This window comes from Kribbella sp. NPDC023972 (assembly GCF_040639075.1).
GTDB lineage: Bacteria > Actinomycetota > Actinomycetes > Propionibacteriales > Kribbellaceae > Kribbella.
Map to the genome: position 1 here is coordinate 1,444,791 of NZ_JBEZZH010000001.1, position 56,826 is coordinate 1,501,616.

Consider the following 56,826-nt stretch of genomic DNA (forward strand, 5'->3'; position numbering starts at 1 on the left):
GCCGTTGCCGCTCTCGAGGCGGTGGGTCACCTGAAGCAGCACGATCTCGGCCGGGCCGGGATGCTGCTCGGGGCCGCCGAGCCCGGCCGACCGTCACTTCGCCTGACCGGCGGCGACCTCAGCGGTCGTGTAGTAGCCGGAATCGACGAGTTCCTTCTGGATGTCTTGCTTGAAGACGGTCTGGATCGGCAGCAGGTACGCCGGCACGACCTTGACGCCGTTGTCGTACGACTTGGTGTCGTTGGCTTCCGGCTGCTTCTTCTGCAGGAACGCCTCCGCCGCGTTGACGGCCTGCTCGGCCAGCAGCCGGGTGTCCTTGAAGATCGTGGAGCTCTGGACACCGGTGTTGATGAGCTTGACCGACGCGATCTCCGCATCCTGACCGGTGACCACCGGCATAGGGTTCGCCGCCGTGCCGTAACCCGCGTTCTGCAACGCGGTGATGATGCCGCGCGAGATGCCGTCGTACGGCGAGAGGACGCCGGCGACCTTGCTGCCGTCGTTGTAGCTCGACGTCAGCACGTCCTCCATCCGCTTCTGCGCCGCCTCCTGCTGCCAGCGCAGGATCGCGACCTGCTCGATGGCGGTCTGCTTCGACTTGACGACCAGCGAGCCGTTGTCGATGTACGGCTTCAGCGTCTCCATGGCGCCGTCGAAGAAGAAGTGGGTGTTGTTGTCGTCCAGCGAGCCGGCGAAGAGTTCGATGTTGAACGGCCCGGTCTTGCTGCCCTTCGAGCCGTCCGCGTTCTCCAGGCCCAGCCCGCGAAGCAGTGCCTTGGCCTGGGCGACGCCGACCTTGAAGTTGTCGAAGCTGACGTAGAAGTCCACGTTCTTGCTGCCGCGGATCAACCGGTCGTACGCGATCACCGGAATCTTCTTGTCGGCCGCCGCCTGCAGTTGGCTGCTGAGCGCGGTCCCGTCGATCGCGGCGATGATCAGCACGTCGGCGCCTTGGGTGATCATCTGGTCCACTTGCTGTGACTGGGTCGGGATGTCGTCGTTCGCATACTGCAGATCGACCTTGTATCCCTTCGCCTCGAGCTTCTCCTTCACCGCCTTGCCGTCAGCGATCCAGCGCTCCGACGTCTGCGTCGGCATCGACACTCCGATGGACAGATCCTTGGGCTGCTGAGCAGCGGTGTCGGTGGTCTGACCCGCTCCTTGTCCGCCGCACGCCGCGAGGCCGAGCACCAGCAGGGCGCCACTCAGAGTCGCCACAAACCTTTTCTTCACAACTTTTCCCTTCGGGATAGGTGTCACTCCCGCATCACGGGCCCCGATCGATTGTTAGCGCTCACAGTGTTAGCGTTCACACGCCGACTGGTCAAGACATCAACGAAACATCTGAGCGTCACGGTCTCGTAACAAAAGCTGTCCGACCCTCGTCGGCGCACCGAGGGAAAGCCCTTATCTATAAGGGGTCTATGGCCTGCGGAGTGATCCACAGAGTCTCACAGTCGATCCACGCCACTGCCACGAGCGAGTTGTGTCAAATCCTCACATTACCTGGACACGTTAACAACTGAAACATACTCACTGAGCCCAACATGGCCGTGCTGTGCCATTGGCGTCACCGAACGTATGGCGTGTCCATGCTCGGCACGGCGGCCTAGGTGCCGACGCGCGGGACGTCCGGTCCGGTACTGCGGCGGGCTGCGGCATGGCGGGGCTGTCGGCGATGCGCTGGTGGCGCCGCGGGGTTTGGTGATGTGCTCGTGGTCACCGGACCGGTTCGGCGATGACGACGGCGTGCTTCGCGAGCGATCGTTTGGGTAGTCCGTCACCGAATGTGAACCGACCACTATTCGCCTCGGGGCTCATCGGCAGCGGGCCGGCCGAGCACCACCCACCCGCACAGCAAAGCGCCGACGTACTCCCCAAGAGAAGCAGACCTGTCGCAAGCGTTGCGGTCAACAGAATCCCGACGAACGTATGACGTTTCATTGCCAGACCGGAAGACGCGTGGGCAGGTCTGGGACGCGACGCCGAGGGGAAGCGAAGTTGTCGATTCGGCCGTGGGCCGGACCGCGGATGGCGGGCTAGTGCCACGCGTCGGCTTGGGCGCAACCTCTGAGAGCCGGGCTCCATCGATCAGGTATGAAGCCAAAAGGAACGACAGAGACTCCACTTGTGATCAAGCGTACGGCGACGGCGATGGGCGGGCTGGCACTGCTGGTGACAGCTCTTGCCACCGGCCCACCCGCCCAGGCATCGACGACCGGCCGGGCCGCCCCCGCACCAGCGACGGCGCAGGCGGTTGTCTGTGGCATCAACGTGGGAGCGGTAACGGCCGCCGGCGATCACGTGACAGAGACCTACACCGCGACCAAGCCGCCGACCCAGACGGCTTATCAACAGGGCCCGCGCGCCTTCTACCCGCCGGGCCAGGCGCGCCTCAGCAGCACCTTCCTGACTTTCAGAGATGCCATGGAAACGCAGGTGTCCGGCTACCTGACGCTCGGGGATGCCATGTACTCGAGCAGCTACTTCAAGACGACGGCCGGGGACGTCGACACCAGCCAGCCCGTGACTTTGAAGAGAATCGGTGGCGGCTGGAACACCTATACCGCCTTCGAGGTCTCCCACTACGCGAACTGGTCCTCGCATCGCGTGACCGCCTACGGCCTGCGCAACGACGGCGTGCTGTCCCGGTGGTCCGTGGACGACAGCGGCGTCTGGCGCAACCGGGTGACGTACTCCGGCCTCAAAGGTGTGAAGTCGATCGCCCTGATCAGCAAGACGGCGACCTACGACACGTTCCTGGCGAACACTGCCGCCGGCGTGCTCCAGACCATCCGTATCCCGACCACCGCGCCGCTCAAGCCGGTGATCAAGACCGTGCGCGGAGGGACCTGGCAAGGCTTCGAGACCCTCGTCGCCACCAAGTGCGGAACCAGCGGCACGCTGCTGCTCGGCATCGACAAGGACCTCCAGACCGGATACTTGTACGCCGTCGGGCACGCCACCGGCACGTCCACGGTGATTCAGAGCATTGGGCTCGTGCAGTCGTCCAGGTTCCACTCCCCGGTCTATTTCCGGTGGGGCGTGCCGCCGCTCGACGACCCCCTGAACGGCGAGTGATCGCGCCTACGACACACGGTTTTCTCGTGCTCGCCAGGGACGGCCTGCCGGTCGGCTACGCGACAACCTTCGGCAAGGGCGCCCGCGCGGTGATCGAAATCCAGGTCACCTATCGCCACCCCGGACAGGCCGGCCGGCTCTTTTCAGTGCAGTGGTGGCTGGGTACCGGCGACGTAGGCCCGCCGGGCAGCACGATGGTGGGGGCGGCCTGTGAACAGCTCAGGAGGTAGAGATGCCTGGAAAGTCGGCGAACGTCAAGAACGAGAAGCAGTACGAGGCGCTCAAGGACAAGGGGATGTCCAAGAAGCGCGCTGCCAAGATCGCCAACGCGCCGGAGTCGAGCGAAAAGGGCGGAAAGTCGAGCGGTAAGGGCGGCAACAGCAAGCAGGGTGGCACCACGGCTCAGAAGAAGAAGGCCGGCAGCAAGGGTGGAAAGGCAGCCGCAAAGAAGAGCTGAGGCTCCGCCCCGTTCGTGAGCCCGATTGCAATCGCCCGCGAGACAGCGTCCCACCCGGCGTACGTCGGGTGGGACACTCCTGCGCTGTCGCATTGAGCGATAGCGATCAGGACGCGGACGGAGTAGTGGTACTGACGGCCGTCGTCGCTCGCGGGAGGTTGCGTACCGACCGCGATGCCAGCGTCACCAGCGAGATGGCGACGTAGGCCACGCCGGCCACCACCATGACCTGCTGGATGCCGAAGGCCAACCCGAGCGGACCGAACAGCAGTTGGCCGATGGGGACCGCGATGAACGAGCCGAGCATGTCGTACGAGTAGACGCGCGAGAGCATCTCGTCCGGCACGTGTTCCTGCATGGCGAGGTCCCAGCCCAGGCCGAAGACCTGGCTGCCGATGCCGGCCAGGAAGGCCGCGATCATCGCCGCCACCAAGATGGGCTCGAGGCCGAGGACCAGCATCGGGAGGCCGTTGAGGACCATTGCGAGCATCCCCCAGCGGAGCGGCTTTCTGAAGGAGATGCGGATCAGGGCCAGCGAGCAGACCAGGAAGCCGACGGCCTGGGCCGAGCGGATCAGTCCCCATCCGGCCTCACCGATGTCGGTCTGAGTGGCGAGCACTGGACCGAGCGTGTTGAACCCGCCACTCGCGATGGCATTGAGCAAGGAGAACGAGGCAACGACCACCCAGAGCCAGGTGGTGCTGCGGAAGTACGTCCACCCCTCGCGGAGGTCGGCGATGGCGCCCCTGCTCTGTTGCCCCTCGGCCGGGCGAGGGATGCGCACCCGGGTGAGCGCCAGCGTCGCGAGCAGGTACGTCGCACCGTCCACGGCCAGGGCCCAGCCCGGTCCGATGACGACCACGAGTACGCCGCTCACGGCCGGGCCGAGGATCATCAAGGCGTTCTCGGGTACGGCGAGCACGAGGTTCGCCGCCTTGAGTTTGTCGCGTGGTACCAACTGAGGGAGTACACCTGCCATCGCCGGCATGCCCGCGGCGCTAGCGGTGCCGTTGAGGGCGGCGAGCGCCGCCAGGTGCCAGACCTCGGCGGTGCCGCTGATCACCAGCGCGGCCGCCGCCAGTTGGCTGAGCCCGGATGCGATGTTGGTCGCCTGGATCACCAGCGTTCGGCCGAATCGGTCGGCCAGCACACCACCGGCGAGCAGGAAGATGACCATCGGAACGCTGTAGGCCGCCAGGACCGTGCCGAGCGCGGTCGCTGAGTCGCTGACCTCGAGCACCGCGAAGGTGAGCGCCACACCGGCCATCGTGGTGCCGGCCCGGTCGATCAGGCGGGACAGCCAGTAGTAGCGGAAGTTCCGCTCGCGGAGCGGCGCGATCGCCGACGCGTCGCTCATGATCGTGCCTTCCTGGTCATCTCGAACGTCCAGGACGTGGCGCTGACGTGCACCGTTCCGGGCGTCCGCGGTGGCTGGTTGTGGTCGTGCATCAGCGCGGACGCCTCCATCAGCAACTCGCGCACACGCTCCCAGACGTCGGGCGACACCCAGCCGTCGAGGTCGCTCAAGTGGCTGGGGGTGCGCGGCTTGCGCTGGCGCACTCGCCGCTCGAGCTCGCGGGCGAGCGCACGGACCTCGGCGATCCCTCCCTGTGGGGACGCCGGCGCCCGATCCTGCTCCCCGCGGTGTTCATGGGGGTAGCGGTAACGCTTGGCGACGCCACCGCGGATCCGCTCCTCGCCCGCCTCCACGATCGTGCCCGACTCGAGCAGGATCCGTAAGTGGTACGACGCGTTCGCATGGGTCAGGCCGAGCTCGCGGGCCACCTCGGCGGCGCTCATCGCCGAACCGGTCAGCAGCGAAAGGATGCGGAGGCGGATCGGATGAGCCACCGCCCGCAGCTCCTTGATGTCGTCCTCGGTCACCGCACCCCCACTCCCCGACAAGTCTTGGGGAGTAGCTTGCCCGAAGAGCGGGTCAACCGTCAAACACTTCTTGGGCAGTTTGGAGCCACCTGAGTCGTCACCTCCAGCAGAGTGGTGGCGCCACGACGTCGGTTAGCGTGCGGCGAGGAGGGCGGTTCCGTCGATCACCTTGACCAACGCGTCCGGCTGATCCGTGGCGAGGGTCAGCACATGGTTGGGTGCTGGAGGCGGGAGTTGGTGGACTGTCAGGTCTAAGCCACCGCCTGCTTTGAAGCAGGCTTCGGTGATTGTCCAGGCGAGGACCTCGGCCCCCGGTCGGCCGGCTAGCCGTTCGACATCGACGCCGACCCGGCCGCCACCGGCGAGCGTGGCTACTGCGACTACGCTGCCACTGTGCGTCACTGACACATCGAGATCGGTACCGGGTATGGTCGGCCGCCCGTGCCAGCCGCCGCAACTGGTACAACTGCGGTCCACTCTCAGTTCACCGGCGGGAACGCCCAACATCGCGCCTGCGGCGGTTCGCAGGAGGGCGGCGCCGAGCAGGGTCCGGCCACGATCGGCCTCGCTTGCACAGCGGGCAACGCGCAAGCGCTCCCGGTCGTCAAGAAGCTCAAGTAACCCGATGTCCGCAGCGGTCAGACCGACGGTAAAAACTGTCACGATCGCCGGTTGTTGAGCAGTCACGAATTCTTAGGTTAGCCTCACCTCGTGTTCCCGCCGCAAGCCCGGCTGACCGCTGGCGCCGTCCTTGTGTCCGGCACAGCCGAGGCTGACCGTCCCGCCGTCGTCGATGCGGCTGGATCCCTGACCTATGAAGCGCTGACCGACCGAGTCGAGGCGCTCGCTGCCAGCCTGCCTGCCGTTCACACTGGGCGCCGGCTGGTGCACATTCCGCTCGCGGCGCAGCGCGACCTGGTGCTTGGCTACCTCGCAGTCCTCAAGGCCGGACATGTCGCGCTGGTCACACCGCCCGAACACACGTCGATCACGACTACCTACCCTCCGGATATCTGGCTCCGCGGCGACGGCACCTTCGCCGGTGCGACCGGCAGCTCGCTGGGTAACGACACCGATCCGCAGTACGAACTTCACCCGGACCTCGCTCTTCTGCTGAGCACCTCCGGGAGTACCGGCTCGCCCAAGCTGGTGCGACTCAGCCACACGAACCTCGTCAGCAACGCGGATGCGATCGCTGCAGCCCTGTCGATCAGCCCTGACGACCGGGCAGTCACCTCGCTGCCTCTGCATTACTGCTTCGGGTTGTCGGTTCTGCACGCCCAACTAAGGGCCGGCGCGACCGCGGTGCTGTGGCACGGCTCGGTGACCGACTCCGCCTTCGCTGACGAGTTGCGCAGGAACCGAGTCAGTTTGCTGCCTGCCACACCACATGTGGTCGACCTGCTCGACGTACAGGGAGTCCTGGACGACTTGCCGTCGCTGCGGCTGCTCGCCCAGGCCGGTGGCGCGCTGCCCGCCGGACGGGTACGCGAACTGGACGCGCGCGGCCGGGTCGACGGCTGGGGGCTGGCGGTCATGTACGGGCAGACCGAGGCAACCGCCCGGATGGCGGTGCTGCCACCGGAACTGGCCGGTCAGTACCCGGACGCCGTGGGATGGCCGATCGCGGGTTCGGCGTTCCGGTTGGACCCCACTGGCATCGAGCAGCCCGCCAACGATCCAGCCGGCGATGCCGCTGACGGCCCGGTCGGCGAACTCGTGTTCACCGGTCCCGGCGTGATGCTCGGGTACGCCGAGCACCCCGACGACCTCGCGCTCGGCCGGATGCACAGCGAACTGCGTACCGGGGATCTGGCCAGGATCGACGCCGACGGTCTGGTCCGGATCGTCGGCCGGTGCTCGGACCACGTGAAAATCATGGGCATCCGGATCGATCTCGGCCAAGTCGAGCGGGCACTGCGGGCCAATGGTGTCCCGTGCTGTGTCACCGGTACCGACGAACAGCTTCAGGTCACCTACCGGGCGTGCGGCCAGGAGCTGGCAGCGATCCGCCACCAGGCATCGTCGGCGTCAGGCCTCGGAACCTCCGTGATCTCGGTCCACGAGGTCGCCGACATCCCGGTCCTACCCAACGGCAAACCGGATCGCCGCACGTGCGCCGCGTGGCACACCGCCCGGGAGGACACTTCGATCACTGCGAGTGACTCGCTCGCCGCGGTCACGAATCTCCTCGCACCGCTGGTCGGCCGCCGCGAGATCGATGCTGACCGATCGTTCGCGGAGCTTGGCGGCGATTCGTTCAACCACGTCGCGGCATCTCTCGGGCTGAGCCGGCTGATCGGCGAACTCCCGGCCGACTGGCACCACCGACCGGTACGCGAGCTGGTCGAGCTCGCCGCCAACAGTCGTGAGCATCGGCCGGGCCGGCGTGCCCTGACCCAGCGGGTCGAGACGACCGTGCTCCTGCGCGGCGCGGCCGTGATCACCATCTGCGGCAGTCACGTCGGCCTGTTCCGCCTCGCGGGCGGCGCCCACATCCTGCTCGCGGTCGCCGGATTCCTGTTCGCGCGCTACGTGCTCACCGCCCAGGAAACGGCCGATCGGGTACGTCGGACCGTCCGGGGTGTGATCGCAATCGCCGTACCGGCAGTCGTGGTGGCGGCGGTGATGGTCTTCGGCTTCAGGTCCATCCATTGGTCGAATCTCGCGCTCGTGCACTGGCTGGTCCGGCCACAGGACATCAACATCTTCTGGTTCGTGGAAGCCCTGCTGCTGGCGTCGGCGGTCACGACCGCGCTGCTGGCGGTGCCTCGAGTGCGGGCGGCGTACGCCGCCGACCCGTGGCGTACGGCGATGATCGCTCTGGCCGTACTGCTGGTGCCGCGTTACCTCGTGCTCGCGCTCGTCGACGGGCCGGTGCGGGGTCTGCCGGGCACGGTGGCCTGGCTGTTCGTCGCCGGGCTCGCGATCGCCGTCGCGGACACTCGGCGACGCCGTCTGATCACGGCTGTCATCGCGGCATCGGCGACGATCGGCTTCTTCCCGTCGTGGGAACGCAACCTGACCATCCAGCTCGGACTGCTGCTGCTGACGTTCGTGCCGACCTTGCCGGTTCCGCGCCTGCTCGTCGGACCGCTCGGCGTACTGGCCGCTGCCTCGTTGCACATCTATCTGGTGCAGTTCCAGATGTTCGCGTTCTTCGACACCCCGATCCATCAGTTCGCCGCGGCACTCGTCGGCGGCCTCGTGTTCTGCGCGGTCAGCACCTCTGCGCTGCGCCGACTGCCGTTGCCGGGTCCCACCGGCGGCGCCCTGATCCGTCGTCGCACGACGGCGAAGCACTCTGTGAGAGAGGTTTGACCATGCGTCGACGCACCTTCCTGACCGGCCTCGGGGCCCTCGGCACGATGGGCCTGGTGGGCTGCGGGTCGAAGTCCGAGGCGGGATATGTCGCCGACCCCGGCTCGCTGCAGGTGTACTCCGCGCAGCACGAGAACCTCACCAAAGCCTGGGCCGAGGCGTTCACGGCGTCGACCGGTATCAAGGTTCAGATCCGGAAGGGCTCCGACTCCTCGATGGGTCACCAGATCGTGGCCGAGGGATCCGCGTCGCCGGCCGACGTCTTCCTCACCGAGAACAGCCCCGCGATGACTCTGGTCGAGCGGAACAAGCTGCTGGCGCCGCTCGAGGAGTCGACGCGGAGCCAGGTGCCGGCCAACCTGATCCCGTCGTCGAAGGCCTGGATCTCGATCGCGGCCCGGTCCACGGTGCTGATCTACAACCCGTCCAAGCTCCCGAAGGCAGAGTTGCCGAAGTCCTTGATGGACCTCGCCGGCCCGGAATGGAAGGACCGCTGGGGATGTGCGCCCGGCGGCGCGGACTTCCAGGCCATCGTCGCCGGAATGCTCGCCGGTCAAGGCGAACAGAAGACGACCGAGTGGCTGAAGGGCCTGAAGAACAACGCCCGGGCGTTGCAGAACAACATCGCCACGATGAAATCGGTGAACGCCGGCGAGATCCCCTGCGGGGTGATCTACCACTACTACTGGTACCGCGACCAGGCCGGCACCAAAGAGGGCAGCGGCAATACCCAGCTGCACTACTTCCGCCACCAGGACCCGGGCGCGTTCGTGTCGCTGTCAGGCGGCGCCGTGCTGGCCGGGTCAAAGAAGCCTGCCGAGGCACGCAAGTTCCTGGCGTACATCACCAGCAAGGCCGGTCAGAAGGTGCTCGTCGACTCCAAGTCGATGGAGTACGCGGTCGGCACCGGAGTCGCCTCCGCGCCCGCGCTGCCTCCGTTGAACACGCTGCAGGCGCCGCCGGTCGACCCGTTCACCCTGAACTCCGACGAGGTCACGAGACTGATGACCGATGCCGACATCCTCTGACCTCCGCACCGATCCAGTGATCCGGTACGACGACCCAGCGGTCGGCGTGCCAGCGATCGACTTGCCAGTGGTCACGCCGACCAGGTCCGCTCGGATGCCGTGGCCTGTGCTCGTGACCGCCGTACTGGTTGCCGTACTGCTCGTAGCGCCGGTGCTCGTGGTCTTCGGCCAGGCCACGGCGGCCGGCACCGCTGAGGCGTCGAGGCTCCTGTTCCGGCCGAGGACCGCCGAGTTGCTCCGCAACACACTGCTGCTCCTGGCACTCACGGTTCCGGTGACAGTGCTCCTCGGATGTGGCGCGGCCTGGCTGGTGGAGCGGACGACGCTGCCCGGAGCCAGCGTCTGGCGCACGTTGTTGCTGATGCCGCTCGCCATCCCGGCGTTCGTGAGCAGCTACGCCTGGACCTCGGTCCTGCCTTCGGTCCAAGGGCTCGGCGGAGCGGTGTTCGTCACTGCCCTCTCCTACTATCCGTTCGTCTTCCTCCCGGCAGCCGCGCTGCTCCGCGCGCTCGACCAGGGCCATCTCGACGCCGCGCGGTCACTCGGAGTTTCCGGGCTGGGAACGGTGCTCCGGGTGGTGATTCCGCAAATACGGCCGGCGGTCGCGGGCGGTTCGTTGCTGGTGGCGCTGCATCTGCTTGCCGAGTTCGGGGTTCTGCAGATGATGCGGTACCCGACGTTCACCACGGCGATCCTGCAGCAGTTCGCGGTCGGATTCAGCAACGCCGCCGGGAGCCTGCTGGCGACAGTGCTCGCCGTGCTGTGCCTTGGTCTCCTCGCCATCGAGGTACCCCTGCGCGGCCGGAGGCGGATCGCCCGGCTCGGGCCGGGCGCACGGCAACGGCCGATCGCCCACCGGCTCGGTGGATGGACCGTTCCGGCCCTCGGCGCGCTCGCCGTCCTGGTCGGGCTGGCCGTGATCGTGCCCGCCGTGATCGTGCTGCGCTGGCTGGAACGGGCGATCGCCGGCAGTGCGGTGGATGCGGGATCGTTGCTCGCGGCAACCGGCTCGAGCGTCGGCCTGGCCGTGCTGGCCGGACTGGCCACAACCGTGGCCACGTTGCCGGGGGCATGGCTGCTGCACCGCTACCCCTCTCGACTGTCGGTGATGCTGGAGCGCGTGACCTACGTCGCGAGCGCCCTTCCCGGTGTGGTGATCGGGCTGGCCCTCGTGACCCTTGCGGTGCAGTGGGCCCGGCCCGTGTACCAGACCACTGCGCTCGCGGTGGCGGCGTACACGATCCTCTTCCTGCCCAGGGCGATGGTGGCGTGGCGGTCCGGTCTGGCCGCGGCGCCGACCGAGCTGATCGAGGCCTCGCGGTCGCTCGGTGTGTCCGGGCCGGGTACCTTTGCCCGCGTGGTGGTCCCGCTCGTGCTCCCGTCCGCGCTGACTGGATTCGTCCTCGTCTTCCTCGCGACGGTGACCGAACTGACCGCCACCCTGCTGCTCGCCCCGACCGGGACCGAGACGCTGGCGACTGCGTTCTGGTCGGCGAGCGACGAGCTGGACTACGTGGCGAGTGCGCCGTACGCCGCGGCCATGATCGCGCTGTCCGCCCCGCTCACCCTGCTGCTGCGTCGGCAGATCCTGGAACAGCGATGACGAGCGCCGGCATCACGATCAGCGATCTGACCGTCGGGTACGGCGGTCCACCAGTGCTCGACCGGGTCAGTCTGCAGGTGCGCCCGGGCGGCACGACCGCCGTACTCGGGCCGTCCGGTAGCGGCAAGACCACGCTGCTGCGGGCCCTGGCCGGATTCGTCCGGCCGGCGCAGGGCCGGATAGAGATCGGCGGGAAGGTGCTCACCGACGACCAGGTGATGGTCGCGCCGGAACGCCGCGGGATCGGCTACGTCCGTCAGGACGGCGCGCTGTTCCCGCACCTCGATGTCACCGGCAACATCCTGTTCGGGCTCCCCCGAGCCGAGCGCCGCCGCGCGACCCAGGTCGGCTCACTGCTCGAACTCGTCGGACTGTCTCCAAGCCTTGCCCGGCGCCGGCCGGACGAGCTGTCCGGCGGCCAGCAACAGCGTGTCGCACTTGCCCGGGCGTTGGCCCGCGAGCCTGCCGTCGTACTCCTCGACGAGCCGTTCTCGTCCCTGGACACCGCTCTGCGCGCCGTCACCCGCGAGGCCACCTTGACCGCCCTCACCGAACGCGGTGCGACCACAGTCCTGGTCACCCACGACCAGGCCGAAGCGCTCTCGTTCGCCGACCAGGTGGCGGTGACGCTCGACGGCCGGTTCGCACAGGTCGGCAGCCCCGCCGAGGTGTACGGCGCCCCGGCCACACCGGAGGTCGGGGCGTTCCTCGGCGACACGATGCTGTTGCCCGGACTCGCCGATGGCCGTGTCGTCGACTGTGTCCTGGGCAAACTCGAGCTCGCCGAACCGGCCACCGGCGACGTGCTGGTCATGCTGCGGCCAGAGCAGATCGTGCTTGGCGCTCCGTCGGGTCTGGCTGCGCGGGTGACCTCGGTCGCCTATCACGGTCCGGACGCCATGGTCCGGCTCAACCTCACCGACACCACGACCCGTCTCGTGGCGCGGGTCCCCGGTCACGGCACACCGCATCCCGGCGAGCTGGTCGGCGTCGTCGTACCAGGCCAGGTCCGCTCGTTCCCGAAACCTTCCGGATCGGACTGAGTTCTCGAGCGCAGGTGCAGCTTGGCGTGTCGTGACCCGGCGGACTGGGCACCCGTGTAGGTGCGGGGAGCTGGAGGCCGTTGGGCCTTTCGCTTCGTCCTGGCAGGTGTTTCGGAAGGCGCCGTTCACGATGAGCGACTCGATGATTGCAGGCCGCCTCCTGGCCGGGCGGTACCGATTGATATGGGCACTGGGTCGCGGGGGCATGGGCGTGGTCTGGCAGGCCCGGGACGAGCTCCTCGGCCGGCCGGTGGCGGTCAAGGAGATCTTGCTGCCGCCGGAACTGCCCGATGAGGAACGCGAGATCCTGCGGCAACGCACCCTGCGGGAGGCGCGCTCCGCCGGCCAGCTCAGTCACCCCAATGTCGTCACGGTGTACGACGTCGTCGAAGAGGACGGCCGTCCGTGGATCGTCATGGAGCTGATCCGGTCGACCACGCTGGCCGAGGCGATCCGCGAGTACGGACCGTTGCCGCCGGGAGAGGTGGCTCGGATCGGCCTGCAGGTGCTGGCCGCGCTCCACGCCGCCCATCGCGCCGGCGTACTGCATCGTGACGTCAAGCCGAGCAACGTGCTGCTCACCGGGGACGGCCGGGTCGTGCTGACGGACTTCGGCATCGCCACCCTGGAGGGCGATCCGTCGTTGACAACGTCGGGCACGCTGCTGGGGTCGCCGGCGTTCATCGCTCCGGAACGGGTTCAGGGACGGGGCGCTGATACGGGATCGGACCTGTGGTCGCTGGGTGCCACGCTCTACACCGCGGTGGAAGGGCGGCCGCCGTACGACCGGGGAAGCACGCTTCCTACGCTCGCGGCCGCGGTCACCGAGGAGCCGGACCCGCCGCGGTTGGCGGGTCCGCTCTGGCCGGCGCTTGAAGGTCTGTTGCGCAAGGACCCGGCGGATCGCATCGATGTCTGGGAGGCGAGACGGCTGCTTCGCGAGGCCGAGACGCCACCGGAGGCTGCTTTCGATTCGCCGGGAGCTGAGGCTGTTGACACGTCGCAGATGGACAGTGGTCAGCGGACGCGGGTGCTGCCGAATCCGCCGGTGGTGACACCGGCCGTTGTCACCTCATCCGCCAGCGACCCGGTCACCGAACCCTATTCGGCCTCGTCGGATGAGCGGGAGTCGTCCAACGGAAACCTCCCGAAGATTGTCGGTGCGATGCTCGCCTGTGTCCTGGTCGCGGTCGCCCTGATTGGCTGGGCGCTGTTCCGAGCGGTCGACAACAACCAGGAAAGTCAGTCGCCCGTCTCGCCGCCCGCATCTGAGGTCAGCACGGCCCCACGCAGCACCGCGGCACCGTCGAGTACGCCGCCACCGACCACCCGCCAGCCATCGTCGCCACCCACCACACGCCGGCCGTCGCCGCCAGCCACCACCAGACCTCCCTCTCCTACCAGCCGCCCCACGTCGCGTGAGTCTCCCGCAACGAAGCGTGGTTCGGCGCCCGCCGACTTCGAGCGGTACACGGATTCGACCGGATTCTCACTGGCAGTGCCGGCCGGCTGGATCGTGGAGCGGCGCGGGGGCCAGGTGTACTTCCGGGAGCCGGGCGGCGCACGCTTCCTGCTCATCGATCAGACCGACCGACCCAAGCGAGACCCTGTCGCCGACTGGCGGCAGCAAGAAGCAGCCCGCGAAGACAGCTACGACGACTACGAGCGCATCCGGATCGAGCCGGTCGACTACTTCGAGAAGGCCGCCGACTGGGAGTTCACCTACGCCACCTCCTCCGGTCGCCGCCACGTCCTCATCCGCGGCGTGATCACCAGCGACAACCAGGCCTACGGCATCTACTGGTCCACCCCGGACACCCAATGGACCGAAAGCCGCCCCCTGTACCGAACCTTCACCAATACCTTCCAACCAGCCTCCTGAAGAGACCTGCGGCAGACGAAGCCTTCGGCGTCACCCCAGGTGGTTCATGCTGCTCACACCTCCACCAGGTCTACGCTCGCGGTCAGGGACTCGTTGGCATCGATTTCGGCTCGCATCCGGTTCAGGCGGGCCCGGGCGCCGGCGAGCGCGTCGGAGCCGAGCAGCAGCCGCAGCGGCGGTACGTCGGTGTCCACGGTCGCGGCGATGGCCGCGGCAGCCCGGACCGGGTCACCGGGCTGGCGACCAGACACGGCCAGCGTGGCATCACGGCGCTTGCCGGCGGTCTGCTCGTAGTCATCCAGGCGTAGCGGAGACTGCTGCATGGAGGCGCCGGCCCACTCGGTGCGCAGACCGCCGGGTTCCGCGATCGTCACCGTGATGCCGAGCGGTGCGAGCTCCGCGGCCAGCGACTCCGACAGGCCTTCGAGCGCGAACTTCGTGGCGTGGTAGTAGCCGGTCGCGGCGAAGGCAGCCAGACCGCCGAACGACGAGATGTTGACGATGCGCCCTGAACGGCGCGCCCGCATGCCGGGCAGCACGGCCTTGAGAACCGTCACCACGCCGTGCACGTTGGTGTCATACAGACCACGTACGGCGGCATCCTCGCCCTCTTCGATAGCCGCCAGGTAGCCGTATCCGGCGTTGTTGACCAGGACGTCGATGCGCCCGAATTCTTGCTCACACGCTTGGACGGCTGCGGTCACCGAGGCGGAGTCGGTGACATCCAGCTCCAGCGCCAGCGCTCGGTCGCCGTACTCGTCGGCAAGATCGGTCACAGCTGCTCGGTTCCGGGCAGTGACAGCGACGCGGTCGCCCCGCTCCAGGGCGTGCACGGCCAGGGCGCGGCCCAGGCCGCTGGAGCATCCGGTGATGAGCCATACAGGGGTTTCCTTCAGTTCGTTCACCATGTCTCCATGGCAACAGCACGCCGGCGAACGAGCCAGACCCCCTTGAGGGGAGCTCTCCCAGGGTCACCCTCAGGCGTGCCGAGTTAGCGGCGGTAGTGTCGACCTGGATGACACCTGACGACAACCAGCTCGGTTCCTTCCTCCGCAGTCGCAGGGAGAAGGTCGACGCTGCCTCTGCCGGTGTCGTCGACAACACGCGACGACGGGTCAAGGGACTGCGCCGCGAGGAGCTGGCGCTGCTCGCCGGGCTCAGTCCTTCGTACTACGCCCGGATCGAGCAGGGCCGGGGCCGGAATCCGTCCCGCGAGATCCTCGAGGCCGTGGCCCGCGTGCTGCGCCTGGACGACACCGAGCGGGCCTACTTGTGGTCCCTGGCGATGCCGTCGCTGACACCAGTTGACGACGGCTCGGTGACCGCCCAAACGGTGCGGCCTGGGGTGCTGCAGCTGCTGCAGCGCTGGGCCGACCTGCCGGCGTTCGTCGTTGGGCCCAGCCGCGACGTACTGGCCGGCACCGCGCTCGCTGCCCGAGTCAATCCTGCCTGGAGCCCTGGGCACAACTTGATCGAGTTCACCTTCCTCGATCCACGCGCACAGTCGGTCTATCCCGACTGGCATGAGATCACGCTGCAGGCTGTCGCCGGACTGCGCGCCACCGCCGCCAACCGGCGTACAGAACTCGACGGCTTCGTGGCGAGCATGCGCGAACGCAGTGAAACGTTCCGTACTCTGTGGGACTCCCATGACGTATACGAGCGCGTGATGGGCGACAAACAGTTGCGCGTCGACGGCATCGGCGTCCTCCACCTCAGCTTCGAGACCTTCGCACTCGCAGGCCCCGAGGGTCACGTCCTGTACGTGTACTTCCCCCAGCCCGGCAGCACAGCCGACGAAGCCCTACGCAGCCTCACCTGAGAGCACCGCCTCTGTGTCACGCGCTGCTCGACGAGGCCCGCGCAGGCCACCGGCCCGGAACCCCGCTATCACCACACGAGAAGGCCCTCGGTCCTTGTCGAGCGGGACTTCCTGCCCTGGGCTGCTGGGCCTGACCGGAGATTTGATGGGTACGGCGGTCAGGAGGCACTCGAGATGAAGACCGTCACCCGGCAGTCCCCGGCGAGGCTAGTGGGTGTGTCTTCGGGGGGCGCCGAGGGACGCTGCCCGGTCAGGACCTTCGGCCCTGGCGCGACGGGGTACCGAGAGAAAGGGTGGACGGCGATGCATACTCACTGCCTCTCAGTACCGTTTGCGCCTCTCCCGCTCGACGGCATAGACGGCCGCCTCGGTCCGGCGTTCCAGGCCGAGTTTGCGGAGCAGGCCGGAGACGTAGTTCTTCACGGTCTTCTCGGCCAGGAACATGGTCTGGGCGATCTGCCGGTTGGTCTTGCCCGCCGCGATCTCCGCGAGGATCCTGCGCTCCTGCTCGGTGAGCGACTGGTAGCGGGGGTCTTCCTCCTCCTCCGTCGGGTGCCGCAGCCGCTCCAACACGGCCGCCGTCATCGCCGGGTCGAGCAAGGACTCCCCGGCCGCCAGCCGGCGGACCGCGCCAACCAGGTCGGTGCCGCTCACCTGCTTGAGCAGATAGCCGGCCGCCCCGGCCATGATCGCCGTGAACAGCGCGTCGTCGTCGGAGAACGACGTCAGCATCAGGCACGCGGGCGGCTCGTCCATCGCGGACCGGACCTCCCGGCAGACCGTGATGCCGTCGCCGTCCGGAAGCCGGACGTCCAAGATCGCCACATCCGGCCGCAGCGCCGGGATCCTCGTCAGCGCTTGGGCTGCCGTCGCCGCATCGCCGACCACCTCAATGTCCGGTTCGCTCTCGAGCAGCTGGCTCAACCCGAGCCGGACCACCTCGTGGTCGTCGAGCAGGAACACCTTGATCGCCATGACGCCTCGCTCGTGGATCGGGTCGTTCAGCCCAGCGTAGTACCGCCGCTTCCCAGGACATCGCGATGACGACTCTCGACCGTTTCGACACGTCCGGCCTGGAGGTCCTCTCTCCGGCCGACTGCTTGCGTCTGCTCGAGTCAGTGACACTCGGTCGGCTCGTCTACACGGTCGGCGCGCTGCCCGTCGTGCGGCTGGTCAATTTCGTCGTCGACGCTGACAGCGTTGTCTTCGCGAGCGCCGACGGGGAGAAGCTACGCGCGGCCGAACGCGGAGACATCGTCGCCTTCGAGGCGGACACCGTCGATCTCGAGCGGCAGCTCGGCTGGACCGTGACGTCGGTCGGGCATCTGTCCGTCGTACCCGCCGACGAGGCGGAGCAGCTCGCCCGGGAGATCCGGCTCCGATCCTGGGCCCCGTTGCCCTCGCCGCGGCTGATCCGGCTCGGGATCGAGTCCGTCACCGGACGCCGCCTCCTGCCCTGGGCTCAACGGCCCCACGACTGAGGTGTAGCGGCGCTCGGAGCGCCGAACCATCGCACCCACCGAAGCCTATTGGTACCGTCAGCGGATGGGGGCATCTGAGAAGCGCAGCACGTGGGACGAAGGCGCGCTGGAGCTCACTGGCCTGTCCCGAGTGCGCCTCGATGCGCTGCTGCAGGAGCTGCTCGGCCGGGTCGACGAGATCATGGACACCCAGGACCGGCTGCGCGCCCTGCTCGACGCCGTGGTCGGCATCGGCGCGGACCTGGACCTCAACAGCACTCTCGACCGGATCGTCACCGCCGCCTGCAACCTGGTGGGCGCACAGTACGGCGCCCTCGGCGTGGTCGGTCCGGACGGCAAGCGCCTGGTCCGGTTCATCACGCACGGTGTCAGCCAGGAGCAGATCACGGCGATCGGACCGTATCCGGAGGGACACGGGATCCTCGGCCTGCTGATCGACCATCCCGAGCCGCTGCGGCTCAGCGATCTGGCCGACCACCCCCGGTCCTACGGTTTCCCGGCGAACCACCCGCCGATGAAGTCGTTCCTCGGCGTACCGATCCGGACCCGCGAACACGTCTACGGCAACCTCTACCTGACCGAGAAGACCGGTGGCGCCGACTTCACCGAGGACGACGAGCGCACCATGATGGCGCTGGCCGCGTCGGCCGGTGTGGTGATCGAGAACGCCCGCCTGTACGCCGACACCGAGCGGCGCCGCCGCTGGCACGAGGTGACCGCGGAGATCACCCAGGTGATGCTGGGTGAGTTCGACCCCGACGAGGCGCTGCAGCTGATCGCCCGGCGAGCTCGCGAGGTCTCCGGCTCGCTGGTCGGCGCGGTGTTGCTCGCCGAGGGCAACGAACTGGTCGTCGAGACCATCGAGGGACCAGAGCAGTTCCAGCGCCTCGTGGGTGCGCGGATCCCGGCCGACCTGCCGGTGATCGGTGCCGCGGTCGCTGACCAGCAGGTGGTCATCGAGGATCTTGCCCAGCTGGCCAAGGAGCTCGGCCGGCTGTCCGACGTACCTGAGCTCGAGGCGCTCGGCCGCACCATGATCGCCCCGCTGCCGGAAGGCACGCGCAGCAGCGGCGGATTGCTGGTGGTCGCCGCCGAACGCGGAGCCGTGGCCGGGATGACCGAGAGTTCCGATCTGATGCGAATGTTCGCGAATCAGGCGGTGCTGGCCCTCGAACGCGCCGAGGCGCAACGGGACCGGGCGATGATCGCCGTCCTCGAGGATCGGGACCGGATCGCCCGGGATCTGCACGACCTGGTGATCCAGCGGCTGTTCGCCACCGGGCTGCAACTGCAGGGGATGTACCGAATGGCACGCCCGGAGCTGCAGGACCGGCTCACCCGGGCCGTCGAGGACATCGACACCACCATCCGTGATCTGCGAACGGCGATCTTCGAGCTGCAGCAGGAGCCGGGTCAGAGCTCGCTGCGGGCAGACGTCCAGGCCCTCATCGCCGAGTACACCGAACCACTCGGCTTCCGGCCGAAGCTCGTCTGCACCGGCCCGCTGGACACCGCCGTCCCGGCGACCGCCCGCCCGCAGATCCTCGCCGCCGTCCGCGAGTCCTTGTCCAACGTCGTACGCCACGCCCAAGCCACCGCGGTCACCGTCGAGGTCACCGTAAACCCGGAGCTGGTGATCGCCCGGATCGCGGACAACGGCATCGGGATCCCACCCGACCGGCACCGCAGCGGCCTGCGGAACCTGACCGAACGCGCGAACTCACTCGGCGGCACAGTAGAGGTCAGGAACAACAACCCCCACGGCACCGTCGTCGAACTCCGCGCCCCACTGAATCACGGCTGACGCAGGCTGTGCGGTCATCCAGATCACCGCGGTCAGGGGTGGACTCAGCCCGAGGCCGATCCCAGCCAGGCCGAACATGAACAACGGGGCGACCTACCAGTCACCGACCGGCGACTGGTAGAAGTCGGCGAACGGGCCGCTCGTACCCTTGCCCAGGCACCCGCCCCTCGGGTCGCCGCCGCCGATCCAGCCCGTGCCGGACGGGGTCTCGTAGCCGAGACCGAACACCTTGTCCACGAAGGACGACGGTGCCGGGTGGCGGTCATTGTCTTGTCCCTTCCCAATGTTGCGTCACCTCGATCATCCGGCCGGGAGTGTGCCGGGGGCAGGGCCCGTAGTCACCGCTCGACCTGCCGAAAGACCTGACCTCTCGGGACCGATGCCGCTGTCCTGGCCCGGCGGCCGACGCGATGCTGGAAGCGCGGCACAACAAGCCGCGTACACCAGAAGGAAGCGACATGAAGGCGACCAGCACCGTCACCGAGGATGAGGTGGGCATCCTGCTCGCCGCTGCCGGACAGGCGCCCTCGATGCACAACACCCAACCCTGGCGGTTCGACATCAACGGACGCGTCATCGACGTCCTCATCGACGTCGGCCGCACACTGCCCGTAGAGGACCCGGCCGGCCGGCTGACCCGCATCGGCGTGGGCGCCGCGGCTTTCAACCTGCGCGTCGCCGCGGCCATGCTCGGCCACGACACGACGCTGGCGATCGACCCCGATCCCGCCGTACCGGACGTGGTGGTGCGAATCTTCCTGGCCGCTCGCAAGGTGCCTGTCGCCGGTCTCAGCTCCCTGTACGGCGAACTGGGCCGGCGCTACACCTATCGCGGTCCGATGGTCGACCGGCCGATCTCGGCCAGGATGCTGCAGCGGCTCACCGAGGCCGCGAAAGCGGACGGAGCGGACCTGCGATGGCTCGACGGCGAGCAGCACGCCCGCCTGGGTTCGATCACCCGGACCGCCGACGACCGCGACATTCACGAGGAGGACCGGCTGCACGAGAGGCTGCGCTGGATAGGTGGCGACCGCGAGGCCGACGGTGTGCCGGACGACGTACTCGGGCCGTTGCCGGTCCGCGGCGCGGCTGTTCGCGACCTGTCCGCGGGCCTCGAGCGTCTGGGCCGTGATCAGGTAGCGTTCGAGTCGACGCCGATCATCGCTGTTCTCGGGACTGCGGACGACGACGAGCCGGCCTGGGTGCGAGCAGGCCTGGCCCTGCAACGAGTGTTGCTCACGGCAACGTCGTACGACCTGGCGGCGTCGTTCCTCAACCAGGCGGTCGAGTACCCCGACCTCCGTGACCAGGTCCGGACGTTGATCGGCCACGACATCTGGCCCCAGATGATCGTCCGGCTCGGCTATCCGGCCGAGGGATCCGGCCTGACACCGCGCCGTCAGTGGAACGAGACGCTCCACTCTCGGCGACCCTGAGGACCTCCGTCCAGCCCTCAATCGATGGGCGTATTCATGTTTGGGCCGCTGGGTCTGGTCCTTCGACGGTCTGGAGGCGGTCCAGGAGCCGGACGATCAACGTGCAGGCCAGGTCCGTGGACTTCTCGTCCGACGAGATCTGGATGTACTCCTCGAGGAGATTCACAGTCACCAGGACCTCCGCTCGGGTGAGCACCGATATGACCGCGTTGCCGTTGCCGCCAGCACCATCCGTTCGCTGGACGACGGCACTCCGCGCCGCAGAAGACTCCTCATGATGCTGCTTCCTGTGAAACATGTGAGCCCCCCGATTCAGACACCCAGAACACGAACTCCGTGATGGCCGAGACTCAGAACGCCCACAAGCCGTTGTTCGAGCCACCCGCCGAAGGTGATCGGGCCGCGCAACACTTTCACGGTGCTGGTGTGCATCGCAGGAACCTCGCTCGGTCAACGGCAACTCCGCCGCCGACCAGGCTTCCCGGCACACCCTGAGTCAGTCCCTGACCATCAGTACGACGGACTCACCCGTACTATCCGAATACCGGGTCCGCGTGTTACAAACCTCGGCCTGACCGTCTGGCGGATCAGACAAGGTCGGCGACTCCTTCGACGGCGGCGCGCCGATGACCCGTTGCCCATGGCAAGCGGCGAAGCGCCCGGTGGGTGCGATCGTTTGCGCCGAGGGCGGTCGATGGGGGAGGCTTGGGGCCGGTGCGCCGGGAAGTCTGGTCGGCAGTGCTCGTCCCCAAGCCGGGGTGCGGGCTGGTTGACGATCCTGGAGGCGGCGTGACGCTGGCAGCACCCCACGTTCACGGTGACAGCAGGCCGACGCCGGGTGATCAGTCCCGCGCAGGCGTATCGTGCAAGTGTGCACGCAGAGCAGATGGCCGAAGACTTTCCGGTGGTGAGCCTGGACACAGATGCTCGCGACGCTGTGGAGTTGCTTGCCTCGCGGCGGCTGCCGGGCCTGATCGTGGTGGACGCGGAGGGGCACCCGCATTCGGTGTTGCCCGCGTCCCAGGTGGTGCGGTTCCTGGTGCCGAGCTATGTGCAGGACGATCCGTCGCTGGCGCGGGTGATCGACGAGTCCCTGGCCGACCAGGTGGCGGACAAGCTGGCCGGCGTGACGGTTCGGAGGCTGCTGCCGAAGCAGCCGGTCGAGTTGCCGGTGGTCAATCACGACGACACCGTCATCGAGGTGGCCGCGATCATGGCGCGACTGCGCTGCCCGCTGGTGGCGGTCGTGAAGGACAAGGAGATCCTGGGCGCGATCACCGCGTCGCGGCTGCTGGAGCTGGTGGTCGCACCGCACTGACCGCCGCGCTGGTGATCGCATGACTGTGATCGCCGTCGTCGTCTTTGTCATCGCCTATGTTCTGATCGCGACCGAGTGGACGCACAAGCTGCTCGCCGCGCTCGGTGGTGCGGCCGTTCTGCTCGCGCTCGGCGTGACGGACTCGGAGCACGCTTTCTACTCCCATGACACCGGGGTCGACTGGGACGTCATCTTCCTGCTGCTCGGGATGATGATCATCGTCGGCGTCCTGCGCCGTACCGGTGTCTTCGAGTACGTCGCGATCTGGGCGGCGAAACGTGCCAAGGGATCACCGCTGCGGATCATGATCCTGCTGACCCTGATCACTGCCGTGGCCTCGGCGTTCCTGGACAACGTCACCACCGTGCTGCTGATCGCGCCGGTCACGTTGTTGGTGTGTGACCGGCTCGGCATCAACCCGGTGCCGTTCCTGATCGCCGAAGTGTTCGCCTCGAACATCGGGGGCGCCGCCACGCTCATCGGCGACCCGCCGAACATCATCATCGCCAGCCGCTCCGGCCTCACCTTCAACGACTTCCTCGTGCACATGACGCCACTGGTCGTGGTCGAGCTGATCGTCTTCACGCTCGTGGTACCCCGATTGTTCAAGGGCTCGTTCGCCGTCGACCCGGACAAGGTCGAGAACGTCCTGCGGCTGAACGAGCGCGAAGCGATCGAGGACACGCGACTGCTGGTCAAGTGCGGCATCGTCCTGCTGGCCGTCTTCGCCGGATTCGTCGGTCACTCGGTCTTCCACGTCGAACCGTCCGTCGTAGCCCTTCTCGGCGCCGGTCTGCTCGTGCTGATCTCGAAAGTGCCCACCAAGGACTACATGAGCAGCGTCGAATGGCAGACACTGCTCTTCTTCGCCGGGCTATTCATCATGGTCGGCGCCTTGGTCAAAACCGGCGTGATCGGCAACCTCGCCGAACAAATCGGCAAGGCGACCGACGGCAAACCACTGCTCGCGACCATGCTGATCCTCGTCGTGTCAGCGGTCCTGTCCGGCATCGTCGACAACATCCCGTACGTCGCGACGATGAGCCCAGTGGTTCTGGAACTCACCCGCAACCTCACCGACCCCAGCCACGTCCACGCGCTCTGGTGGGCGCTGGCCGCCGGCGCCGACTTCGGCGGCAACGCGACCGCCGTCGGCGCCAGTGCGAACGTCGTGGTGATCGGCATCGCGATGCGGGCCGGCAATCCGATCAGTTTCTGGGACTTCACCCGCAAGGGCGTCGTGATCACCGCGATCACGATCATCGTCGCGGCGCCGTACCTGTGGCTGCGGTACTTCGTCCTGTCCTGACCGGCACCGGGAACGTCGCGTTCGACACCGTCGGGGCCGTAGGCTCCTTGTCACGGGCGTACGAGGACCTTGAGGGCTTCCCGGTTGTCCATGGCCCGGTAACCGTCGGCTACGTCTTCCAGCGCGGCTGATCGAGCTCATCGGGGAGCTGTCCACCCGCAGCGAAGACTTCCGCACCCGCTGGGCCGCCCACAACGTCCGCTTCCACCGCACCGGCCAGAAGAAGCTTCACCACCCCGATTCGATCAGCCTCATGCTCGCGGACCGTACCGACCGCGCCCGCGCACTGTCTTGTATCGAACCGCAACTCACAAGCCGAGGACCACCTGACCCCGCGCGACCTCTGCCGGAGTGTGGCCGATCAACCGCCGCAGCGACCGGGTCAGTTGCGGCTGGTCGTAGTAGCCCGCCTCCCAGACGACCTCCGCGATCGTCTTACCCGAGCGCAGCAGGTCGGCTGCGTGCCGCGCGCGCTCGACCAGTTGCATCGTGCGCCGCGGCAGGCCGACGGCCCGCACGAACCGGTTCTGCGCGGTTCGCTCCGGCATTCCGCGTACGTCGACGCCGTACCGCAGTTCGTCGATCAGCGGATCGACGACGAGCAGACCGGCACGGACGAGACGGTCGACCAAGACGTCGACGTTCTGTGGGGTCGGCATCTCCCAGGCCCGCCCGTCCAGCAGGATCCGGCCGTCCGGAAGCGTCGGCAGTACGGCGTCCTGCAGGTTGACGAGCCGGCTGGGCGGAAAGCCCGGAAAGTACGCACCGAGGCGGAAGTCGACGCCGAAGTACTCCGAGTCACTCGGGCACGACATCGGCGTCGCCCTCGTGGCCGGGCCGCGGACATGCACCGCCCAGCGTCCGCCGATCCGCGCGAACCCGAGCCCCGAGTTGACCCAGGGGAGCGAGCTGAAACTGGTCGGACTGTCGCATTCCGCGGACCAGATCCGGTTCACTGGCCCGGCCGGTCCACTGACGATGCGACTACTCAGCCCCATGCAGTGAGTGAAGCAGAGCCCCGCCCGGACCGCACCCTCACGATCGCAAGACTTGATGCGTCGTACGCATGAAGTTTGCCGACAATCGGCATTGGACGAATGATCGGCGCCAGACCTAGCCTCACAGTAAGAACAGCCGTGAGGAGGCCGTGGATGCGTAGTATCGGGTTGGGACGGACTGGCGAGCAGGTCAGTCAGCTGGCGCTGGGGGCAATGCTGATGGGTACGTCGACCGATGAGGCGACGTCGATCGGGATGCTCGAGCGGTACCTGGAGGCCGGCGGGACGTTCATCGACACCGCCGACTGCTACGCGTGGTGGCCTGGGCCGGGTTTCACCGGCGGCGAGAGCGAGGAGTTGCTCGGGCGCTGGCTGACCCAGAGCGGGAAGCGCGACGAGATCTTCCTGGCCACCAAGGGCAGCGCGTGGGTGGGTGACCCCGAAGCCATCCGGACCGGGGACGGCAGCTACGAGACGATGGCCGCGCAGTGGGTCGGCGCCGGCGGCGACACGTTGCGGCAGGCGATCGACGACAGCCTGCGCCGGCTTCGCACGGACCACGTCGATCTGTACTACGTCCACGTCGACGACCGCTCCACGCCGCTGGAAGAGACCCTGGAGGCGCTGGCCGAGATCGTTGCCGCAGGCAAGGCTCGGTACATCGGCTGGTCGAACGTGCGGACCTGGCGGCTGGAGCGCGTCCGTGCCCTGGCGGAGCAGAACGGCTGGCCCGTACCGGTCGCAGTCCAGGAGCAGCACTCGTACCTGCGGCCGAAGGGCGGCGTGAACACCTTGTCGATTGTCGACGATGAGAAGATCGACTATCTGCGCGCCCATGACGACCTGACCCTGGTGGCGTACACGCCGATCCTCAAGGGCGTCTACGACGACCCGGCCAAGCGCGAGGGGCATCCGATCATGGCGTCGTACGCCGGCCCGGACGCCGACGCGCGGCTCGCCGTCCTCACCGAGATCGCCGCCGAGCTGGACGTCACCCCGAACCAGCTGGTGATCAGCTGGCTGCTGCACGCGACCGACCCCGAGCTGATCACGCTGATCGGCCCGCGCACCCCCGAGCAACTCGAGGTCGCCCTGGCCGCCGCCGACATCAAGCTCACTGGGGCCCAACTCGAACGCTTGGACAACGCAGGCGCCTGAAGACGGCCGATTCATTCAAGACGACCCGGCGTCCTGCCCGACGGCGCCGGCTGCGAAGTCGTCTTCACCATCTGCCAGCGTCCGGGCGTGACAGACGAGGACTTCACCCGCGACGGAGACGCCGTACAAGCCGATCTACTCACCCTGAAGAACGAGCTCGAAACGTCGGTAAGGACCCAACCGCCTTCGGCCTCACCATCGAGCCAACCAAGGGCTCCCTCATGCCCACCCTGCCCTCCCTGCCCGCCACCGCAATGATCCCGATGACGTGAGCGCGTCGGGGTTGGTCGACATGCTGTGCTGATCAGCGGTAGCTGTTGCTGGCCATGACGTTGTTGACGGCAGTGACCGCGTGGGGCCTTTTGGCAGCACGTCCCAGGTTCCGGGACCGTCAGGCGGGGCCGAAGACCGCGTCGAGATCTTTTCTGTCGCCGCGGAGATCGCCGGCGGCGATCGCCTGCTCGATCGTCAGCATTCCTGACGCGAGGCTAAGACGACCATGGGGTCTGCGCCAAGCACGGTTTCGGGTCGGCCATCGGAGTTGAGAGCGACATGGGTTCCCGTGTTGTCGACGCGCACCGTCAGGGTCGTGCCTTCGACTTCCACTCCGACCGTTACCGGAGACTCGGCTCGCTTTGCGGCCAAGAGCGACTCAAGTGCGACGACCAACCAGTGGGGTTGGAAGTTGTCGCCGCGCGGGCCGGAAACCATGAGGGGCGTGCTCCAGTTCACGAGCGCAGCGAGTGTGCTGCGAAGTTCGCTTCCCCACGGCGTGAGTGCGTAGGCGACGCCGTTGCTGCGCGTGTCGAGCTGGCGCTGCCTCGTCGCGCTGCGGCCAGGACACGTGGTGCACATCGAGGTGAAGAAGGTCGGCAGAATCCCAGTGGCGGAGGCTGACGCGTCCACGGCCGAGACAGCGCACAAGCCCGGACCGCGGCACGAACAAGACCAGAGAAGCCCGACTCAGCTACGTCTACCTGCACTCAGCGATCGACGGGTATTCACGCCTCGCCTACACAGAAGCACTAGACGACGAGAAGGCCGTTACCGCTGTCGAGTTCCTCGACCGCGCCCGGACAGGGTTCGCCGCGCACGCATCACCCACAGAGTGCGGATCGTCACCGACAACGGCGCCTGCTATCGAGCGGAGGCGTTCGCGGCTGCACTCGGAGGATGTCGGCATCAGCGAATCAAGCCCTACACGCCTCGTCAGAACGGCAAAATCGAGCGCTACAACCGGATCATCGCCGAGGAGTTCCTGTTCGCCCGCACCTAAACCTCAGAAGACCACGTCGCGCAGCGCTCGACGTCTGGAACATCCATTACAACTACCACCGGCCGCACAGTGCGGCTCAGGGTCAGCCGCCCGCGACGCTGTGCCAGTGGGCGTCAACAACGTCCTGGCCTCGTACAACCAGCGGGCGGGTGCCGGTGCGGCCGACCTGACCCGAGCCAACAACCGGCGGTCCCCCAAACCCACCCTGCCCGCCGCCGCAGTGCTCCCGATGATGTGAGCGCGTCGAGGATGGTTCGACCTGTTGTGCTGATCAACGCTAGCGGGCGGGCGCCGGTGCGGCCGGCCTGGAACCCGAGCCAACTCGTGGCTCCCCAAACCCAGCCTGCCCGCCACCGCAGTGCTCCGGATGACGTGATGGCTTCGGGGGTTAGTTGCGGCCTGCTGCGCTGATCGGGGGTAGCGGGTGGGTGCCGGTGTGGTCGACCTGGAAACGGAACCCGTGTGGGCTGGTCCATTCGATGGCACCTGTGGGCAGACGTCGGTTCTTCCAGCCGCCGAAGGTTTTTGCGCGGTGGTGGAGCCGGCCTTGCGGTATGAGGTTGTCGGTGCTGGTTTGCCCGGGTGGACCGGCACGGTCGTAGGGCACGATGTGGTCTTGGTCCATCCGGGTGGTGGCTTCGGCGCCGCTGAAGGGGAACATGTCCACAGGATGGCGCGACCGGACCCTCTCCCGGATCCGGTCCGGGATCTCATAGCCGTGAACGCTCACTTGGTCGTGCAGATCGATGACGGGTTTGACCACGATCTGGTCGTGGCCGAGCAGCTCGCTCAACTGGCTGAGGAGCAGCGGCCCGAGTTCCTCGACGCGCAGAACACCGTTGCCGGAGGCAAGTGCCTTGTCGGTGAGATGCACGTACAGCGTGTGCCGGTTAGCCCGACGCCCGTTACCCGCGCCGAGCCCGCTGCTGTAGGCATGTTGCTTGATCGCGGCGAGTCGCGCCGGGAGCGAACCGGCCAGCATCCGCCGCGTGAATCTGTCCTCAGCAACCTCAACGAGCGCCACGCCTGATTCAGGAGGAGCCGACGAGTCGGACGCGGCATCCCAGTCGTGTACGGCGTCCCAATCGGGCGCAGCATCCCGATCAGGAACGGCATCGCGGTTGGGCTCGGCCTCCCGGTCGTCCCGGCCGCCCCGGTCGTCCCGGCTGGCCCGGTTGTCCTGGCTGTCCCGGTCGTCCCGGTCGTACCGGTCGTACCGGTCGTACCGGCCATCAGGGTCTTCGGTACGAGCAGTATCCGCGAGGCCCGGCTCCGCGGTATCCGCGAGACCCGACCGCGAAGGGGCGTTCGCAAGACCCGAGTGTGTCGCGGTGTCCGAGTGTGTAGGGGTGGGCCCGCCGGTCGTGGCTCTGTTCGTCGCGTCGTTCGACCGTTGAGGTGGTCGGGCGAGGCCGTCACCAGATCGATGGCTGCGGGCGTGGGTGCTGGCGGGGGCGGGAGCGGCTGGGCGGTCACCAGCCGTGGCGTCCTGCGGGGTGACGTCTGGCAGGGTGCGGGCGAGGTAGCGGGCGACTTCGAGGAGCTGGTGGGCAGCGGCGGGGTCGGCGATCCAGCCGATGGCCTTCGCCCGTCGCGCGTCAAGGGAGTCGGGGTCGCCGAGGGTTTTCAAGGCCCGGGCAAGGTCGTCGATGGTGGCGTCGAAGCGGATCACGTCCCCGGCAGCCGCGCGCACCCAGAACCGTTTCGTGCCGTGCTGGTCCGACGGGCTGACGTATACGCCGCGTGCCTTGGCGGCTGCTTCGGCCTCGGCCTTGGCGAGGTCGGGGTCGGCCTCCCAGACCGCGGCCTTCACGATGGTCGCGAGCTTTGACGGGGTGACGGTGTTGACGATGCCGACGATGCGGCGGTCGACGATCGCGGCGGCCTCTAGGGACAGCGACAAGCACGCCCGGGCGACCGCACGGGCCCGCCAGGGTACGGCGTTCCCAGCCAGGACCGCGGCCCAGATCCTGGGAAGTCGGTGCCGCAGCGCCAACGCCTCGCCGATGAAGGATGCGGCGGCGCCGCTCGACATTCGCATCACCGCGCCGAACTCGATCGGGGCGAACTCAGCCACGCCTGGACACCCGTCGCCGCCGTACACCTTGATCCTCTCCGTTCCGGGCAACGGCTGACCGTCCTCACCGCCGTACACCACCGCGTTGCGGTCGGCATACGCGAGCGCGGCTTCGAGCTTCCGGACCGCGGCGCGTTCCTCGATCAGGTCGAACTCCGACGCCGCGACCAACAGTGCCGCGGTGTCGAGTTCAGCCAGATCGCCTTCGAACATGCAACCGAGCATATGTTCGATTGGATGCCGACGCAAACCGCGTTAGTCACCCAAACCCCTTATCCACAAAGGGAAAACTCACATCCCACAGATCCGCGAACACGATATGCACCAGGATCGGGATGTCTCGGGGAGACAGCGCTCGGCGTGGGAGCTCGGCGGCGCCCGTTGCCGACACCGTGGTCGCGGGCCTGGAGAGTGTGCGACGGACAGCTGAATCGGCCGTAGACGTACAGCGATGTGGGTTCTCGCGATCGGGAGCGCGGACCCAGACCGGCTCCTCCGCGATCCCGGCGGCGAGCTCGGCCGTCTGGGTCGCCAAGGTGCTGGGTTCCCACTCCGCCTCGCTCTTTGACTACGCGAGTACGGCCTCGCCTGCAGGCTGGGTATTCGTTGCCGGCAGATGTCCGACGATCAGGACGCGGACCTCGGCCACGACGGCGAAGTCGCCGGACAGGGTGAAGCAGCGGACGCCAACCTCAGACCGCGTCCGTGCGCCGCTGATCGGTCGCGCGGACGTGCGCACGCGGCTGCCGGGGCGCTGTCCGACCAGGTGGCCTCGGCGTGAGGACAGCCCTCCGGGACCGTACGTCGAGGAGGGGTTGACGATGTTGACCGGCGGGAGGCAGTGGCCGTTAACGGTGGCCTCGGCGGAGGACGCTGCGCACGCGGGCGCCGATGTAGTCAGTTCAGGTGGATGGGATCAGGCGGACTGGGCCGAGGAGGCCGTAGTTCTGGCGGTTGCCCGTGTAGACGTAGGGCTGTTCCGCGCGAAGGCGGTTGAAGAGAGTCGTGGCGACCTCTACTTGGATGGTGTTGCGGCCGCGGCGTAGGTGGGCGGAGAGGTCGAGGATCGGGTTGAGGAGGTTGACCGGCGGTAGGCGGTGGCCGTTGACGGTGACTTGGGCGGTGTCGAAGACCTCACCGAGGTCGAGGAAGGCGTTGGTTGTGTCGAGGTCGACTGTGGTGGTGTAGCGGCCTATCCCGGACACGTCCTCCAGCCCTGGAATCGCCGACCAGGGCGCCAGCGCGTCGAGCGAGACGCGGTGGCGATGGATGACGGTCTCGGTCGGCGCGGGCCCGGGCAGGTAGGACTCGACCTCGAGGTGCCAGGCGTCGAGAACAATCGGGGACCCTGCCGCGCCGGATGTAGCGGTAGACGCGGGCGGGATGGAGCGGGCCGGGTGGAAGGCGATGATCGTGGCCTCGCCTGGGTTCAGGGCGATGCGAAGCGTCACCCGGTCGCCGTCCTCGGCGTACTGCTCCAGCGGCGAGATCGTGCCGGTCCAGGGATCGAGGCGGAACGGTACGGCGTTGGGATGGGAGCGGGTGAAGGTGACGGCGTGGTCGATCCTCGTCACCGGAGGTCTCACCGTCTCGGCGTGCTTGCCGTTGACCAGGTAGTAGTAGTCGACGTCGTGCTCGACCCGGTGATGATTGAGCAGCGTCGATGTCGGGTGCGACACGTCAGGGGTGACGCCAAGCTCGGCCAGCGCGGCCGGCACCTGCGTCAACTCGGCGACCACACGTACGGCAGGCAGCGCAAACAACTCACCCAGCACTTCCCGCAGTACGGCGTTATCCCCGACGCCGGGCACAGTCGCCGCAGACCATCCGCTGCCGAGAAACACGATCGGCAACCCGCCGCGGGCGAATGACAGCAACCTCCGCGCGGTCTCCGCCGGCAGCGTCGCCTCGTTTCCCGCGAACCGGTCGCCTTCAACGAACAACACCTTGTACGCCGGCCCGTCCGGTGCGAGCCGCCCGTCGCGAACCACTGCGCGATCCAGTTCCAGCACCGGCGCCGACACCATTTGATGCGTCCACCCGGCTGGCACACCACTCGCGGTGAACCACCCGACCCCGATCCCGGTCTTCGTGTAGCCCTTCTGCCGGAACGCCGCGACGTCGATCCGCGACGTACCGGTCTGCAACACCTGGTGGATCCGGCCCAGATACCCGGTCACCGCCGGCACATGCCGCCACGTCGGTTGCCGCGGACCCCACGATTCCGAGTACCCCTGCCGCCCGTCGTACGGCGTGAACGCGGCGAACCCGGGCCAGTCGACGCCAGGCGCCGTGGCATACGAGAATCCGTGCAGCACGGTCTGGTTCAGCCCGGCCGCATACGCCCCACCCATCGTGAGCAGCAACTTCTTCCACGTCGTCCCATAGGCGCCGCCTTGATACGCACCGGCCTCACACGACAGCACCTTCCGGCCGCCGAGATCACGCCCGCCGGCCAGTGCCCTGTAGTCGTCGAGGTTCCGGAACCCGAGCGACTCACCCTCCGGAACATCGACGATCGCGGCCGCCGCGATGGAGTCGGTCTCCAACCCGTACGGCTGACAGCGAAACTCCAGCCCGAGCGAGTGCGCCCACTTCGTCAGCGCGGAGAAGTGATGCTCGGCAAAGAGATCCGAGACCGTCAACCAGTAGTCGTGCCGCACATGCCGGGTGATCCCAGCCTCGCTCTGGAACACCTGGTTCTCGTCGTTGCGGACGAGCGCCGGCAGGAACGCCCACACCTCGTATCCACGCCGCTTCAAGAACTCGGCAGGCAGCGCGGGCGTCCAGTTCAGACCACTTGTCTCCAATTCGATGGAGTCCTCGAACAGCGAACCGCCCGACTTCCGCAGCAGCCGCCGCGTCGTCGGCGTGAGCAGGTGCCGCTCCCAGTAGTCGATCACCGCCTGCGTACCGGCGGCCGAGAAATGATCGACGACGTACGACTCGGGTGAGGTGTGCGGCCCGGACTCCGGTTGTTGCCCACTTCCCCTTTCCCAGAAGGCGAACAGCAACCAGGTTCCATCAGCAGGCGCGGTCCAGCTGACAACCCCATCGGCGGCAGCGACCTCGACGTACGAGTCGATGTCGAAGCCGAGGATGCGCCCGTTCGACGAGGTGTACGCCGGGTTGAGCCGCCACGCCGCCACTTTGAGCAGCTGCGGTACGGCGTCACTCGGATACACCGGCTCCGGCGGCGGACCGATGTACGTGCCTCCAGCAACGATCTGGACGACGCCGTACTGCAACTCCTTGACCGCGGCCTCGTCGTTCGGCGTGATCGTCGGTACGGCGGCCGGCCAGGACGGACCGATGGTCAGGTCGATCGCGAGGCCACGCCGGCCGGCCTGGTCGAGCGCGGCCTCGACCCCGGCGACCGAAGCCGCCGAGCCCCAGCCGTGGCCAACCGGATCAAGCACCGACTTGTCGTCGATCGAGTGGTGCACGGCGGCGATTTCCGCGCCACCGAAGCCGGCATCCGCCAACTGATCGACCTCGCGGCGGATCTCCGCGGGATCGACGAGCCCGTCCGGCCACCACCACCGCACCTTAGGCCGCACCGCCGCGCCCGGCCGCGCAAACCATCGCACCCACTCCCCCGGCACCCGGTCCCCAGCGACCCCGCCGGCACCAGCAGAGGCACCAGCCGCCGGCAATCCCAGCCCAGGCCCAGCCACCACAGCGGCCCCCGCAGCGGTCGCCGTGACAAGGAAGCTCCGCCTGCCGATCCGGTCATTCATGAATAAAAATTCTTGACCAGAGACCGCCGCACCGCCACCCAGGAGCCCGGTTCCGGCCAATGCCAAGGTCTTGACATGTTTGCGCAACTTGCCGCAAAGTTGCCGAAACCTTGGAAACCACCCGGGAGCCGATCGTGAACCCCACCCTGACCGACGTGGCGCAGCGCGCCGGAGTGTCGTTGTCGACCGCGTCACGCGCCTTCAGCGACCCGGACCGGATCGGCCGCGACACCCTGCGCCGGATCATCACCGCCGCGGAGGAGATCGGGTACGTCGCCTCGGCCGGCCGCCGATCCCGGTCCGCGAGCCTGCCGACCAGGTCGGCCACGGTGGCGGTGATCGTGCCGGACATCGGCAACCCGGTGTTCGCCAGCTTCGTCAAGGCGGCCCAGGCGCACGGTTGGAACCGGCGCCAGACCATCGTGCTGACCGACACCGACGGCAGCCCGGACCGCGAGCGCGAGATCCTCGGCGAGCTGCACGAGCGGGTGGACGGATTCATCGTCTGCTCGCCCCGGCTGCCCGCCCACGACATCGTCGAGCTGTGCGGGGACGCACCGCTGGTGCTGGTCAACCGCACCTCGGACGAGGCGAACAGCGTCGTACCCGATGCGGCCGACGGCCTACGGCAGACGTTGGAGTACTTGCGCGTCCTCGGTCATGAGCACGTCGCCTACGCCCAGGGTTCGCCGCTGTCCTGGTCGAACCAGAGCCGGGTCGAGGCCCTCCAGCGCCTCGCGGACGAAGCGGACATCGAGGTCGAGCTGATGGGCTGGCAGGCCGAGACGGTCGCCGGCGGTCAGGCCGCGGCCGCCAGCGTGATCGCCTCCGGGGCCACCGCCGTGATCGCACACAACGACTTGATGGCGCTGGGCATCATCTCCGGCGCCGCGAACCTCGGAGTGGAAGTGCCGAGCGACCTCAGCGTCGTCGGCATCGACGACACTCCGCTGGCGGAGGTCGGCCGGCCGACGCTGACAAGCATCCAGGTGCCGATGTCGCGGGCCGGAGTGATGAGCGTCGACATGCTGCACCAGAAGCTGACCGCCGATCCCACCGAGCCGTCATCGGCCCCGCGAGCGGTCACCCTGCCCACGCAACTTGTGGTCCGCCAGAGCACCGGCCCGGTCTCCGGCTGGACGCCGGCCCGTCGCGGACGGCAGGACGTATGAGAGTCGTCATCACCGACCCGAACCTGCTGCCCCTGCGCTCCGAGCTGGAGTCGCTCCTGCCCGCGGGCACCGACACTGCCTGGGCAACAGCGGACACGCTCCTCGAAGCTCTCCACAACGCCGATGTGCTCGTCGGCCCGGCGTTCACCCAAGAGATGGCGGACGCCGCGCCCAAGCTCCGGCTGGTCCACGTCGCGGGCGCCGGCACCGATCGGATAGACCCGAAAGCACTCGGCGGCACCATCCTCGCGAACACCTACCACCACGAGGACGCGATCGCCGAGTACATCGTCTGGGCCTTGATCGCACTCCGCCGCGAGCTCCCGCAAGCCGATGCCGCATTGCGCCGAGAGCACTGGCGCTCGCCCGTGTACGACGCCGCACTCCCCCAGCCGCACACGCTGGCCAGCGCGTCCATCGGCTTCGTCGGCCTCGGTCACATCGGCCAGGCGGCTTGGCGCGTCCTGCGAGCCTTCGGCGCCCAAGGTCAAGCAGTGACGGGGTCAGGCCATGCCGAGGCCGAGGGCCTCAACTGGGCTGGAGACACCTCGCAACTCCCACGCCTGCTGGACGAATCCGACGCACTCGTCGTCTCCGCACCGCTGACCGACTCCACTCGCGGCCTCATCGGCGCCGCGGAGCTCCAACGTCTCGGCCCGAACGGCGTGCTCGTCAACGTTGCCCGCGGACCACTCGTGCAGGAGCAGGCCCTGTACGACGCCCTCCGCGCCAGGACCATCCGCGGTGCGGCCCTGGACGTCTGGTACTCGTACCCGGGCCCCGACGGCCGCGGCAGACCCGCCGAGGCACCCTTCGGCGAGCTCGGCAACGTCTTGCTGACTCCGCACGTGTCCGGGATCACCCGGCAGACCTTCCTCGGCCGCGTCCAGGACATCGCGGCCAATCTCAAGGCTCTTGCCGAGGGCAACGAGCTGCGCAACGTCGTACAACTCTGAAGGCAGTCATATGACCGATCGCATCGTCGCCGCCGAGGTCATCGTCACCAGCCCCGGCCGCAACTACGTCACGCTCAAGCTCCAGACCGCCGACGGTCTCGTCGGGTACGGCGACGCCACCGTCAACGGCCGTGAGCTCGCCGTCGCGTCGTACCTGCGCGATCACCTCAGCCCGTTGCTGATCGACATCGACCCGGCGCGGATCGAGGACACCTGGCAGTACCTGTACCGCGGGGCGTACTGGCGGCGTGGACCGATCACGATGGCCGCCATCAGCGCCGTCGACCTTGCCCTTTGGGACATCAAGGGCAAGACAGCCGGCCTGCCGGTGTACCAACTGCTCGGCGGTGCGGTGCGCGATCGCGTCCTCGCCTACACGCACGCATCGGCCTGGGAGCTCCCCGAACTGCTCGACACCGTCGACGCCCGGCGCCAGGACGGATTCCGTGCCGTACGAGCGCAGTCCGGCGTACCGGGCCTGGAGACGGTGTACGGCGTTCATCGCGACGCGCATGGTTATGAGCCGGCGGCCCGTGGTGCCGCTCCGGTCGTCGAGTCGTGGGACACGGACGCCTACCTGCGGCACGCCCCGTCCGTGCTGACGGCGGTCCGCGAGCACGTCGGTTCAGAGCTCGCGTTGTTGCACGACGCCCACCACCGGCTGACACCGCAGCAGGCAGCCCGGCTCGGAAAGGAGCTCGAGCCTGCGAACCTGTTCTGGCTCGAGGACGTCACTCCGGCGGAGAACCAGGAAGCCTTGCGCCTGGTCCGTCAGCACACCACCACCCCGCTGGCCATCGGCGAGGTCTTCAACACCATCTACGACTGCAAGGACCTGATCACCGAGCAGTTGATCGACTTCATCCGCGTCGCGGCCGCGCACGCGGGCGGCATCAGCCACCTGCGCAAGATCTTCGCGCTGGCCGACGTCTACCAGGTCCGGGCCGCGCCGCATGGACCGTCAGATGTCTCACCGGTCTCGTTCGGCGCGAGCGTCCACCTCGGCCTGTCGACGCACAACTTCGCGATCCAGGAGTACATGGGCTACGACCCGCTGACGCATGAGGTGTTCCCGCACTCGTGGTCCTTCACCGATGGCTACCTCCACCCGGGTGACGCACCGGGGCTGGGCGTCGAGGTCGACGAAGAGCTCGCCGCGAGATTCCCCTACGAACCTGCCTACCTCCCCGTTGCGCGCAGTCTCGACGGCGCCGTGACCGACTGGTGAACGACGTGTCCGCGATCCTGAACCGCCGGTCGGTTCCCCAACACTTGCTCACCCTCGACCACAGGCCGTCCAGCACCGGCATCGTCCACCTCGGTCTCGGGAACTTTCACCGCGCGCACCAAGCGGTCTACACGGCACAGGCCGGTGACTGGGGCATCCTCGGCGTCGCCAGCCGCTCGGCGACCGTCGCCGACGCGCTCAACGCACAAGACGGTCTCTACTCCGTGCTGGAGCTGTCACCCGAGGGTTCGTCCGTCACCGTTCCCGGCGTGCACACCGGCGCCATCGTCGCCGCGCATGATCCGGCCGCCGTGGTCGCCGCGATCGCAGCCGAGGACACCCGCATCGTGTCCCTCACGGTGACTGAACACGGATACTGCATGGACCCGAGCAGCCACCGGCTCGCTCTCGACCACCCCGGCATCGTCGCCGACTTGAACAGCCCGGCACCGGTCACCGTCATCGGTCAGGTCTCCCGCGCACTGGAGCTACGCGCCACCACGCACGGCCGCCCGCTCACCGTGCTGAACTGCGACAACATGCAGTCCAACGGGACGCAGACGCGTGCCCTGATCCTCGAGTTCCTCCGGGCCGCAAACAGCCCGGCCGCCGACTGGGTGGCCGATCAGATCACGTTCCCGAACTCGATGGTCGACCGCATCGTGCCCGCGACCACCGACGCCTACCGCGCGGCGGCGTACGAACTGCTCGGGGTCGACGACCGCATCACGGTGCCGGCCGAGCCGTTCACGATGTGGGTGATGGAGGATCGCTTCGCCGCCGGGCGGCCGGCGTGGGAGCGGGCCGGCGCGGTCTTCACCGACGACGTCGAGGCGTACGAGCTGATCAAGCTGCGGTTGCTCAACGGCACCCACTCGCTGATCGCGTACCTCGGCGCACTGGACGGCCGCGCCACCATCCCCGAGGCGCGTGCCCAGGACTTCATCGAGTACGCCGCAGGCGCCGTGCTGCAGGACGAATACCTGCCGAGCATCACCCTTCCCAATGGCTTCGATGTCGAGGCGTACGTCGAGTCGCTGTTCCAGCGCTGGTCGAACGACGCACTCGGCCATCGCACGCAGCAGGTCGGCACCGACGGCTCCGTCAAGCTTCCGCAACGTGTCCCGCTGCCGGCCCTGCGGCTGCTGGACCAAGGCGTCATGCCGGAACACCTCGCCCTGACGGTCGCCGCCTGGCTGTGTTGCGTCGTACCGATGCCAGGCTTCGATCCCGGCCCGCACGCCCACGCCATGGTCGACCCGGCCCGCGACCGTCTCGGCGCGCTGGCGGACGGGAAACCCCAGGAACTGGTCCGGAAGGCCTGCGCGCAGGTCTTTCCCACTCAGCTTGCCCAGAGCAACGAGTTTGTCCAGCGCGTCGCCGAGTACGTCGCCGTCATCCGCACCGACGGCGTCCGAGCAGCTGCCCGCCAGGCCGCACGCTCCCGCACCCCTCACCAGCCGCCGGCGCCGCCCGCGGCCTGACGTCCCCAGAGGATCCGCCATGGAATCAGCCCCAGCACCGGAAACGAAAGAGCCACCCCGCCAGGAAGTCCGCCGCGCAGCCCTCGCCGGACTGATCGGCACCGCCCTCGAGCAGTACGACTTCGTCATCTACGGCACCGCCTCGGCGCTGGTCTTCAGCCGACTGTTCTTCCCGAACATCTCGCCGACGGCCGGTCTGCTGGCCAGCTTCAGCGCCTACGCGGTCGGCTTCTGTGCCCGGCCGCTCGGCGGTTTCTTCTTCTCGCGGTACGGCGATCGCCTCGGGCGCAAGTGGATCCTGGTGGCCACCTTGACCCTGATGGGCATCTCGACCATGGCGATCGGCGTGTTGCCGACGTACGAGACCGTCGGTGTCTGGGCGCCGATCCTGCTGGTGCTCAGCCGGTTCCTGCAGGGGTTCGGCGCCGGTGCCGAGCAGTCCGGAGGGGCCACGCTGCTGACCGAGACCGCGGCCGTGGGTCGCCGCGGCCGGTTGGCGGCGCTGATCATGACCGGTGCCGCGGCCGGCACCGCACTGGGCGCCGGCGCGTGGGCGCTGGTCCAGCTCCTGCCCGACGAGCAACTGCTGTCCTGGGGCTGGCGACTGGTGTTCCTGAGCAGTGCGTTCGTCACGGTGGCGGCGTACATCCTGCGGCGGAAGCTGAAGGAGACGCCGGTGTTCACCGAGATCAAGGCCGAGCGGACGGCGGCCGCGGCGCCGGTGCGGGAGGTGTTCCGCAACGGCAAGAAGGCGGTCGCCCTGGTGACGCTGATGACGGTCGGGCTGAGTGTGCAGTCGTACACCTACCAGGTGTTCATGGCCTCCTACCTCAAGGGCACGGTGAAGCTCGACGCCCAGACGGTGCCGGAGATCCTGCTGGTCGGTGCGATCTTCGGCGGCCTCGGCGCGATCGTGCTCGGGTACCTGTCCGACCTGTTCGGCCGGCGCACCGTGTTCCTCGGTATCGCCGGACTGCTCCTGGTCCTGCCGTTCCCGACTTTCGTTGCCCTGAGCACCGGAAACCTCGCGCTCATCTACCTGGCGATGATCATCGGCTTCGTGTTCGCCTGCCAGGGCGGGGTGGCGGTGACGATGAGCTACTTCCCCGAGCTGTTCGGCAGCCGCTACCGGTACGCCGGTGTCACCCTCGGCCGGGAGTTCGCCGCCGTCCTGGGCGGTGGGTTCGCACCGCTCATCGCGGTCGCGCTGATGGGAGCCTTCGACTCGTGGGTGCCGGTCGCCGCCTACATGACGCTCGCGATGGCGGTGACGTTCGCCGCCGGACTGCTGGCGCCGGAGACCAAGGACCGGGACCTGCTGCTGCCCGAGAACGCTACCGACCGCACACTGGCACCAACCGCCGCCTGACCGTTTCACCGCGAGGAGAGCCATGAAGGCCATCGTCATCCAGGGCAAGCTCGAGCTGGTCGAGACCGAGCTCCCCACCCCGGCCCCGCGGCCGGACCAGGTGCGCCTCCGGATGGCGTACGGCGGCATCTGTGGCTCCGACCTGCACTACTACAACGAGGGCGCGAACGGGGAGTTCGTCGTCCGCGAACCGCTCGTCCCCGGGCACGAGCTCTCCGGCACGGTCGATCTCGACCCCTCCGGTGAGCTCGCGCCCGGGACACCGGTGACCATCCACCCCGCCACGTTCGGTACGTCCGAGCCGGGGATCGAGGACCGCCCGCACCTGTGGCCCAACGGCGCCTACCTCGGCAGCGCATCGACCTGGCCGCACACCCAGGGCGGCATGAGCGAGTTCCTTGTCGTCGGCAAGAGCATGCTTCGGATCCTGCCCACGACCTTGCCGCTCCGCCGCGCTGCCCTGGCCGAGCCCCTCGCCGTCGCCTTGCACGGCATCGCCATCGCCGGTGGTGTCGAAGGCAAGCGGGTGCTGGTCTCCGGCTCCGGTGCCATCGGGCTGCTGACCGCCGCGGCCGCGCTGTCTCTCGGGGCGACCGAAGTGGTGACGACCGATGTCCTTCCCGGTCCGCTCCGGCGGGCCCGGGAGCTCGGCGTCCACGACACGATCCAGGTCGGCGCGCAGAACATCCCGTCCGCCCACTTCGACGTCGTACTGGAATGCACCGGCCTCCCGGTCGCCATCACCGGTGCGCTCGACGCGACCCGGCGCGCGGGCATCGTCGTACTCGTCGGCATCCCGCTCAACGAGGCCAGGCCGGTCAACCTCTCACCGCTGGTGTCCCGCGAGCTCCAGCTCCGCGGCACGATGCGCTTCAACGACGAGATCGACCAAGCCGTCGAACTGCTGGACACCAACCCTCAACTCGACCGCGTCATCACCCACGAGTTCCCCGCCCCGCAGGCCGTCGAGGCCTTCACGGTGGCCAAGGACTCCGACGCCTCCGGCAAGGTACTCGTCTCGCTCTGGTGACCTTCCCGCCACCATCCCGATCCTCTCCTCCGAACCGAACCAGCGGGGTCACGGCCGCGGCGAACAGCACGCAAGAGACGACAGCCACGACGGTACCGCCGCCGGCGGGTGCCACGAGACCGGACCAGATCCCCGCCAACGCGGCGCCGCCGATCTTGATGCTGCTGCTGAGGACAAGCACCTGCGCATGGCCGTTCGCGGGCGCATGCAGGCGGCAGACAGCCAGCACCGTCGGAAGGTACACGCCATTCGCGAGTCCTAGTACGGCGAACCCGATGAGCGCGACGCCGTACGAAGCCGCGGTCGCCGCGATGCCGACCGCGGCCGCCATGACAGCCAAGCTGCCCGCGGCCCACCGCAGGGGCTGACGAGCGGCCGGCCGAGTCGCGCTGATGAGCGAACCGACCAGACTCGTGACGCCGTAGATGGCGATGAGCAGTCCGCCGCTACCTGGCTGTTCGCCGAGTTCGGCACTGAGGAGTGGAGCCGCAACCGGCAGTGCGCCGAGACCCAGACCGGTCAGCCCCACGGCGACGAGTGTGTTGCGGAGCGGTCGGGTATCGACGGCGTGAGTCAGGCTGTCCCAGATCCCGGCAGGGCGCTCGGGAGCCTCGGGCTCCGGCGGCAGCGTCAGCACGAGACCTGCCGCAGCCATCGCACCCACTGCCATCAGGAGTACGGCGGCAACCGGGCCGACCATCAAGTTGGTGACTGCGGCAAGGCCCGGACCCATAGCCGTCGCGATGCCCCAGGTCGCGCTGTCGAAGGCTCTCGGCCTTGCTGTCTCACCGCCAGGAAGCCTGCTGGTCAGTCCACCCGCAAGCATCGGTCCAGCGCAACCGGCCAGCAGGACGAGCGACACGGTGACCACCGCCGGCGCACGGTCCATGACCACAGCCGCGGCGGCGACCGATGCGCCGTACAGGACGAACGACCCGGCGAGGACGTATCTGGAGTCCGTCCACGACAGCAGGCGACTGAGCCACGGCCCGAGGAGGTGCGGAGCGACCAGCGCGGCCACCAGTGCTCCCGCCACGCCCGGCCGAACAGACAGGGCGAGCAGCGCGAGACCGACCGAGGCGCCGTCGTTCACCGCCCGGATCACCACCGCCGCGCTGAGGTAGCGAGCCAGCTCTGATGCAACCGTCTGCTTGTTTGCTTGCATCATATCTGGCCGGTGCCCGCTATGATGCGAACAAAACATCTTTCGATGGATTCAGAGGATGGAACAGACCGCGGACTTCATCGCCGGCGCCTGGTGCCTCGACTTCGCCAACACGGTCGAGCCCCGGTACGAGCCGGCGCCGGCGAGTGATTACGTGCCCGGCTACCGAGCGCTGGTCGACTGGTCGGTCAGGGCCGGCCTCGTGTCGCCGGCCGGTGCGCGCCCGCTCAGGCGGCAGGCGGACACTCGCGCGACGGCGGCTGCGCACGACCGGGCGATCGTGTTGCGCGAGGCGACGTACCGCGTGTTTCATGCGATCGCGACCGGGGCGAAGCCGGCCGGCGCTGACCTGACCACGCTTCGCAACGCCTATGTCCAGGCGATCGCCGACGCCGTTCCGGTCTGGGAGGACCAGCTGCGCTGGACGTGGAAGGCCGACAACCTCGACCGGCTCCACCACCAGCTCGCGGAGGACGCCGTACGCCTGCTGGATTCGCCGCGTGTCGACCGGGTGAAGGTCTGCCGCCCGACCTGCGGCTGGCTCTTCCTCGACCTGACCCGCAACGCGTCCCGCCGGTGGTGCGCCACCAGCACCTGTGGCATCCGCGAGAAGATCCGCCGCCAATCCATCCGCCGAGCCAGTCAACGCACTCACTGACGGTTAAGGTGAGCGGGTGCGGTACGACGAGTTTCTGCGGCGGTACAAGGCGGCGTACGGCGAGTGGCAGCTCGGCGCGGGCGACGAGCGGGAGGCACTGCCGGCGCTGAGCCGGATGGTGCCGGAAATCGACGAGGAAGACGGGCAGCGGACAGCGCGGTTCCTGATCGGGCGTTGGGAGGCCGAGGTCTCGCCCGCTGCGCAGGAGCGGGTGGCGCGGGCCCTGCGGCGCGCGGCGGAGGCCGAGGTGGAAGAAGGCACCGCTGAGGAGCGGATCGCTCGCCTCGAGACCGCGATGCGCGACGTCACCGCGATCGCCCGCGAGACTGACGACGAGTTCGAGCAGCACGCCATCCTCGCGCTCAACGAGCCACTGGCCAGCCTCGCCGACACCTGGCGCCCGGACACCACCCACTGAACATGCCGCTGCCTCCCCCGGCCAGCTTCGACGAGCTCATGAGCGTGCAACATGTTGCCGCAGTCAACGTCAGCGGCGCCGACCACTCGTGCTGGAACGGCCTGATCGGCACCACCCCCGACCTCGCCGACGACGGAATGGTGGTGCTCGGTGAAGTCACCTGGGACAACGCCATCCACTACCACGAGAAGCTGGTGAAGCAGCCGCTCCAGGAGATGTTCGACCACGCCGGCGAGGAGCAGGACGACAGGACGCTGCTGCGCTACCGGCACGCCATCGGCATCGTCTTTCACGAGAACACGCACCTGCTCGCCGCGGCCGGCACCGATCGCAAGAGCAGCCAGTCCATCTATCAGGTGTCGCCCGCGATCAAGGCGATCGACGAGGGCGTGCGGGAGGCCTTCAGTCACAGCAACCTCGACCCCTACATCGACGAACTGCAACTCGAACAGGTGGCGCCCCGGATCAAAGACGTGGTCTGCCCCAGCAAGTACCCCCGGTTCACGCCGGCCACCGTGGCGCTGGCCCACCAGCTCGGCCGGCGCTCTGGACTCGGCAGCAACGAAGCCCTCCGGCGGCTCGCCATCGTCACGCCCTCCGCGCTCTGGCCGGCGGCCGCGCACCTGCTGTTCGAGGCCAACGGGCTCCACCGCGTGGTGCCCGATCGCGCGGCTCTCGTGGCCAGGTCGGAGATCGAGGCCGCGATGAAGCGGCAGTTCGCCCGGCTGGCCGACGTCGGCGACGGCCTGTTGCTCACCACCCGGGCCAAGTCCGTGATGGTCGGCAACGACGCCTTCGCCGCCGGCCAGCGAGTCACCGACCGCCTCCGGCGGCAGTACGGCGACGTGCCCGTGCTGGACGGCGTCGTACCGCTGCACTCCGCCCACAAGCTTGCCTCCGGCAACCGCGGTGAACGGGACACCTCGGCGCCCACCGACCGCGGCCGGACCCCGGAGGCCGGCCGGTGACGTTCCGTCCCACTACGTACGACGAGCTGCTGGACGTGTGGAATCCAGGAGTTGGGGTACCGCCGGATAGGTAGAGCAAGCAACCATCGACAGAACGGGGAAGGACGATGGGAATGTTCGACAACCTGAAGAACAAGGCGACCGACGCCGTTGACGAGCACGGCGACAAGGTGAGCGAGGGCGCGGACAAGGCCGGCGAGTTCGCCAACGAGAAGACCGGCGGAGAGCATGGCGACAAGATCGACCAGGGCACCGACTTCGCCAAGGACCGTCTGGACAACCTCGACGGTCAGGACGACGACATCCAGTAACCGACCCGAGCCTGACGAACACTGAGCTCGGACGCTGAGCGGCCGCCGGCATCATGCCCGCGGCCGCTCGCTCGTCTTCTGCCAACATCATGCCGGCGACCTCGATGACGGACGGCAGGGCGAATTCCGGCTGACCGTCGAAACTATCGGAATTCGGCGCGACCCTTCACAGCGGACAAGCACGGCTGAGGGACTGAGAGGAACGGCATCAGCCGAGGTCGTTGCTGAAGTCGGCCGTGCTCCAGTGGGTCGGCTTCATGACATAGACCAGGTCGGTGTCCGCCGCACCGGCCTCCTCCCAGGCCTTGGCGTAGGACCGGCCGCCTTCTTCGCCTAGGTAGCGGACGGCGAGTGGGAGCAGGTCCTTCTCGGTGTCGGGACGCCGTACGTCGGACAGTGGGCCCTCGACGGTCACATAGCGATACGGGATCGCCTCGGACTGGACGACGAGGACGAAACGCTGTGCGGTCTCGAGGGCCACTCCCTTGCGGGACTTCGCGTTCATGATGATCGTGACACCGGTCTCGGGGCTGTAGTCGTACCACACGGGCGCGCTGATCGGTGCCCGGTCGGGCCGGTCCGACGCGACACTGAGGACGCCGATCCGGACGTCGGACAGAAACGCCTCGCGCTCGGCGACGGTCAGGCGGTCTGGCATAGGAGGTCCCTTCATGGTGGTTCAGTTCTAGGTCAGTGACCAATAATAGGTCATTGACCTAGAACGGTAGACTGCCAGTCCATGAGCACCTCGCTGAGTAACCGCGGCCAGGTCCGGCGCGATGCGTTGCTGGCGACGGCGCGAGAGGTGCTGGTCGAGGACGGGTTCGACCAGTTCGTACTGCGCCGGGTCGCGGCCAAGGCAGAGATGAAGCTGGGGAACCTGCAGTACTACTTCACCACCCGCGACGATCTGCTCGAGGCGGTCATCCGGGCCGAGTTCGACCGCGACCTCGAGGCCGTGCGGCTGGCGACGACCGTCGAGTCGGCCGACGGCCTGAAGACGGCCGCTCGCGCACTCGTGCGGAACTGGACGACCGGTGCGGGCAGCGTCTTCGGAACGATGTCGCTGCTGGCCTACCACCACGAGCGGTTCCGCGAGCTCAACCGCGAGATCTATGAGACCTTCTACCGCGAGCTCGGTGTCCTGGTCCGCCGGGTGTCCCCCGGGTTGCGAGAGGCGGAGATCGCCGCCCGGGCACGGCTGATCACGTCCGTCCTGGACGGCGTCGCCCTCCAGATCCACGCCGGCGCCACCGGCCGCCGCGAGCTCACCAACCGCGCGGCCGATCTCGTGGTGACGATCGCCGTCGGGTGACGGCCACAGGTTAGGCTACTGGTCGAGTACCGATCGACACTTTCGCGGAAGGGGGCAACCGTGTCCTTGCCGGTGAGCCCTCTGGACGACAGCGACCGGCTCGTCCTCAGCGACCGGGTGTACGACGCGATCATCGACCTGCTGATCAGTGGCCGGGTCGAGCCTGGTCAGGCGCTCCGGATCGAGCATCTCGCCACCTTGCTGAACGTGTCCCCCACACCGGTCCGGGAGGCGTTGGCCAAGATCGAGGCCACCGGCCTGGTCACCCGCGTCGCACAGAAGGGCTACCGGGTGGCCCCACTGCTGGCGGAGGCCCAGATGTCGGAGCTCATCGACGCTCGGGAGCTGCTGGAGCTCGGGGCGATGGAGTTGATCTCCGGTGAACTGGACGGCTTGGTCGGCCAACTCGAGGCAGCGCAAGCCAAGCACGAGGCGGCGGCGCAGCGCCTCGCCGAGTTGCCGGCCGGTGATCCGTCGGTGATGGTCCGCCAACGGGAGTACTTCGAGGCCGACTGGTCCTTCCACCTGGCGATCCTCCACCAGTCGGGCAACCGGTACGTCGTACAGATGGCCGAGGCACTGGGCGGCCATCTGCACCGGCGGCGCCAGGGGGTCGTGGTCGGCGTGAACGACTCACAGTTCGCGGTCCGTGAGCACGCCGCGATCCTGGCCGCCTTCCAGCAGGGCGATCTGCCGGGTGCCATCGCGGCCATGCGTGCCCACATGGACCAGATCCGCCGGCGGTCCCTGAAAGACCTGGCCGCACAGCCGCGCTGACTCCCTTCTGTCATGTGACTCAGGTCACATCCACCTCGCTCTAGACCTCAAAATCTATTTTATATAGATTTTCGCACCACGGTGAGCCCGTCACCCCCGCGCAACGCTCCCGTAACGCGCACCCCCTCCGCTGCCCGACGCCCCCGGGCTCCGACGAATCGAGGTCCGACCATGCCATCCCCCCTCAATGGCACCGCCCCACTCGCCGGCAGCGCCGCAGAGGCGACGCTGGGATCGATCATGCGCAAGGTGCAGTGGCGCCTGGTGCCGATCCTGCTGCTGATGTACACGCTGGCGTTCCTGGACCGGGTCAACATCGGCTTCGCCAAGACCGAGTACATGGCCGACACCGGCCTGACCGAGGCGGCGTACGCCCTCGGGGCCGGCATCTTCTTCGTCGCGTACGCCTTCTTCGAGGTGCCGTCGAACCTGCTGCTGCACAAGGTCGGCGCCAAGTTCTGGCTGGCCCGGATCATGGTGACCTGGGGTGTCATCTCCGCGCTGATGGCGTTCGCTCACAACGAGTGGATCTTCTACGGCGTACGCGTACTGCTCGGGGTCGCGGAGGCCGGCCTGTTCCCGGGTGTCATCCTCTACATCACCTACTGGGCTGTGGCCGAGTACCGCTCCCGGTTCACCGGGTTGTTCATGATGGGCATCCCCCTGGCGTACGTTCTCGGCGGACCGGTGTCCGGCGCCTTCCTCGACATGCACGGCGTGCTCGGCCTGGCCGGCTGGCAGTGGATGTTCGGTCTCGAAGGTCTGCTCACCGTGGTCTTCGGGGTCTGGGTGTACTTCTACCTGGACTCCAAGCCGGACGACGCCAAGTGGCTGACCGCCAAGGAGAAGAAGGTCCTCAACGCCGCCATCGCGCTGGACAACGAGGAGCGCGCCGCCGCCGGTCGCGGCCACCACGAGCCCTGGTACAAGCCGCTGACCAACCCCCGGCTGATGTACATCGCGCTCTGCTCCTTCTCCGTCCAGATCTGCATGTACGGCTTCACCTTCTACCTGCCCAGCCAGGTTCAGGCGCTGACCGGCCAGAAGATCGGCTTCCTGGTCGGTGTCATCACCGCCATTCCGTGGGTCGTCGCGCTGGTGATCACCCGCTACACCACGCTCTTGTCCGACAAGACCGGCCAGCGCCGGTGGACGGCCGTCTTCGCGTACTCGCTGGCCGTGATCGGCCTCACCGGGTCGGTGCTGTTCAAGGCCGAGCCGGTCGTCGCGATCGCCTTCCTCTGCCTGGTCGCGGGATCGCTGGTCTCGGTGCAGCCGATCATGTGGACGTTCCCGGCCTCGATCCTGACCGGCGCGGCCGCGGCGGCCGGTATCGGCCTGATCAACTCCCTGGGCAACCTGGGCGGCTTCTTCGCCCCGAACATCCGGGCCGCGGTGCTGAACGCCTACGGTTTCGTCTCACCGCCGAAGACCGGCACCCTCGACGCCGCCCAACTGGCCGTCAACGCGCACGCCCAGGACATGGCGACGTACACGATCGCCGGGGTAGGTGTGATCGGCATGATCCTGTTCGCCTGCATCACCTTCGTCGGCTACCAGGGCAAGATCGAGCCGGTCGGCCGCAAGTTGAAGGTCACCCCCGACTCCCCCTCGACCTCGGCCGAGAAGGCGCTGGCATGACCGCCGCCCGGAGCTTGCCTGCGGTGCTCGCGATCCCCGGCGCCCCCACCCGGATCCGGGAGCACAACCGGCGTACCGGCCGGCGACTGGCTGTCCTGGACGACGACCCGACCGGGTCCCAGGCCGTGCACGGGGTCTCCGTCGTGACGGTGCTCGAACGGTCCGAGTACGCCGCCGGCCTCACCGCACCCGGCGACACCTGTTTCGTTCTCACCAACACCCGGGCGCTCGACGAGACTCAGGCCGTCGCCCTCAACCGCAGTACGGCGTACGGCCTCTACTCACTCGCCGTCGACACCGGGGCGACCGTCGAGGTGGTCTCCCGCAGTGACAGCACGCTGCGCGGCCACGTGCATGCCGAGATCGAGGCGATCGCCGGTGAGCACCTGGCCGTCATCGGCCGCCCGGTGGACGGGGTGCTGTTCTGCCCGGCCATGATCGAAGCAGGCCGGTTCACCGTCGACGACGTCCACTTCGCTGTCGTCGACGGTGTGCCGACGCCGGTCGCTGACACCGAGTTCGCCAAGGACAAGACGTTCGGCTACACCTCGTCGAACCTGCGGGAGTTCATCGCTGAGCGCTCCGGCGGAGCCATTGCCGCGGCGGATGTCCGCAGTCTGTCCCTCGACGACATCCGGATCGGCGGTCCCGAGCGGGTCGCCGAGATCCTTGGCGAGGTGACCGGCCTCGGCTGGGTGGTGGTGAACTGCACTTCGTACGCCGATCTCGAGGTGGTCGCCCTCGGACTGCAACTGGCCCAGGACGCGGGTAAGACCTTCCTGACCCGATCCGGACCGTCCTTCGTGCGGGCACTGGCCGGTATCGAGGCGAAGGACCTGGCCGACATCCCCATCGATCGCTCCCGCACGCCGCACGGCCTGATCGCCGTCGGCAGTCACGTCGGTCTGACCACCCGGCAGGTGCGGGAAGCACGGCAGCGCGGCGGTCTCGTCGAGGTGGAACTCCACGTACCGGCGTTGCTCGACCCGTCGACCGCCGCGACCCAGATCGACGAGGTCGCGGCGCGGATCATCGCCGCGCTGCCGCACTCGGACGTGCTGCTCTGCACCAGCCGCGATCTGGTTGCCGTAGACAACGACCCGGACGCGAGCCTGAACATCGCCCGCACGGTGTCGTCGGCACTCGTCAGCGTCGTCGAGAAGGCCCGGGCGGCCCGTCCCGCCTGGGTAGTGGCCAAGGGCGGAATCACCTCACATGACCTGGCCGTCCGTGGTCTGGGGATCCGGCGAGCCACGGTCGCCGGCCAGTTCCTGCCCGGCCAGATCTCCCTCTTCACCCCGGACGAGGCACCGGCCGATGTGATCGGCTGCGCCTTCGTCGTCTTTCCCGGCAACGTCGGTGGAGTCGACGCCCTGGCCCAGGTCCTCGACCGGCTCCGCACCGCGACCGCAAGGAGCAACTGACATGACCAGGATCGGATGGATCGGGCTGGGCGCGATGGGTGGCCCGATGGCCCAGTGCGTCGAAGCTGCCGGCCACACTGTCACGGCGTACGACGTCTCCCTCGACCGGGCCCGGTCACTGGCCGGCCCGGGCCTCACCGCGGTCGACTCGATCGGGGCGGCCGCGCAGGATGCGGACGTTCTCGTGCTGATGGTGGCGACTCCGGAGCAGGTCGAGGCGGTCCTCTTCGGCGATGGTGGCGCGGCCGCTCAGCTCGAGTCCGGAGCAGTCGTCATCGTGATGGCGACCGTCGGTCCCGGCCCGGTCGAGGGTTGGGCCCGGCGCCTCGGTGAACTCGGCGTGGGCCTTGTCGACGCTCCGGTTTCGGGCGGTGTGGCCCGGGCTGCCAAGGGCGACCTGCTGGTCATGGTCTCGGGCTCCGCGGCAGACCTGGCCGTGGCCGGGCCGATCATCGACGCGATGGCCACGACCGCCCCGGTGGTCGGCCCGAACCCCGGCGACGGCCAGAAGGTCAAGGTCGTCAACCAGTTGCTCTGTGGCGTCCACATCGCCGCGGCCGGCGAGGCCCTCGCGTTGGCCGGCTCGATGGGTCTCGATGTCGAAGCGACCTGGGAGGTGCTGAAGTCCGGGGCCGCCGGCTCCTTCATGTTCGGCGACCGCGGTGGCCGGATGGTCGCCGGCGCCTTCGACGACGTCCGCAGTGCCCTCGACATCTTCGTCAAGGACATGGGCATCGTCACCGCCACCGCCAAGTCGGTCGAGCAACCGACTCCCCTCGCCGCCGCAGCCGAGCAGCTCTACCTCACCGGTCGCCGGAAGGGCCTCGGCCGCAAGGACGACTCTGTCGTCTACGAGATCCTCCGCGGTCGAGCCGGTTGACCGGTAGCGTCGGCGCATGGAGCTTGCGTTGTTGCGACACGCGGTCGAGTTGGCGCGGGTGAACGGAGCCGAGGGACAGTTGCCGTTCGGCGCGGTGATCGCGAACGGCGACGAGGTGGTCGCGACCGGAGTGAACACCGCACTCCGGGACAACGATCCGACCGCACACGGCGAGGTGGTCGCCGTCCGGGCCGCCTGCCGGGAGCTCGGCACGATCAGCCTGGCCGGTACGACGCTCTACTCGAGCTGCGAGCCGTGCCCGATCTGCCACACGGTCGCGATCGCGGCCGAGATCGACCAGATCGTCTACGCGGCGCCGAAGGAGTGGGTGCCTGATCTCGGTACGCCGTTCGCACCCGTGCTGATCGACATCCAGGCCGCCGCCCGCCGGCTCGATCCCGGGCGCATCACCCAGGTCGAGCTGCCCGAAGCCCGTGAGCCGTTCACTGTCTACCTGGAGACTCGACGGTGAAACTCGGGCTGAACCTGCTCAACTACGGACCTGGCCGGCCTCGCCGAGCTCGGTGCGGAGTACGTCGTCCTGAACACCTACATCAGCCCCGAAGAACGCCGTACCCGCGAGGCCGACTGGCACATCCTGGAGACTGTCGCGGCGCTCAGGCCCTAGCCATTGTTGGTGCGGCCGACATAGACGTTGCGGGCTCGGTAGTAGGTGTCAGAGGTGGGGCCGGGGGAACCGGATGAGCCTTCCATCTGCAGGTTGATGATGATGTTCATCGGCTTGCCGACGAAGTTCGAGCCGCGGTGCCGGCCGACCCAGTTGCCGTCCAGGTAGTAGTGGATGTCCACGTCGGTCGCGCTCGCCTTGGTGATCCAGGCGCGGTAGTTGTGCCATGAGCCGGGGCTGGAGACACCGACGATGGTGTTCTCCCAGCCGCCGTCGTAGGTGTTGAACCAGTTCCGCGCATCACCCTTGTACTCGAGGATGTCGCTCTCCGGCGGCCAGCTGTTCGCGCCGGTCAGCCAGAAGGCGGGCCAGGTGCCGCGGGCGGACGGCGCCTGGAAGTCACCCTTGACCTCCCAGTTCGGGAACTGGTCGTTGACCAGCACCTGCGGCTTCGCGTGGATCGCGCCCGAGTGGTAGCGGATCGGCAGGTGTGGGTCGGACGAACTGTTGCCCTCGTCCCAGGTGATCCGGGACGCCTTCAGCACCAGTACGCCGCCGGCCTCGAGGTAGACGTGGTTGTGGTCGGACGCGCTCGCGTACATCCGCGCGGTGCCGTTGTGGTCCGACCCCCAGGGATAGAGGTAGTTCCACTTCGCCTGCAGGGCGCTGTAGCCGGCGAAGGTGCTGGTGTCGATCACGGTCTCCCAGGCCTGCACGCGGGCCTCCGCGGGCTTGGCGACGACAGCTCCGGCAAGACCGGCGCCGACGGCTCCCAGGAACGTACGGCGGGCGAGTGTCATGGGCGGTGACTCCCCTCTGTATCCAACTGATGACACAGAGATTACAGTCGGGCGACTTCAAGAGCGTCAAGACTGCGAACAGAAACCATCAAGACAGTGACCAAACGATCAACTGGCGCCATCGAGGTAACCGACCTCGGGGCGCCAGCGATTGCCGGCGTGACGAGCGAGCGCGGCAGTGAGGTCGGCGTGCTGCTCCTCGGTCATCGGCCCGGTCACGCACAGCGGGATACTCCCGTCCGGGCGGACCATTCCGCACACCTCAGGCTACCGGCCACCGGGGTCGCGGGCGCACAATCGGAGGTGGGGACGGAGGATGGTCATGTGGCAGCCGGATGGGTGGGATGTGCGGGTGCGGCTCGGGGTGCTGACGCCGCACGGAGATGTGGGACCTGAGTCGGAGCTGCAGGCGATGGCGCCGGATGGTGTCCGGGTGCATGCCGCGCGGGTGCCGTTCGGGGCGATGACGACCGGCGGGCTGATGGACCCGACGATTCCGTTGGCGCCGGTGCAGATGTTCGTCCAGCCGCCGTACATCGACGACGCGGTGGCGATGCTGGCCGCGGCTCCGTTGGGCGCCATCGGCATCGGTTTCACCAGTTCGGCGTACATGACCGGCGCCGACGGTGAACACAAGGTGGTGGAGCGGCTGGCGGGGCACAGTTCCGGCATCCCGGTGGTCGCGACCTGCGCTTCCGCGGTGGCCGGGCTGCGGAAGCTGAACGCGCGGGCGATCGCGCTTTTCGACCCACCCTGGTTCGATGCCGAGCTCAACCGCTTGGGCGGCGAGTACTTCACCTCTCAGGACATCGACGTCGTACTGCGCAGACCCTGCGGTCTGCCGAGCAACCAGCGCAGTGTCAACCCGTCCGAGCTGTACGCCTTTGTGCTCAAGCACACGCCCGACGAGGCCGAGGCCGTCTTCATCGGTGGCAACGGTTTCCGTGCCGTGGGCATCATTTCGGCCCTGGAGCAGGACCTCGGCCGTCCGGTGCTCACCGCCAACTCGTCGCTGCTGTGGGGACTCCTGCACGCGGCCGGCACCGCGGCCAGGCCCACCGGTTACGGCAAACTGTTCACCGTCTGAGCGAGGAACTGACACACGGTCTCCGTCAGCTGAGCGGGGTCAGTCGGAGGACAGGCGGGTGAGGAGGCGGAGGAGGTCGGTCTGGTCGGTCGGGGAGAGGCGTTCGATCAGGCTGACCATGGCGTCGCGGCGCTGGCGGCGGATCGTGCTGAGGAGCTTGATGCCGGCCGGGGTGAGGGCGACGAGGGTGGCGCGGCGGTCGTCGGGGTCGGGCTTGCGGGCGACCAGGCCGGCCGCTTCCAGGTCGTCGACGACCGAGGTGGCCGAGCGGGGCACGATGCCGAGCTGGTTGGCGAGTTCGCTCAGCCGGAGCGCGCGGTCGGCGTGGTCGAGCGTGCGCAGCACCCGCAACTGGCCGTGGGTGACATCGAGATCCTGCTTCGACACGCGGCGCTGGCGGCGGACGATGCCGTCGAGGAGCGCTGCGATCTGTTCCGCGGTGTCATCCGGAGCGTTCACGAGCAGAGCCTAGTCGTTCGATGATCTTGTGAGTCTAGCTCATAGTGAGCTAACCTCAGTATATCCAGGTCCCCGATCGAAAGGCTCCGATGTCACAGCTCTCCGGACTCCCGGGCGGAGGAGGCGGCGGTGGTCGCGCGATGCGATCGCTGCTCAAGGACTCCTCGGTCCGCAACCACAAACTGTCCACCGGCACCTTGCGCCGCATCCTGGGCTTCGCCGTCCCGTACCGCCGCTACCTGGCCGTCTTCCTGGTCCTGGTCGCGATCGAAGCGGCCGCCGGTGCCGTCACCCCGTTGCTGTTCCGCGAGATCATCGACCGCGGCATCGTTCCCGGCAACACCCAGCTGGTGGTCTGGCTGTCGCTCGCCGTCGCACTGCTCGCGGTCTTCGCCAGCACGATCACGCTGGCCGAGCGCTGGTTCTCGGCCCGGATCGGTGAGGGTCTCGTCTACGACCTGCGCACCGCGGTGTTCGACCACGTGCAGCAGCTACCGATCGCGTTCTTCAGCCGGACCCAGACCGGCGCGCTGATCCAGCGTCTGAACGGCGACGTGCTCGGTGCCCAGCAAGCGTTCACGTCGACGCTGTCGAACGTCGTCAGCAACCTGCTCAGCGTCGCGCTGGTCCTCGGCGCGATGTTCGTGATGTCGTGGCAGATCACGCTGCTCGCACTGGTCCTGCTGCCCCTGTTCATCCTGCCGGCCCGGTTGATCGCCGGCCGGTTGCGCGAGGCAACCGCCGAGACGTACCGGCTGAACGCGACGATGGCCCAGACGATGACCGAGCGGTTCAACGTCGCGGGCGCCGTACTGGCCAAGGTGTTCGGCCGGACCCAGGACTCGTCGCAGGAGTTCGCCGGCAAGGCCGCGCGGGTCCGCGACATCGGCGTCACCACCGCGATGTACGCCGGCATCTTCCGCGTCTCGCTCACTCTCGTCGCCGCGCTCGCCGTGGCGCTCGTGTACGGCGTCGGCGGTGTCTTCGCGGTCCAGGGTGCCCTCGGGATCGGCACGGTCGTCGCGCTGACCGCCTACCTGAACCGGCTCTACGGCCCGCTCACCGCACTGTCCAACATCCAGGTCGACGTGATGACCACCCTGGTCAGCTTCGAGCGGGTGCTCGAGGTGCTCAACCTCGCGCCGATGGTTGCCGACCGCAAGGATGCGAAGGAGCTCCCGGCAACGGTCGAGCCGTCGATCGAGTTCGAGCACGTGTCCTTCCACTATCCCTCCGCCGAGGAGGTCTCGCTCGCCTCGCTCGAGTCGGTCGCGACGCTGTCGGCCGAGACCGGGGAGGAAGTCCTGAAGGACGTCAGCTTCACCGTCGAACCCGGCCACCTCGTCGCTGTCGTCGGCCCGTCCGGCGCCGGCAAGTCGACCCTCGCCTCACTGGTCTCCCGGATGTACGACGTCACCGGCGGCGCAGTGCTGGTCGGCGGCCGCGACGTCCGCGAGGTCACGCAGTCCTCACTGCGATCCGTGATCGGTGTGGTCACGCAGGACTCGCACATGTACCACGACACGATCCGCGCCAACCTGCTCCTGGCCCGCCCTGGCGCGACCGAGACCGACCTGCAGGATGCCCTCGAGGCCGCGCAGATCGCGACCCTGATCAACAGCCTGCCCGACGGTCTCGACACCGTGGTCGGTGACCGCGGTTACCGGTTGTCCGGTGGTGAACGGCAGCGGCTCGCGATCGCCCGGCTGCTCCTGAAGGCACCTTCGATCGTGATCCTCGACGAGGCCACGGCGCACCTGGACTCGGAGTCCGAGGCAGCGGTCCAGGCCGCCCTCGCGAACGCCCTCGCCGGCCGGACCTCGCTGGTGATCGCACACAGATTGTCGACAATCCGCAACGCGGACACGATCCTCGTGCTGGACGACGGCCGGATTCGCGAACGCGGCAGCCACGACGAGCTCCTGGCCGCCGGCGGCTTGTACGCCGAGCTCTACGCCACCCAGTTCGAGAGAGCTGCCTAAGCCTTAGCAGGCGCGCGCAGCCGGCGGCGGGGGCTCGGCGCGCTCGTCGGAGTCGCCAGCCCCAACGCACCGAGGAACTGCTCCAGCGTGAACGCCGCCATCCCGAGCGCCACCGCGTTGCCCGGGACGCGCGACGCCTCGACGGTCAGCCCGGGCAGCGACCCCGGAAGCACGTGGTCGGGCAGCTCATCCCGTACGGCGGGAAGCAGCCACTCGGCCAACGCCTCGGTGGTCCACCCGGTCAGCGTGACGTGCGGGATGTTCAGCAGGTTCACCAGATCACCGAGCGCGGCCGCGAGGTAGTGCGACGTACGACGAGCCAGCTCGAGCAACGCTGGGTCCTCGGCGGAAAGCCCTTCGGCGACCGCGTCGACGAACCCACGCTGCAACGGCTGCCGGAGCGCCGGGTGCTCGGGATCAATCTCGGCGAGTGACATCTCCAGCCCATGCACACCGAGATAGGCCTCGACGCAACCGCGCCGGCCGCACCTGCACTGCCGGCCGTCCAGCTGCAGCAGCGTGTGACCCCACTCGCCCGCGTTGTTGGCCGCGCCGCGCAGCAGCGAACCGTCGATCGCGATCCCCGCGCCGACACCGGTGCCGAGGTTGACCACGGCCATGCTCTTCGTCACCCGGCCGACGCCGAACCACATCTCCGACAGCGCGATCGCCTTCAGCGGGTTGTCGACGTACACAGGCATGCCGAGACGTTCCTCGAGCAGCGCCTCGATCTTGACCTCGTGCCAGTCCCAGTTCGGCGCGAAGACCGAGACGCCGGCGTCCGGGCGGACCTGGCCGGGCATGCTGACGCCGGCGCCGATGATGCGGTCGCGCTGGGTGCCGCTGGCCTTGACCGCCGCCTTGACCGCCCGGACGATGCCGCCGACGACGTACGCCTGGTCGTTCTCGTGCTCGTCGAGGGCGACCTCGCTCTGCCCGAGCGGCCCGAGGGTGACGTCGAAGACGGTCGCGTCGACGTACGTCTCGGCCACGTCGATTCCGAGGATGCGGCCACGGTCGGGGTCGATGGTGAGCCGCTCGTACGGGCGGCCCACAGTGTTCTGCTCAACTGTCGCGATCCGCAGCACACCCTCGGCCAGGAACTGGGTGACCAGCGTGGCGACGGTCGCCGTACTCAGCCCGGTGTGCCTGGCGATCTCCTGCCTGGTCGACGGACCGAGCGAGAACAACGCGTGCAGAACCTCGAACCGGCTCTCGTTGCGCAGATCACGAGACGTCTGCCTCGCCAATGTGTCGGCCCCCTTCCGTCTCTTCCCCCTCAGTCGCTCGGCGACTCGATGCGGAGGTTGCGTAGCTCCGGAGTCGCCGGCCCGTCGACGCCCCGGACCAGCAGCGTCAGCCCGGACCAGCCCGGCGGAATCCACAGTACGTCGGGGTCACCGCCGGAGAAGGCCGGCCGCTCGCCGGTCCAGACCCGTCCGATGCACTCCCCGGAAGCCCAGCCGGTGACCCGCACCTGCGTGCCGTCGGGCCGGACAACTGATCCATTCTGCAGCGTTGGAAGGTCCACGTCGAGCCAGGCCTCCTCCCCCGGCTCCAGCGTCAGCGGCAGTGCGAGCTCCGTCGCCGGGCCGTGCTGAAGGGCGAAGGCGGTCAGCAACTCGTCATCCTGTACGGCGCAGGTCCAGTCGGTCACGGGTTGCAAACTGAGCAACTCGCCACGCAGACCACCGCCACTCGGATTGTGCGGAATGGTGACCGAGACCTGCTTCGTCCCGGCGGGCATGAGCACCCAGGGGTTCTCCGCGTGGACCGTGACCGGCTCGCTGTCGCCGACCGTCACGTGCACCGGCTCCCGGACACCGTCCAGGTGCAGAGCCGTCGTGCTCGTCGTGTCGATGCGACGCGTGTAGGTGATCGGCGTACCGACGCGGGTGCTGCTCCAGCCGGTGAGGCTGCGCAGTGGCGCCGGCTCCCCCGCCCAGTGGCCGTCGACAACCCACAAGGCCGACAGATCCTGTGCGTCGACAATCGTCCACAGCGTGCCGAGCCCGCGCAGCGCGCCGAGCTTGAGGGACGGCAGCCGCGCGTCGTCGAAGTTCGCGTGACCCCAGATCTCCACGGTGGCCTGAATCTCCGCGCCGCTCTCGCCGTTGAGCTCCCGGACGTCGACCCGCTGGGTGGCGCCGAATCCGGCGAGCGTTCGAAGCTTGCCGCCGACGGACAGGTCCACGATGTCCGCCGCACCCACGAGGAGCAGTTCGTCGACACCGCTCAGATCCGCTGTCGTCGTGTAGGTCCCGCGGCCGCGATACACCCCGAGCGACTCCAATGTCGGCGGAAGCTCATGTGTCCCGGCCGGCTTACCCGGAGCCCCAGCCTCCCGCTGACGAAC

General features: G+C 68.1%; 52 protein-coding genes and 2 pseudogenes (1 of these 54 cut by a window edge). 35 read left to right on the plus strand and 19 right to left on the minus strand.

The features are described 5' to 3' along the window. Positions 1-93 precede the first annotated feature (93 nt). Positions 94-1,233: a multiple monosaccharide ABC transporter substrate-binding protein gene (gene chvE / locus AB0F43_RS06750; RefSeq protein WP_360471608.1), complete on the minus strand. Its 1,140-nt coding sequence runs from the start codon at positions 1,231-1,233 to the stop codon at positions 94-96. 897 nt (positions 1,234-2,130) lie between these two features. Here chvE and AB0F43_RS06755 point away from each other — a divergent pair. Genes AB0F43_RS06755 through AB0F43_RS06765 form a run of 3 tightly spaced genes read left to right on the plus strand, consistent with a single transcriptional unit; the run spans position 2,131 to position 3,538 of the window. Next, positions 2,131-3,081 carry a hypothetical protein gene (locus AB0F43_RS06755; RefSeq protein WP_360471611.1) on the plus strand — a complete coding sequence of 317 codons (951 nt, stop codon included), beginning with the start codon at positions 2,131-2,133 and terminating at the stop codon, positions 3,079-3,081. Positions 3,082-3,107: 26 nt separating this feature from the next. Continuing rightward, positions 3,108-3,311 (plus strand): hypothetical protein, encoded by a 204-nt coding sequence (locus tag AB0F43_RS06760; protein ID WP_360471614.1) that lies wholly within the window; start codon positions 3,108-3,110, stop codon positions 3,309-3,311. A 2-nt stretch (positions 3,312-3,313) separates the two neighbouring features. Then, positions 3,314-3,538: a hypothetical protein gene (locus AB0F43_RS06765; RefSeq protein WP_360471617.1), complete on the plus strand. Its 225-nt coding sequence runs from the start codon at positions 3,314-3,316 to the stop codon at positions 3,536-3,538. A 106-nt stretch (positions 3,539-3,644) separates the two neighbouring features. Here the strand turns inward: AB0F43_RS06765 and AB0F43_RS06770 are convergent, their stop codons facing one another. From AB0F43_RS06770 to AB0F43_RS06780, 3 genes are all read right to left on the minus strand, one after another. After that, positions 3,645-4,895, minus strand: coding sequence for an MFS transporter (locus tag AB0F43_RS06770; protein WP_360471620.1), 1,251 nt, complete (start codon positions 4,893-4,895; stop codon positions 3,645-3,647). Continuing rightward, the gene (locus tag AB0F43_RS06775) at positions 4,892-5,422 is read right to left on the minus strand and encodes a helix-turn-helix domain-containing protein (protein WP_360471622.1); all 531 of its coding nucleotides are present in this window, start codon (positions 5,420-5,422) and stop codon (positions 4,892-4,894) included. Before AB0F43_RS06775 ends, AB0F43_RS06770 begins: the two co-directional genes overlap by 4 nt. 132 nt (positions 5,423-5,554) lie before the next feature. Beyond that, a complete protein-coding gene (locus AB0F43_RS06780; protein WP_360471624.1) occupies positions 5,555-6,109 on the minus strand; it encodes a hypothetical protein in 555 nt (184 codons plus the stop codon). A 24-nt stretch (positions 6,110-6,133) separates the two neighbouring features. Here AB0F43_RS06780 and AB0F43_RS06785 point away from each other — a divergent pair, with 24 nt between their 5' ends. From AB0F43_RS06785 to AB0F43_RS06805, 5 genes are all read left to right on the plus strand, one after another. Beyond that, positions 6,134-8,743 carry an AMP-binding protein gene (locus tag AB0F43_RS06785; RefSeq protein ID WP_360471627.1) on the plus strand — a complete coding sequence of 870 codons (2,610 nt, stop codon included), beginning with the start codon at positions 6,134-6,136 and terminating at the stop codon, positions 8,741-8,743. A gap of 2 nt (positions 8,744-8,745) precedes the next feature. Beyond that, positions 8,746-9,771: an iron ABC transporter substrate-binding protein gene (locus AB0F43_RS06790; RefSeq protein WP_360471630.1), complete on the plus strand. Its 1,026-nt coding sequence runs from the start codon at positions 8,746-8,748 to the stop codon at positions 9,769-9,771. Beyond that, positions 9,755-11,374: an iron ABC transporter permease gene (locus AB0F43_RS06795; RefSeq protein WP_360471632.1), complete on the plus strand. Its 1,620-nt coding sequence runs from the start codon at positions 9,755-9,757 to the stop codon at positions 11,372-11,374. The genes AB0F43_RS06790 and AB0F43_RS06795 overlap by 17 nt, the downstream gene beginning before the upstream one ends. Next, entirely contained in the window at positions 11,371-12,417 is a 1,047-nt protein-coding gene (locus AB0F43_RS06800; RefSeq protein WP_360471635.1) for an ABC transporter ATP-binding protein, read from the plus strand. The genes AB0F43_RS06795 and AB0F43_RS06800 overlap by 4 nt, the downstream gene beginning before the upstream one ends. Positions 12,418-12,559: 142 nt before the next feature. Then, positions 12,560-14,299, plus strand: coding sequence for a protein kinase (locus AB0F43_RS06805; RefSeq protein ID WP_360471637.1), 1,740 nt, complete (start codon positions 12,560-12,562; stop codon positions 14,297-14,299). 53 nt (positions 14,300-14,352) lie between these two features. Here the strand turns inward: AB0F43_RS06805 and AB0F43_RS06810 are convergent, their stop codons facing one another. After that, complete coding sequence (locus tag AB0F43_RS06810; protein ID WP_360471639.1) at positions 14,353-15,207, minus strand: oxidoreductase; 855 nt, start codon at positions 15,205-15,207, stop codon at positions 14,353-14,355. A gap of 107 nt (positions 15,208-15,314) precedes the next feature. Between AB0F43_RS06810 and AB0F43_RS06815 the strand changes: the two genes are divergently transcribed. After that, a complete protein-coding gene (locus AB0F43_RS06815; protein WP_360471642.1) occupies positions 15,315-16,121 on the plus strand; it encodes a helix-turn-helix transcriptional regulator in 807 nt (268 codons plus the stop codon). A 321-nt stretch (positions 16,122-16,442) separates the two neighbouring features. Here AB0F43_RS06815 and AB0F43_RS06820 read toward each other — a convergent pair whose 3' ends face one another. After that, entirely contained in the window at positions 16,443-17,096 is a 654-nt protein-coding gene (locus AB0F43_RS06820) for a response regulator transcription factor (protein ID WP_360471644.1), read from the minus strand. Between the two features lie 65 nt (positions 17,097-17,161). On the opposite strand from AB0F43_RS06820, the gene AB0F43_RS06825 reads away from it, so the two are divergent. Together AB0F43_RS06825 and AB0F43_RS06830 are read left to right on the plus strand one after the other, a co-directional pair. Further along, positions 17,162-17,602, plus strand: coding sequence for a pyridoxamine 5'-phosphate oxidase family protein (locus tag AB0F43_RS06825; protein ID WP_360471646.1), 441 nt, complete (start codon positions 17,162-17,164; stop codon positions 17,600-17,602). A 64-nt stretch (positions 17,603-17,666) separates the two neighbouring features. Next, on the plus strand, positions 17,667-19,406 hold the full coding sequence (locus tag AB0F43_RS06830; RefSeq protein ID WP_360471649.1) for a GAF domain-containing sensor histidine kinase: 1,740 nt from the start codon (positions 17,667-17,669) through the stop codon (positions 19,404-19,406). A gap of 93 nt (positions 19,407-19,499) precedes the next feature. On the opposite strand, the gene AB0F43_RS06835 is transcribed toward AB0F43_RS06830, so the two are convergent. Continuing rightward, positions 19,500-19,643 (minus strand): hypothetical protein, encoded by a 144-nt coding sequence (locus AB0F43_RS06835; RefSeq protein ID WP_360471652.1) that lies wholly within the window; start codon positions 19,641-19,643, stop codon positions 19,500-19,502. A gap of 221 nt (positions 19,644-19,864) precedes the next feature. Here AB0F43_RS06835 and AB0F43_RS06840 point away from each other — a divergent pair, with 221 nt between their 5' ends. Further along, the gene (locus tag AB0F43_RS06840; RefSeq protein ID WP_360471654.1) at positions 19,865-20,842 is read left to right on the plus strand and encodes a hypothetical protein; all 978 of its coding nucleotides are present in this window, start codon (positions 19,865-19,867) and stop codon (positions 20,840-20,842) included. A gap of 34 nt (positions 20,843-20,876) precedes the next feature. Here the strand turns inward: AB0F43_RS06840 and AB0F43_RS06845 are convergent, their stop codons facing one another. Further along, a complete protein-coding gene (locus AB0F43_RS06845; RefSeq protein ID WP_360471657.1) occupies positions 20,877-21,014 on the minus strand; it encodes a hypothetical protein in 138 nt (45 codons plus the stop codon). Between the two features lie 699 nt (positions 21,015-21,713). On the opposite strand from AB0F43_RS06845, the gene AB0F43_RS06850 reads away from it, so the two are divergent. The 3 genes and pseudogenes from AB0F43_RS06850 to AB0F43_RS06860 form a co-directional block, all read left to right on the plus strand. Next, positions 21,714-22,160 (plus strand): CBS domain-containing protein, encoded by a 447-nt coding sequence (locus AB0F43_RS06850; protein ID WP_360471659.1) that lies wholly within the window; start codon positions 21,714-21,716, stop codon positions 22,158-22,160. Between the two features lie 19 nt (positions 22,161-22,179). Beyond that, entirely contained in the window at positions 22,180-23,469 is a 1,290-nt protein-coding gene (locus AB0F43_RS06855; RefSeq protein WP_360471662.1) for an ArsB/NhaD family transporter, read from the plus strand. Positions 23,470-23,596: 127 nt separating this feature from the next. Continuing rightward, a pseudogene (locus AB0F43_RS06860) lies at positions 23,597-23,707 on the plus strand (transcriptional regulator); the annotation flags it as partial. Between the two features lie 70 nt (positions 23,708-23,777). On the opposite strand, the gene AB0F43_RS06865 reads toward AB0F43_RS06860, so the two are convergent. Then, positions 23,778-24,467, minus strand: coding sequence for a helix-turn-helix domain-containing protein (locus tag AB0F43_RS06865; RefSeq protein ID WP_360471665.1), 690 nt, complete (start codon positions 24,465-24,467; stop codon positions 23,778-23,780). Positions 24,468-24,620: 153 nt separating this feature from the next. Here AB0F43_RS06865 and AB0F43_RS06870 point away from each other — a divergent pair, with 153 nt between their 5' ends. Together AB0F43_RS06870 and AB0F43_RS06875 are read left to right on the plus strand one after the other, a co-directional pair. Next, on the plus strand, positions 24,621-25,625 hold the full coding sequence (locus AB0F43_RS06870; protein ID WP_360471668.1) for an aldo/keto reductase: 1,005 nt from the start codon (positions 24,621-24,623) through the stop codon (positions 25,623-25,625). A gap of 814 nt (positions 25,626-26,439) precedes the next feature. Beyond that, a pseudogene (locus AB0F43_RS06875) lies at positions 26,440-27,037 on the plus strand (integrase core domain-containing protein); the annotation flags it as partial. 252 nt (positions 27,038-27,289) lie between these two features. Here the strand turns inward: AB0F43_RS06875 and AB0F43_RS06880 are convergent. From AB0F43_RS06880 to AB0F43_RS06890, 3 genes are all read right to left on the minus strand, one after another. Continuing rightward, positions 27,290-29,191 (minus strand): hypothetical protein, encoded by a 1,902-nt coding sequence (locus tag AB0F43_RS06880; protein ID WP_360471669.1) that lies wholly within the window; start codon positions 29,189-29,191, stop codon positions 27,290-27,292. A 355-nt stretch (positions 29,192-29,546) separates the two neighbouring features. Then, positions 29,547-29,717, minus strand: coding sequence for a hypothetical protein (locus AB0F43_RS06885; protein WP_360471672.1), 171 nt, complete (start codon positions 29,715-29,717; stop codon positions 29,547-29,549). Positions 29,718-29,880: 163 nt separating this feature from the next. Next, positions 29,881-32,568 (minus strand): glycosyl hydrolase, encoded by a 2,688-nt coding sequence (locus AB0F43_RS06890; RefSeq protein ID WP_360471675.1) that lies wholly within the window; start codon positions 32,566-32,568, stop codon positions 29,881-29,883. A 284-nt stretch (positions 32,569-32,852) separates the two neighbouring features. Between AB0F43_RS06890 and AB0F43_RS06895 the strand changes: the two genes are divergently transcribed. The 6 genes from AB0F43_RS06895 to AB0F43_RS06920 are packed head-to-tail and all read left to right on the plus strand — an operon-like array spanning position 32,853 to position 39,957. Further along, positions 32,853-33,890 carry a LacI family DNA-binding transcriptional regulator gene (locus AB0F43_RS06895; protein ID WP_360471678.1) on the plus strand — a complete coding sequence of 346 codons (1,038 nt, stop codon included), beginning with the start codon at positions 32,853-32,855 and terminating at the stop codon, positions 33,888-33,890. Continuing rightward, positions 33,887-34,846 (plus strand): 2-hydroxyacid dehydrogenase, encoded by a 960-nt coding sequence (locus AB0F43_RS06900; RefSeq protein ID WP_360471681.1) that lies wholly within the window; start codon positions 33,887-33,889, stop codon positions 34,844-34,846. Before AB0F43_RS06895 ends, AB0F43_RS06900 begins: the two co-directional genes overlap by 4 nt. 10 nt (positions 34,847-34,856) lie before the next feature. Then, complete coding sequence (gene manD / locus AB0F43_RS06905) at positions 34,857-36,074, plus strand: D-mannonate dehydratase ManD (RefSeq protein ID WP_360471683.1); 1,218 nt, start codon at positions 34,857-34,859, stop codon at positions 36,072-36,074. Positions 36,075-36,079: 5 nt separating this feature from the next. Further along, complete coding sequence (locus AB0F43_RS06910; protein ID WP_360471685.1) at positions 36,080-37,558, plus strand: mannitol dehydrogenase family protein; 1,479 nt, start codon at positions 36,080-36,082, stop codon at positions 37,556-37,558. Positions 37,559-37,577: 19 nt separating this feature from the next. Next, positions 37,578-38,927 carry an MFS transporter gene (locus AB0F43_RS06915; RefSeq protein ID WP_360471687.1) on the plus strand — a complete coding sequence of 450 codons (1,350 nt, stop codon included), beginning with the start codon at positions 37,578-37,580 and terminating at the stop codon, positions 38,925-38,927. A gap of 22 nt (positions 38,928-38,949) precedes the next feature. After that, complete coding sequence (locus AB0F43_RS06920; RefSeq protein ID WP_360471690.1) at positions 38,950-39,957, plus strand: zinc-binding dehydrogenase; 1,008 nt, start codon at positions 38,950-38,952, stop codon at positions 39,955-39,957. On the opposite strand, the gene AB0F43_RS06925 is transcribed toward AB0F43_RS06920, so the two are convergent. Further along, positions 39,902-41,125, minus strand: a complete 1,224-nt coding sequence (locus AB0F43_RS06925; RefSeq protein ID WP_360471692.1) for an MFS transporter — start codon at positions 41,123-41,125, stop codon at positions 39,902-39,904. The two genes, AB0F43_RS06920 and AB0F43_RS06925, sit on opposite strands and share 56 nt — an antisense overlap. A gap of 55 nt (positions 41,126-41,180) precedes the next feature. Between AB0F43_RS06925 and AB0F43_RS06930 the strand changes: the two genes are divergently transcribed. The 4 genes from AB0F43_RS06930 (at position 41,181) to AB0F43_RS06945 (ending at position 43,477) form a co-directional block, all read left to right on the plus strand. Continuing rightward, a complete protein-coding gene (locus AB0F43_RS06930) occupies positions 41,181-41,780 on the plus strand; it encodes an ABATE domain-containing protein (protein WP_360471695.1) in 600 nt (199 codons plus the stop codon). A 16-nt stretch (positions 41,781-41,796) separates the two neighbouring features. After that, the gene (locus AB0F43_RS06935; RefSeq protein ID WP_360471698.1) at positions 41,797-42,198 is read left to right on the plus strand and encodes a hypothetical protein; all 402 of its coding nucleotides are present in this window, start codon (positions 41,797-41,799) and stop codon (positions 42,196-42,198) included. Between the two features lie 38 nt (positions 42,199-42,236). Beyond that, on the plus strand, positions 42,237-43,166 hold the full coding sequence (locus AB0F43_RS06940) for a hypothetical protein (RefSeq protein ID WP_360471701.1): 930 nt from the start codon (positions 42,237-42,239) through the stop codon (positions 43,164-43,166). 113 nt (positions 43,167-43,279) lie between these two features. Beyond that, a complete protein-coding gene (locus AB0F43_RS06945) occupies positions 43,280-43,477 on the plus strand; it encodes an antitoxin (RefSeq protein ID WP_360471704.1) in 198 nt (65 codons plus the stop codon). Positions 43,478-43,685: 208 nt separating this feature from the next. Here the strand turns inward: AB0F43_RS06945 and AB0F43_RS06950 are convergent, their stop codons facing one another. Continuing rightward, positions 43,686-44,135 (minus strand): pyridoxamine 5'-phosphate oxidase family protein, encoded by a 450-nt coding sequence (locus AB0F43_RS06950; RefSeq protein WP_360471707.1) that lies wholly within the window; start codon positions 44,133-44,135, stop codon positions 43,686-43,688. An 81-nt stretch (positions 44,136-44,216) separates the two neighbouring features. Between AB0F43_RS06950 and AB0F43_RS06955 the strand changes: the two genes are divergently transcribed. The 6 genes from AB0F43_RS06955 (at position 44,217) to AB0F43_RS06980 (ending at position 49,986) form a co-directional block, all read left to right on the plus strand. Continuing rightward, positions 44,217-44,792 carry a TetR/AcrR family transcriptional regulator gene (locus AB0F43_RS06955; protein WP_360471710.1) on the plus strand — a complete coding sequence of 192 codons (576 nt, stop codon included), beginning with the start codon at positions 44,217-44,219 and terminating at the stop codon, positions 44,790-44,792. 60 nt (positions 44,793-44,852) lie between these two features. Beyond that, positions 44,853-45,569, plus strand: a complete 717-nt coding sequence (locus AB0F43_RS06960; protein ID WP_360471713.1) for a GntR family transcriptional regulator — start codon at positions 44,853-44,855, stop codon at positions 45,567-45,569. A 171-nt stretch (positions 45,570-45,740) separates the two neighbouring features. Continuing rightward, positions 45,741-47,210 carry an MFS transporter gene (locus AB0F43_RS06965; protein ID WP_360471715.1) on the plus strand — a complete coding sequence of 490 codons (1,470 nt, stop codon included), beginning with the start codon at positions 45,741-45,743 and terminating at the stop codon, positions 47,208-47,210. Further along, positions 47,207-48,634, plus strand: coding sequence for a four-carbon acid sugar kinase family protein (locus AB0F43_RS06970; RefSeq protein ID WP_360471718.1), 1,428 nt, complete (start codon positions 47,207-47,209; stop codon positions 48,632-48,634). Before AB0F43_RS06965 ends, AB0F43_RS06970 begins: the two co-directional genes overlap by 4 nt. Before the next feature lies 1 nt (position 48,635). After that, positions 48,636-49,514, plus strand: coding sequence for an NAD(P)-dependent oxidoreductase (locus AB0F43_RS06975; RefSeq protein ID WP_360471720.1), 879 nt, complete (start codon positions 48,636-48,638; stop codon positions 49,512-49,514). A 16-nt stretch (positions 49,515-49,530) separates the two neighbouring features. After that, positions 49,531-49,986 carry a nucleoside deaminase gene (locus AB0F43_RS06980; RefSeq protein WP_360471723.1) on the plus strand — a complete coding sequence of 152 codons (456 nt, stop codon included), beginning with the start codon at positions 49,531-49,533 and terminating at the stop codon, positions 49,984-49,986. A gap of 152 nt (positions 49,987-50,138) precedes the next feature. On the opposite strand, the gene AB0F43_RS06985 is transcribed toward AB0F43_RS06980, so the two are convergent. Next, positions 50,139-50,942 (minus strand): hypothetical protein, encoded by an 804-nt coding sequence (locus AB0F43_RS06985; RefSeq protein WP_360471725.1) that lies wholly within the window; start codon positions 50,940-50,942, stop codon positions 50,139-50,141. A 108-nt stretch (positions 50,943-51,050) separates the two neighbouring features. Next, positions 51,051-51,194, minus strand: a complete 144-nt coding sequence (locus tag AB0F43_RS06990; RefSeq protein WP_360471728.1) for a hypothetical protein — start codon at positions 51,192-51,194, stop codon at positions 51,051-51,053. A gap of 70 nt (positions 51,195-51,264) precedes the next feature. On the opposite strand from AB0F43_RS06990, the gene AB0F43_RS06995 reads away from it, so the two are divergent. After that, positions 51,265-52,029, plus strand: coding sequence for a maleate cis-trans isomerase (locus AB0F43_RS06995; protein ID WP_360471731.1), 765 nt, complete (start codon positions 51,265-51,267; stop codon positions 52,027-52,029). A gap of 39 nt (positions 52,030-52,068) precedes the next feature. Here AB0F43_RS06995 and AB0F43_RS07000 read toward each other — a convergent pair whose 3' ends face one another. Further along, a complete protein-coding gene (locus AB0F43_RS07000) occupies positions 52,069-52,488 on the minus strand; it encodes a MarR family transcriptional regulator (RefSeq protein WP_360471734.1) in 420 nt (139 codons plus the stop codon). Between the two features lie 140 nt (positions 52,489-52,628). Between AB0F43_RS07000 and AB0F43_RS07005 the strand changes: the two genes are divergently transcribed. Further along, positions 52,629-54,470 (plus strand): ABC transporter ATP-binding protein, encoded by a 1,842-nt coding sequence (locus AB0F43_RS07005; RefSeq protein ID WP_360471737.1) that lies wholly within the window; start codon positions 52,629-52,631, stop codon positions 54,468-54,470. Here AB0F43_RS07005 and AB0F43_RS07010 read toward each other — a convergent pair. Both AB0F43_RS07010 and AB0F43_RS07015 read right to left on the minus strand, forming a co-directional pair. Then, positions 54,467-55,720 (minus strand): ROK family transcriptional regulator, encoded by a 1,254-nt coding sequence (locus AB0F43_RS07010; RefSeq protein WP_360471739.1) that lies wholly within the window; start codon positions 55,718-55,720, stop codon positions 54,467-54,469. The genes AB0F43_RS07005 and AB0F43_RS07010 overlap by 4 nt on opposite strands. A 29-nt stretch (positions 55,721-55,749) precedes the next feature. Beyond that, positions 55,750-56,826, minus strand: partial view of a beta-galactosidase gene (locus tag AB0F43_RS07015; RefSeq protein WP_360473054.1) — the end only. It continues 1,386 nt past the right edge of the window; the window shows 1,077 of its 2,463 coding nt (coding positions 1,387-2,463); its start codon lies off the right edge, out of view — the gene reads right to left on this strand; it ends in the stop codon at positions 55,750-55,752.

Excerpts from the sequence above, each read along its gene's own strand:
- AB0F43_RS06765 (WP_360471617.1), top strand. The coding sequence starts at position 3,314 with ATGCCTGGAAAGTCGGCGAACGTCAAGAACGAGAAGCAGTACGAGGCG.
- AB0F43_RS06770 (WP_360471620.1), bottom strand. The coding sequence starts at position 4,895 with ATGAGCGACGCGTCGGCGATCGCGCCGCTCCGCGAGCGGAACTTCCGC.
- AB0F43_RS06790 (WP_360471630.1), top strand. The coding sequence starts at position 8,746 with ATGCGTCGACGCACCTTCCTGACCGGCCTCGGGGCCCTCGGCACGATG.
- AB0F43_RS06795 (WP_360471632.1), top strand. The coding sequence starts at position 9,755 with ATGCCGACATCCTCTGACCTCCGCACCGATCCAGTGATCCGGTACGAC.
- AB0F43_RS06800 (WP_360471635.1), top strand. The coding sequence starts at position 11,371 with ATGACGAGCGCCGGCATCACGATCAGCGATCTGACCGTCGGGTACGGC.
- AB0F43_RS06805 (WP_360471637.1), top strand. The coding sequence starts at position 12,560 with ATGATTGCAGGCCGCCTCCTGGCCGGGCGGTACCGATTGATATGGGCA.
- AB0F43_RS06810 (WP_360471639.1), bottom strand. The coding sequence starts at position 15,207 with ATGGTGAACGAACTGAAGGAAACCCCTGTATGGCTCATCACCGGATGC.
- AB0F43_RS06815 (WP_360471642.1), top strand. The coding sequence starts at position 15,315 with ATGACACCTGACGACAACCAGCTCGGTTCCTTCCTCCGCAGTCGCAGG.
- AB0F43_RS06820 (WP_360471644.1), bottom strand. The coding sequence starts at position 17,096 with ATGGCGATCAAGGTGTTCCTGCTCGACGACCACGAGGTGGTCCGGCTC.
- AB0F43_RS06825 (WP_360471646.1), top strand. The coding sequence starts at position 17,162 with ATGACGACTCTCGACCGTTTCGACACGTCCGGCCTGGAGGTCCTCTCT.
- AB0F43_RS06830 (WP_360471649.1), top strand. The coding sequence starts at position 17,667 with ATGGGGGCATCTGAGAAGCGCAGCACGTGGGACGAAGGCGCGCTGGAG.
- AB0F43_RS06840 (WP_360471654.1), top strand. The coding sequence starts at position 19,865 with ATGAAGGCGACCAGCACCGTCACCGAGGATGAGGTGGGCATCCTGCTC.
- AB0F43_RS06855 (WP_360471662.1), top strand. The coding sequence starts at position 22,180 with ATGACTGTGATCGCCGTCGTCGTCTTTGTCATCGCCTATGTTCTGATC.
- AB0F43_RS06865 (WP_360471665.1), bottom strand. The coding sequence starts at position 24,467 with ATGGGGCTGAGTAGTCGCATCGTCAGTGGACCGGCCGGGCCAGTGAAC.
- AB0F43_RS06870 (WP_360471668.1), top strand. The coding sequence starts at position 24,621 with ATGCGTAGTATCGGGTTGGGACGGACTGGCGAGCAGGTCAGTCAGCTG.
- AB0F43_RS06880 (WP_360471669.1), bottom strand. The coding sequence starts at position 29,191 with ATGTTCGAAGGCGATCTGGCTGAACTCGACACCGCGGCACTGTTGGTC.
- AB0F43_RS06900 (WP_360471681.1), top strand. The coding sequence starts at position 33,887 with ATGAGAGTCGTCATCACCGACCCGAACCTGCTGCCCCTGCGCTCCGAG.
- manD (WP_360471683.1), top strand. The coding sequence starts at position 34,857 with ATGACCGATCGCATCGTCGCCGCCGAGGTCATCGTCACCAGCCCCGGC.
- AB0F43_RS06915 (WP_360471687.1), top strand. The coding sequence starts at position 37,578 with ATGGAATCAGCCCCAGCACCGGAAACGAAAGAGCCACCCCGCCAGGAA.
- AB0F43_RS06920 (WP_360471690.1), top strand. The coding sequence starts at position 38,950 with ATGAAGGCCATCGTCATCCAGGGCAAGCTCGAGCTGGTCGAGACCGAG.
- AB0F43_RS06925 (WP_360471692.1), bottom strand. The coding sequence starts at position 41,125 with ATGATGCAAGCAAACAAGCAGACGGTTGCATCAGAGCTGGCTCGCTAC.
- AB0F43_RS06930 (WP_360471695.1), top strand. The coding sequence starts at position 41,181 with ATGGAACAGACCGCGGACTTCATCGCCGGCGCCTGGTGCCTCGACTTC.
- AB0F43_RS06940 (WP_360471701.1), top strand. The coding sequence starts at position 42,237 with ATGAGCGTGCAACATGTTGCCGCAGTCAACGTCAGCGGCGCCGACCAC.
- AB0F43_RS06945 (WP_360471704.1), top strand. The coding sequence starts at position 43,280 with ATGTTCGACAACCTGAAGAACAAGGCGACCGACGCCGTTGACGAGCAC.
- AB0F43_RS06950 (WP_360471707.1), bottom strand. The coding sequence starts at position 44,135 with ATGCCAGACCGCCTGACCGTCGCCGAGCGCGAGGCGTTTCTGTCCGAC.
- AB0F43_RS06955 (WP_360471710.1), top strand. The coding sequence starts at position 44,217 with ATGAGCACCTCGCTGAGTAACCGCGGCCAGGTCCGGCGCGATGCGTTG.
- AB0F43_RS06965 (WP_360471715.1), top strand. The coding sequence starts at position 45,741 with ATGCCATCCCCCCTCAATGGCACCGCCCCACTCGCCGGCAGCGCCGCA.
- AB0F43_RS06970 (WP_360471718.1), top strand. The coding sequence starts at position 47,207 with ATGACCGCCGCCCGGAGCTTGCCTGCGGTGCTCGCGATCCCCGGCGCC.
- AB0F43_RS06975 (WP_360471720.1), top strand. The coding sequence starts at position 48,636 with ATGACCAGGATCGGATGGATCGGGCTGGGCGCGATGGGTGGCCCGATG.
- AB0F43_RS06980 (WP_360471723.1), top strand. The coding sequence starts at position 49,531 with ATGGAGCTTGCGTTGTTGCGACACGCGGTCGAGTTGGCGCGGGTGAAC.
- AB0F43_RS06985 (WP_360471725.1), bottom strand. The coding sequence starts at position 50,942 with ATGACACTCGCCCGCCGTACGTTCCTGGGAGCCGTCGGCGCCGGTCTT.
- AB0F43_RS06990 (WP_360471728.1), bottom strand. The coding sequence starts at position 51,194 with ATGGTCCGCCCGGACGGGAGTATCCCGCTGTGCGTGACCGGGCCGATG.
- AB0F43_RS06995 (WP_360471731.1), top strand. The coding sequence starts at position 51,265 with ATGTGGCAGCCGGATGGGTGGGATGTGCGGGTGCGGCTCGGGGTGCTG.
- AB0F43_RS07005 (WP_360471737.1), top strand. The coding sequence starts at position 52,629 with ATGCGATCGCTGCTCAAGGACTCCTCGGTCCGCAACCACAAACTGTCC.